At 33.6% G+C, this 57,671-nt stretch carries 54 protein-coding genes (1 of these 54 only partly in view); 31 read left to right on the forward strand and 23 right to left on the reverse strand.

Annotated elements, in window-relative coordinates; all coding sequences use genetic code 11:
* Positions 1-25: 25 nt before the first annotated feature.
* From E0F91_RS02130 to E0F91_RS02140, 3 genes are all read left to right on the forward strand, one after another.
* Complete coding sequence (locus E0F91_RS02130) at positions 26-499, forward strand: DUF6495 family protein (protein WP_073353012.1); 474 nt, start codon at positions 26-28, stop codon at positions 497-499.
* A 75-nt stretch (positions 500-574) separates the two neighbouring features.
* Positions 575-2,593 carry an NAD-dependent DNA ligase LigA gene (gene ligA, locus E0F91_RS02135; RefSeq protein ID WP_132064722.1) on the forward strand — a complete coding sequence of 673 codons (2,019 nt, stop codon included), beginning with the start codon at positions 575-577 and terminating at the stop codon, positions 2,591-2,593.
* Positions 2,577-3,293 (forward strand): hypothetical protein, encoded by a 717-nt coding sequence (locus tag E0F91_RS02140; protein ID WP_132064723.1) that lies wholly within the window; start codon positions 2,577-2,579, stop codon positions 3,291-3,293. The genes ligA and E0F91_RS02140 overlap by 17 nt, the downstream gene beginning before the upstream one ends.
* 49 nt (positions 3,294-3,342) lie before the next feature.
* Here the strand turns inward: E0F91_RS02140 and E0F91_RS02145 are convergent, their stop codons facing one another.
* Both E0F91_RS02145 and E0F91_RS02150 read right to left on the reverse strand, forming a co-directional pair.
* Positions 3,343-4,254 carry a bifunctional metallophosphatase/5'-nucleotidase gene (locus tag E0F91_RS02145; protein WP_132064724.1) on the reverse strand — a complete coding sequence of 304 codons (912 nt, stop codon included), beginning with the start codon at positions 4,252-4,254 and terminating at the stop codon, positions 3,343-3,345.
* Between the two features lie 140 nt (positions 4,255-4,394).
* On the reverse strand, positions 4,395-5,174 hold the full coding sequence (locus E0F91_RS02150; RefSeq protein WP_132064725.1) for a 5'-nucleotidase C-terminal domain-containing protein: 780 nt from the start codon (positions 5,172-5,174) through the stop codon (positions 4,395-4,397).
* A 47-nt stretch (positions 5,175-5,221) separates the two neighbouring features.
* On the opposite strand from E0F91_RS02150, the gene E0F91_RS02155 reads away from it, so the two are divergent.
* The 13 genes from E0F91_RS02155 to E0F91_RS02215 all read left to right on the forward strand — a co-directional run bounded on the left by E0F91_RS02155 (position 5,222) and on the right by E0F91_RS02215 (position 17,920).
* Positions 5,222-5,740: a DUF6913 domain-containing protein gene (locus E0F91_RS02155; protein ID WP_132064726.1), complete on the forward strand. Its 519-nt coding sequence runs from the start codon at positions 5,222-5,224 to the stop codon at positions 5,738-5,740.
* Between the two features lie 8 nt (positions 5,741-5,748).
* Positions 5,749-6,636 carry a 4-hydroxy-tetrahydrodipicolinate synthase gene (dapA, locus tag E0F91_RS02160; RefSeq protein ID WP_132064727.1) on the forward strand — a complete coding sequence of 296 codons (888 nt, stop codon included), beginning with the start codon at positions 5,749-5,751 and terminating at the stop codon, positions 6,634-6,636.
* A 128-nt stretch (positions 6,637-6,764) separates the two neighbouring features.
* Positions 6,765-7,559: an outer membrane protein assembly factor BamD gene (locus tag E0F91_RS02165; protein ID WP_132064728.1), complete on the forward strand. Its 795-nt coding sequence runs from the start codon at positions 6,765-6,767 to the stop codon at positions 7,557-7,559.
* Between the two features lie 8 nt (positions 7,560-7,567).
* Positions 7,568-7,885 (forward strand): DNA-directed RNA polymerase subunit omega, encoded by a 318-nt coding sequence (locus E0F91_RS02170; protein WP_035671643.1) that lies wholly within the window; start codon positions 7,568-7,570, stop codon positions 7,883-7,885.
* Positions 7,886-7,892: 7 nt separating this feature from the next.
* On the forward strand, positions 7,893-9,110 hold the full coding sequence (coaBC, locus tag E0F91_RS02175) for a bifunctional phosphopantothenoylcysteine decarboxylase/phosphopantothenate--cysteine ligase CoaBC (RefSeq protein ID WP_132064729.1): 1,218 nt from the start codon (positions 7,893-7,895) through the stop codon (positions 9,108-9,110).
* 66 nt (positions 9,111-9,176) lie between these two features.
* Positions 9,177-10,061 carry a type IX secretion system protein PorD gene (gene porD, locus E0F91_RS02180; RefSeq protein ID WP_132064730.1) on the forward strand — a complete coding sequence of 295 codons (885 nt, stop codon included), beginning with the start codon at positions 9,177-9,179 and terminating at the stop codon, positions 10,059-10,061.
* Between the two features lie 51 nt (positions 10,062-10,112).
* The gene (gene recN, locus E0F91_RS02185) at positions 10,113-11,765 is read left to right on the forward strand and encodes a DNA repair protein RecN (RefSeq protein WP_132064731.1); all 1,653 of its coding nucleotides are present in this window, start codon (positions 10,113-10,115) and stop codon (positions 11,763-11,765) included.
* Between the two features lie 78 nt (positions 11,766-11,843).
* The gene (locus E0F91_RS02190; protein WP_132064732.1) at positions 11,844-12,551 is read left to right on the forward strand and encodes a hypothetical protein; all 708 of its coding nucleotides are present in this window, start codon (positions 11,844-11,846) and stop codon (positions 12,549-12,551) included.
* Positions 12,552-12,617: 66 nt separating this feature from the next.
* Positions 12,618-13,808 carry an enoyl-ACP reductase FabV gene (fabV, locus tag E0F91_RS02195; protein WP_132064733.1) on the forward strand — a complete coding sequence of 397 codons (1,191 nt, stop codon included), beginning with the start codon at positions 12,618-12,620 and terminating at the stop codon, positions 13,806-13,808.
* A gap of 152 nt (positions 13,809-13,960) precedes the next feature.
* On the forward strand, positions 13,961-14,962 hold the full coding sequence (locus tag E0F91_RS02200; RefSeq protein WP_132064734.1) for a glycosyltransferase family 2 protein: 1,002 nt from the start codon (positions 13,961-13,963) through the stop codon (positions 14,960-14,962).
* A gap of 1 nt (position 14,963) precedes the next feature.
* Positions 14,964-15,560 carry a dephospho-CoA kinase gene (coaE, locus tag E0F91_RS02205; protein ID WP_132064735.1) on the forward strand — a complete coding sequence of 199 codons (597 nt, stop codon included), beginning with the start codon at positions 14,964-14,966 and terminating at the stop codon, positions 15,558-15,560.
* 59 nt (positions 15,561-15,619) lie between these two features.
* Positions 15,620-17,203: a sensor histidine kinase gene (locus E0F91_RS02210; protein ID WP_132064736.1), complete on the forward strand. Its 1,584-nt coding sequence runs from the start codon at positions 15,620-15,622 to the stop codon at positions 17,201-17,203.
* 3 nt (positions 17,204-17,206) lie between these two features.
* Positions 17,207-17,920 carry a response regulator transcription factor gene (locus tag E0F91_RS02215; RefSeq protein ID WP_132064737.1) on the forward strand — a complete coding sequence of 238 codons (714 nt, stop codon included), beginning with the start codon at positions 17,207-17,209 and terminating at the stop codon, positions 17,918-17,920.
* A gap of 191 nt (positions 17,921-18,111) precedes the next feature.
* Here E0F91_RS02215 and E0F91_RS02220 read toward each other — a convergent pair whose 3' ends face one another.
* From E0F91_RS02220 to E0F91_RS02255, 8 genes are all read right to left on the reverse strand, one after another.
* Positions 18,112-18,852: an acyl-[acyl-carrier-protein] thioesterase gene (locus E0F91_RS02220; RefSeq protein ID WP_132064738.1), complete on the reverse strand. Its 741-nt coding sequence runs from the start codon at positions 18,850-18,852 to the stop codon at positions 18,112-18,114.
* Between the two features lie 51 nt (positions 18,853-18,903).
* Entirely contained in the window at positions 18,904-19,821 is a 918-nt protein-coding gene (gene miaA, locus E0F91_RS02225) for a tRNA (adenosine(37)-N6)-dimethylallyltransferase MiaA (RefSeq protein WP_132064739.1), read from the reverse strand.
* A 159-nt stretch (positions 19,822-19,980) separates the two neighbouring features.
* A complete protein-coding gene (locus E0F91_RS02230; protein ID WP_132064740.1) occupies positions 19,981-20,811 on the reverse strand; it encodes an ion transporter in 831 nt (276 codons plus the stop codon).
* Positions 20,812-20,835: 24 nt separating this feature from the next.
* The gene (locus tag E0F91_RS02235; RefSeq protein ID WP_132064741.1) at positions 20,836-22,197 is read right to left on the reverse strand and encodes an exonuclease domain-containing protein; all 1,362 of its coding nucleotides are present in this window, start codon (positions 22,195-22,197) and stop codon (positions 20,836-20,838) included.
* A 108-nt stretch (positions 22,198-22,305) separates the two neighbouring features.
* Entirely contained in the window at positions 22,306-22,959 is a 654-nt protein-coding gene (locus tag E0F91_RS02240) for a YggS family pyridoxal phosphate-dependent enzyme (protein WP_132064742.1), read from the reverse strand.
* Between the two features lie 37 nt (positions 22,960-22,996).
* Positions 22,997-24,217 carry a DUF1015 domain-containing protein gene (locus E0F91_RS02245; protein WP_132064743.1) on the reverse strand — a complete coding sequence of 407 codons (1,221 nt, stop codon included), beginning with the start codon at positions 24,215-24,217 and terminating at the stop codon, positions 22,997-22,999.
* 184 nt (positions 24,218-24,401) lie between these two features.
* The gene (locus tag E0F91_RS02250; RefSeq protein WP_132064744.1) at positions 24,402-25,289 is read right to left on the reverse strand and encodes a 3-hydroxyacyl-CoA dehydrogenase family protein; all 888 of its coding nucleotides are present in this window, start codon (positions 25,287-25,289) and stop codon (positions 24,402-24,404) included.
* A gap of 87 nt (positions 25,290-25,376) precedes the next feature.
* Entirely contained in the window at positions 25,377-26,342 is a 966-nt protein-coding gene (locus tag E0F91_RS02255; protein ID WP_132064745.1) for a Gfo/Idh/MocA family protein, read from the reverse strand.
* A 155-nt stretch (positions 26,343-26,497) separates the two neighbouring features.
* On the opposite strand from E0F91_RS02255, the gene E0F91_RS02260 reads away from it, so the two are divergent.
* Positions 26,498-27,139: a protein-L-isoaspartate(D-aspartate) O-methyltransferase gene (locus E0F91_RS02260; RefSeq protein WP_132064932.1), complete on the forward strand. Its 642-nt coding sequence runs from the start codon at positions 26,498-26,500 to the stop codon at positions 27,137-27,139.
* A gap of 49 nt (positions 27,140-27,188) precedes the next feature.
* On the opposite strand, the gene E0F91_RS02265 is transcribed toward E0F91_RS02260, so the two are convergent.
* Together E0F91_RS02265 and smpB are read right to left on the reverse strand one after the other, a co-directional pair.
* The gene (locus E0F91_RS02265; RefSeq protein ID WP_132064746.1) at positions 27,189-28,238 is read right to left on the reverse strand and encodes a Fic family protein; all 1,050 of its coding nucleotides are present in this window, start codon (positions 28,236-28,238) and stop codon (positions 27,189-27,191) included.
* Positions 28,239-28,317: 79 nt separating this feature from the next.
* Positions 28,318-28,770, reverse strand: coding sequence for an SsrA-binding protein SmpB (gene smpB / locus E0F91_RS02270; protein ID WP_066076948.1), 453 nt, complete (start codon positions 28,768-28,770; stop codon positions 28,318-28,320).
* A gap of 145 nt (positions 28,771-28,915) precedes the next feature.
* Here smpB and E0F91_RS02275 point away from each other — a divergent pair, with 145 nt between their 5' ends.
* Complete coding sequence (locus E0F91_RS02275) at positions 28,916-29,599, forward strand: OmpW/AlkL family protein (protein WP_132064747.1); 684 nt, start codon at positions 28,916-28,918, stop codon at positions 29,597-29,599.
* A gap of 89 nt (positions 29,600-29,688) precedes the next feature.
* Here E0F91_RS02275 and E0F91_RS02280 read toward each other — a convergent pair whose 3' ends face one another.
* Positions 29,689-30,174 (reverse strand): phosphoglycerate mutase family protein, encoded by a 486-nt coding sequence (locus E0F91_RS02280; RefSeq protein ID WP_132064748.1) that lies wholly within the window; start codon positions 30,172-30,174, stop codon positions 29,689-29,691.
* Between the two features lie 48 nt (positions 30,175-30,222).
* Between E0F91_RS02280 and E0F91_RS02285 the strand changes: the two genes are divergently transcribed.
* Positions 30,223-30,459 carry a VF530 family protein gene (locus E0F91_RS02285; protein WP_132064749.1) on the forward strand — a complete coding sequence of 79 codons (237 nt, stop codon included), beginning with the start codon at positions 30,223-30,225 and terminating at the stop codon, positions 30,457-30,459.
* Here the strand turns inward: E0F91_RS02285 and E0F91_RS02290 are convergent.
* The 3 genes from E0F91_RS02290 to E0F91_RS02300 all read right to left on the reverse strand — a co-directional run bounded on the left by E0F91_RS02290 (position 30,456) and on the right by E0F91_RS02300 (position 32,558).
* The gene (locus E0F91_RS02290; RefSeq protein WP_132064750.1) at positions 30,456-31,007 is read right to left on the reverse strand and encodes a DUF3575 domain-containing protein; all 552 of its coding nucleotides are present in this window, start codon (positions 31,005-31,007) and stop codon (positions 30,456-30,458) included. The two genes, E0F91_RS02285 and E0F91_RS02290, sit on opposite strands and share 4 nt — an antisense overlap.
* Positions 31,008-31,144: 137 nt before the next feature.
* Entirely contained in the window at positions 31,145-31,693 is a 549-nt protein-coding gene (locus tag E0F91_RS02295) for a GNAT family N-acetyltransferase (RefSeq protein ID WP_132064751.1), read from the reverse strand.
* A 13-nt stretch (positions 31,694-31,706) separates the two neighbouring features.
* Positions 31,707-32,558 (reverse strand): aldose 1-epimerase family protein, encoded by an 852-nt coding sequence (locus E0F91_RS02300; protein ID WP_132064752.1) that lies wholly within the window; start codon positions 32,556-32,558, stop codon positions 31,707-31,709.
* 169 nt (positions 32,559-32,727) lie between these two features.
* Here E0F91_RS02300 and E0F91_RS02305 point away from each other — a divergent pair, with 169 nt between their 5' ends.
* Positions 32,728-34,995, forward strand: a complete 2,268-nt coding sequence (locus E0F91_RS02305; protein WP_132064753.1) for a M1 family metallopeptidase — start codon at positions 32,728-32,730, stop codon at positions 34,993-34,995.
* 84 nt (positions 34,996-35,079) lie between these two features.
* Here the strand turns inward: E0F91_RS02305 and E0F91_RS02310 are convergent, their stop codons facing one another.
* Both E0F91_RS02310 and E0F91_RS02315 read right to left on the reverse strand, forming a co-directional pair.
* Positions 35,080-36,120 (reverse strand): agmatine deiminase family protein, encoded by a 1,041-nt coding sequence (locus tag E0F91_RS02310; RefSeq protein ID WP_132064754.1) that lies wholly within the window; start codon positions 36,118-36,120, stop codon positions 35,080-35,082.
* A 2-nt stretch (positions 36,121-36,122) separates the two neighbouring features.
* Entirely contained in the window at positions 36,123-37,010 is an 888-nt protein-coding gene (locus tag E0F91_RS02315) for a carbon-nitrogen hydrolase (protein ID WP_132064755.1), read from the reverse strand.
* Positions 37,011-37,216: 206 nt separating this feature from the next.
* On the opposite strand from E0F91_RS02315, the gene E0F91_RS02320 reads away from it, so the two are divergent.
* Entirely contained in the window at positions 37,217-37,849 is a 633-nt protein-coding gene (locus tag E0F91_RS02320) for an SDR family oxidoreductase (protein WP_132064756.1), read from the forward strand.
* Positions 37,850-38,097: 248 nt separating this feature from the next.
* Here the strand turns inward: E0F91_RS02320 and E0F91_RS02325 are convergent, their stop codons facing one another.
* Positions 38,098-39,030 (reverse strand): NAD-dependent epimerase/dehydratase family protein, encoded by a 933-nt coding sequence (locus tag E0F91_RS02325; RefSeq protein ID WP_132064757.1) that lies wholly within the window; start codon positions 39,028-39,030, stop codon positions 38,098-38,100.
* A 185-nt stretch (positions 39,031-39,215) separates the two neighbouring features.
* On the opposite strand from E0F91_RS02325, the gene E0F91_RS02330 reads away from it, so the two are divergent.
* Positions 39,216-39,935, forward strand: a complete 720-nt coding sequence (locus E0F91_RS02330; RefSeq protein ID WP_132064758.1) for a hypothetical protein — start codon at positions 39,216-39,218, stop codon at positions 39,933-39,935.
* Between the two features lie 113 nt (positions 39,936-40,048).
* On the opposite strand, the gene E0F91_RS02335 is transcribed toward E0F91_RS02330, so the two are convergent.
* From E0F91_RS02335 to blaOXA, 3 genes are all read right to left on the reverse strand, one after another.
* Positions 40,049-40,393: a DoxX family protein gene (locus E0F91_RS02335; RefSeq protein WP_132064759.1), complete on the reverse strand. Its 345-nt coding sequence runs from the start codon at positions 40,391-40,393 to the stop codon at positions 40,049-40,051.
* Positions 40,393-40,740, reverse strand: coding sequence for a DoxX family protein (locus tag E0F91_RS02340; protein WP_132064760.1), 348 nt, complete (start codon positions 40,738-40,740; stop codon positions 40,393-40,395). Before E0F91_RS02340 ends, E0F91_RS02335 begins: the two co-directional genes overlap by 1 nt.
* Before the next feature lie 309 nt (positions 40,741-41,049).
* Positions 41,050-41,871: a class D beta-lactamase gene (gene blaOXA / locus E0F91_RS02345; RefSeq protein ID WP_132064761.1), complete on the reverse strand. Its 822-nt coding sequence runs from the start codon at positions 41,869-41,871 to the stop codon at positions 41,050-41,052.
* Positions 41,872-42,619: 748 nt separating this feature from the next.
* Here blaOXA and E0F91_RS02350 point away from each other — a divergent pair.
* The gene (locus E0F91_RS02350) at positions 42,620-46,999 is read left to right on the forward strand and encodes a PKD domain-containing protein (RefSeq protein ID WP_132064762.1); all 4,380 of its coding nucleotides are present in this window, start codon (positions 42,620-42,622) and stop codon (positions 46,997-46,999) included.
* 17 nt (positions 47,000-47,016) lie between these two features.
* Entirely contained in the window at positions 47,017-48,018 is a 1,002-nt protein-coding gene (locus E0F91_RS02355; RefSeq protein ID WP_132064763.1) for a PorP/SprF family type IX secretion system membrane protein, read from the forward strand.
* A 96-nt stretch (positions 48,019-48,114) separates the two neighbouring features.
* Here the strand turns inward: E0F91_RS02355 and E0F91_RS02360 are convergent, their stop codons facing one another.
* Entirely contained in the window at positions 48,115-48,993 is an 879-nt protein-coding gene (locus E0F91_RS02360; protein WP_132064764.1) for a DUF808 domain-containing protein, read from the reverse strand.
* Between the two features lie 1,027 nt (positions 48,994-50,020).
* Between E0F91_RS02360 and E0F91_RS02365 the strand changes: the two genes are divergently transcribed.
* From E0F91_RS02365 to E0F91_RS02395, 7 genes are all read left to right on the forward strand, one after another.
* On the forward strand, positions 50,021-50,875 hold the full coding sequence (locus E0F91_RS02365; RefSeq protein WP_132064765.1) for a CvfB family protein: 855 nt from the start codon (positions 50,021-50,023) through the stop codon (positions 50,873-50,875).
* Between the two features lie 729 nt (positions 50,876-51,604).
* Positions 51,605-52,435: a 1,4-dihydroxy-2-naphthoyl-CoA synthase gene (locus tag E0F91_RS02370; protein WP_091170323.1), complete on the forward strand. Its 831-nt coding sequence runs from the start codon at positions 51,605-51,607 to the stop codon at positions 52,433-52,435.
* Between the two features lie 72 nt (positions 52,436-52,507).
* Positions 52,508-53,029 carry a PH domain-containing protein gene (locus E0F91_RS02375; RefSeq protein WP_132064766.1) on the forward strand — a complete coding sequence of 174 codons (522 nt, stop codon included), beginning with the start codon at positions 52,508-52,510 and terminating at the stop codon, positions 53,027-53,029.
* Positions 53,029-54,543, forward strand: a complete 1,515-nt coding sequence (locus E0F91_RS02380; RefSeq protein WP_132064767.1) for a PH domain-containing protein — start codon at positions 53,029-53,031, stop codon at positions 54,541-54,543. The genes E0F91_RS02375 and E0F91_RS02380 overlap by 1 nt, the downstream gene beginning before the upstream one ends.
* An 85-nt stretch (positions 54,544-54,628) precedes the next feature.
* On the forward strand, positions 54,629-55,591 hold the full coding sequence (gene menA / locus E0F91_RS02385; protein WP_132064768.1) for a 1,4-dihydroxy-2-naphthoate octaprenyltransferase: 963 nt from the start codon (positions 54,629-54,631) through the stop codon (positions 55,589-55,591).
* 54 nt (positions 55,592-55,645) lie between these two features.
* A complete protein-coding gene (locus E0F91_RS02390) occupies positions 55,646-56,323 on the forward strand; it encodes a metal-dependent hydrolase (RefSeq protein WP_132064769.1) in 678 nt (225 codons plus the stop codon).
* A gap of 180 nt (positions 56,324-56,503) precedes the next feature.
* Positions 56,504-57,671: the 5' portion of a tetratricopeptide repeat protein gene (locus tag E0F91_RS02395; RefSeq protein WP_132064770.1), read on the forward strand. Its footprint extends 41 nt past the window's final position; 1,168 of the gene's 1,209 nt are visible here — the first part of the coding sequence; it begins with the start codon at positions 56,504-56,506; its stop codon lies off the right edge, out of view.

The raw sequence follows: 57,671 nt of genomic DNA on the forward strand, positions 1-57,671 counted from the left end.
AGGTGCAGAAATAAATTCATCACAAATGAAATACTCTCGATTAACAAAAGAACAATTTGAGGAATTGAATCAGGAATTCAGTACTTTTTTAGCAACTCAAACTATTGACAAAGCAGAGTGGGATAAAATTAAAGCAGAAAGACCAGAAGTTGCTGAACAAGAACTAGATGTTTTCTCTGATTTGGTTTGGGAAGGCGTTCTTACTAAGGCAGTTTTTTTAGAACATTTTTCTAAAAATCATATTTTCCTTTTTCAGTGCTTTGATACCTATGTTCATTCCATTGTTTTAAAATCAGTAGTTCCAGAAACTGATTTTTTGACACGCGAGGGTTTGCAATGGCTTAGCGATAATATGTTTACCGATACTATAGAAATGAAAATTGGTAAAAAAGAATTCACCGAAGACCGCAATACCTCTATTTTTGCTTTAATACAACAAGGTGCTTTTTTGAGCGATGGTCTCTTATACAAACAAATTAATTCGATTATTGAGTCGTAATTTTGTTGTTTTCTCTTTTAAATTGGTTATTTTAGTACGCTTTTACAAAAACTAAAATAGCCAATTTTATTTTATATGGATATTCAAAATACGATTCAAACTTTGAGAGCCGAATTAGATCAGCACAATTATAATTATTATGTGCTGGATACGCCAATAATTTCCGACTACGATTTTGATTCCAAATTAAAACAGCTTCAAGACCTTGAAAATGAGCATCCGGAATTTTTTGATGAAAATTCTCCTACGCAACGAGTAGGTGGTGCCATTACAAAAAATTTCGAAACCGTTCCGCATCTACACCGAATGTATTCGCTTGATAATTCCTATTCTAAAGAGGAACTTATCGATTGGGAAAAACGAATTCAAAAAGTTTTAGGCGAGGTTTCATTAGAATATACTTGTGAACTTAAATATGATGGGGCATCTATTAGCATTACCTATGAAAACGGAAAGTTAAAACGTGCTGTTACTCGTGGCGATGGTTTTCAGGGTGACGATGTGACTAATAATATTAAAACGATAAAATCCATTCCATTACAAATAAAAGGGAATTTTCCTGCTACATTTGATGTCCGTGGTGAGATTATTTTACCTTTTGCTGGTTTCGAAAAAATGAATCAGGATTTAATAGAAATTGGTGAATTACCGTATTCAAACCCTAGAAATACCGCATCGGGTAGTTTGAAATTGCAGGATAGTGCCGAAGTAGCCAAGCGTCCGCTAGATTGTTTATTGTATTTTTTAATAGGAAACGATCTTCCATTCCAGTCTCAAATTGAAGGATTAGAAACGGCCAGAAATTGGGGGTTTAAAGCACCTAAGGAAGCCAAATTAGCGCGCAGTTTAGAAGAAGTTTTTGAATTTATCGATTATTGGGACATTCATAGACATAACCTTCCTTATGAAACGGATGGCGTGGTAGTAAAAGTAAATTCGTTTCATTATCAAGATGAATTAGGGTTTACTGCAAAATCACCTCGATGGGCAATCGCCTATAAATTCAAATCTGAACAAGTTGCAACTAAATTAAATTCCATTTCCTACCAAGTGGGAAGAACTGGAGCAATTACACCAGTGGCTAATTTAGAACCGGTGCAATTGGCAGGAACTATTGTAAAACGTGCTTCTTTGCATAATGCGGATCAAATTGAGAAACTTGATATTCGTATTGGAGATACTGTTTTTGTTGAAAAAGGCGGAGAGATAATTCCAAAAATCATTGCTGTTGATTGGAGTAAACGTCCCTTAAATTCAGAACCTACAAAGTACATTGCACATTGCCCGGAATGTCAAACAGAATTAGTTCGTGGTGAAGGAGAAGCAAACCATTATTGCCCTAATTTTTATGGTTGTCCGCCGCAAATTATAGGCAGAATTCAACATTATATTTCAAGGAAAGCAATGGATATTGAAGGTTTGGGCGGGGAAACAGTCGCTTTACTTTTCAATAATGGATTGGTCCGTAATTATGCTGATTTGTATGAACTAACTGTGGAGCAGATTCTTCCTTTAGAGAGAATGGCTCAAAAATCTGCTGAAAATCTGGTAAAAGGAGTTGCTAAATCTAAAAGCATTCCTTTTGAAAGTGTTTTATTTGCACTAGGAATACGCTTTGTAGGGGAGACGGTCGCTAAAAAATTAGCCAAGCATTATAAAAATATCGATACATTACGAAATGCAACTTTAGTAGATTTGGTTTTAGTAGATGAAATTGGAGACCGAATTGCGCAAAGTGTAATTGATTTTTTTCAAAATCAAGAAAATAGAATTATCATAGACAGACTAAAAGAGTATGGAATACAGTTTGAAATTAATGAAAAAATTAATCTCAATGCAACAGATATTCTTGCTGGTAAAATATTTGTAGTTTCCGGTGTTTTTACCAAATTCTCAAGAGATGACTTGAAAAAAGCTATCGAAGATAACGGCGGAAAAGTAGGGAGTTCTATTTCTGCTAAAACGAATTACGTTATAGCGGGGGATAATATGGGGCCTGCTAAATTAGATAAAGCAAGTAAACTTAAGATTTCTGTAATTTCCGAAGATGATTTTATCAATTTAATCAATAAAACTGATGCAGCTAAAGACTAGTAAGTTTGGTTTTTTAAAGGAAAGCGGAATCAGTTTGTTGTTGCTTTCTTTCGTAATCCTTGAAGTTAGTGCTGAATTGTTTTCGTTCAAAGTCATTTTGTTTGCTTTCAGACCTTTTGTGATAATTTTGATTATGTATCTTTATTGGATTACCTCCATAGAGAGAAGTTTGCTTTTTTTTATAACATTATTTTTTTTACTACTCACGAGTATTTTTATACTTTCAGAATCCTTGATTTTCTTGATGTTAGGATTAGCTAGTATTGCTATTCACAGATTTCTATTAATACTGTATAGCATAAAGTTGAATAATATCAAGGATTTTGTACCAATACTGATAGCAGTTATTCCTTTTATATTTATTTTTTCATATTTACTCTCTATTTCAGATGAAATTTCGGAAATCAGTTATTATCCTTTAGTAGTCCAAAATATTTTAGTTTCAATTCTTGCAGGGGTGATCTTGTCTAATTATTTTATGAATGAAAATAACAATAAGCCTTGGTTGTCTATTTTTGGACTCTTATCTACAGGACTCTATTTTATTGTTTTTATAGAAAAATGTTTTTTATCTAATTTGCCTCCAACTTATTTTAGGCCACTAGGAATGATTTTGTTTGCTACCAGTTACTATGCTTTTTATAAATTTGTGATTGATACCGAACGATTAAATGCTAACTTGAATGAAAATATCGCGTAATGGCGTACTTTATTACTCTTGGAATAAACCCAAAAAAAATCGATTATAGTTAAACTATAATCGATTTTCCATCAAAAGCTTTAGCTTTATTGTTGTCTAAATAAAAGTCTATTCGTCCTAAATTAATGCCGTAGCAACCCACCTGATTTACTAAGACGTCTTTTCCTGCAACGTTTTTTACTACCGTGGGTTTATCTAGAAAAGTATGAGTATGTCCGCCAATAATTAAGTCAATATCCTGAGTCAATTCAGCTAATTTTAAATCACAAATTTTAGTAGGCTCGTCTCTGTATTTGTATCCTAAATGTGATAAACAAATTACAATATCGCATTGCTGTTCTTTCTTTAAAATCCGAACCATATCTTGTGCCGTTTCAAGAGGATCATTATAAACTGTTTCCTTATACATTCCTTTATCAACAAGTCCAGCAAGTTCAATTCCAAGTCCAAAAACTCCCACTTTTATTCCGTTTTTGTTGAATATTTTATACGGCTTTACAAAGCCATCCATGACAGTATTTTTAAAATCGTAATTGGCAGAAATGAACTCAAATTTAGCGTGTGGCATTTGCGCGTGCAAACCTTCCACACCGTTATCAAAATCGTGATTTCCTATTGTAGACGCATCATACTGCATCATACTCATCAATTTGAACTCTAATTCTCCTCCGTAATAATTAAAATAAGGCGTTCCTTGGAAAATATCGCCAGCATCTAATAGTAAAACGTTTGGATTTTCTTTTCGTATGGTTTCAATTAAAGCGGCTCTTCGTGCTACGCCACCCATATTAGCGTTTCTGGGATGATCTGCTGGAAATGGATCAATATAACTGTGCACGTCATTTGTATGTAAAACAGTCAGTTGTCTAGTTTTAGAAGATTCAAAACTACTCAATGATACTCCTAAACTCAGTAAAGCCGAACCAGCGGCTGTTTTTTCTATAAATTCTCTTCTTTTCATTTCTAATTTTTTGAAGCTATTTCCCGCTTTTCGTTGCAATCTTTTTATCCGCCAAAAGTCGGATAAAAAGGATTTTCACTTCAATCGGGGCTAGGGTTTTACGTCTTTCTGCACTATTTGGTTTGTCTCAATTCAATTATTTATTCTACCGTAATTCTGACATCATTTATCACGGGAATCGTATCTACTTCTTTGAAATAATCAATAAGAATATTACGTAGTTTATACTCTAAATCGTATTTCTGAACTCCTTTTTTGAAGAAATTCATATTATCTCCGCCATTAGATAAATAATCATTGGTTCCTACATAATAAATGATCTCTTTTTGAACAGGTTTCCCTTGAACCGAAATATTTTTGGCAACATTATTTTTATCAATTGTAAATGTTACTCCGGCTAAAGGATGTGGTTTTTTTTCAGCAATAAAAAAGTCGACCATTTCAAGAATTTGCTCTCCTTTTAATGCAATAACAACCAAACTGTTTTCAAAAGGCATGATCTCAAAAGCGGTTCTTGCTGTTACATTTCCTTTTGGTAGAATAGAGCGAATCCCTCCGCTATTGAGCAAACAAATATCAATATTCTTTTTTTCTCTGGCTTGAAAAACAATATTCCCTCTCATCAAAGTCACATCGGCCATCAAATTACCAATTTTAGTTTGCCATTTTCCACTGCTCTTATCTAATGTTTCTGGGCAGTACGCTAATACACTATCTAAATCCTTGTTGATGTATTCCCGATACGGTTTTATGAAATTTTCAATTTCAAGAACTTGACTTTCTTTTTCTGTAATAGGAATTCGTTTTCCTTCAATTTTAGTAACGTAGTAATTTTGTTTACTGCAAGAGACAACTAAAAAAAATGTTAAGGATATAACAAAAAGTTTAGAAACGTCATTATACTTTTTTAGATTTACCATTTTAAATGCGACTTAATTAATTAATTTTGTAACTAAGTAAAAGTAATATGTTTTTAAATTATATAAAGGATTTTTTTGCAAAAAAATCACTTAAAAATCACTTAAATAATTTAAAAAATATAAACGCTGTTGGTACAATACAAAACGTTGGCGTATTGATTGATGCAACTGATTTTGAACATACGGATCTGTTAATCGAAGCCCTAACGGCAAATGGAATCGCAAGCGAAAATATAAAAGTGATGGTATTTCACAATAAATTTAGGAAGAACGAAACGAACCTTTACAGTATAGTCAATGCTGGAGATCTTAAATGGAACGGCCAAATTTTAGATGTAGAGATTGTTGCTTTTTGTGCTGAAAAGTTTGATCTTCTAATTAGTTATTATGAAAAAGAGCGCGCTATTTTAATGCAAATTACGCACAATTCAAAAGCACAATTTAAAGTGGGGTTCTCGTCAGTAGACAAAAGATTAAATCATTTTATGATTAAAACGACAATAACTGCTTACACTATTTTTGTAAGTGAATTATTTAAATATTTAAAATTATTAAACAAAATATAATATAAGTTATGCAATCATTAATAGGAACAGGTGTTGCTCTTGTAACTCCATTTAAACAAGATTTTTCAATTGATACTGAAGCATTAAAAAGAATTGTTAATTTTTCTATAGACGGAGGAATTGAGTATCTGGTAGTATTGGGAACAACAGCCGAAAATGCTACTTTGTCCCAAGAGGAAAAAGAAATAGTTATTCAAACTGTAATTGAAGCTAATAATGGGGTACTGCCTTTAGTGTTGGGAGTAGGAGGTAACAATACTGCGAAAGTTGTTGAAGAATTGAAAACAAGAGATTTATCAGCATTTGCAGCTATACTTTCTGTTTCGCCATATTATAATAAGCCTACACAAGAAGGGATTTACCAACATTTTAAAGCGGTTGCGGAAGCGGCTCCAATTCCTGTAATTTTATATAATGTTCCAGGAAGAACAGCGAGCAATATGTTGCCATCAACGGTTGTTCGTTTGGCTAATGAATTCAAAAATGTTGTTGCTATAAAGGAAGCGGCAGGTGATCTTGTTCAAGCGATGCAACTATTAAAAGACAAGCCAAAAGACTTTTTAGTGATTTCAGGTGATGATATGATTGCTTTACCAATAGTTTTAGCGGGTGGAGCAGGTGTGATTTCAGTTATTGGTCAAGGTTTTCCTAAAGAATTTTCTGAAATGATTCGTTTAGGTTTAAACCGTAAAGTAGATGAAGCTTTCAAAACGCAATACCTTTTAGCGGATTGTATTGATATGATTTTTGAGCAAGGAAATCCTGCTGGAATCAAACAAGTGTTTCTATCACAGGGAATATCAGAAAATACCGTGCGTTTGCCATTAGTAACAGTAGAGGATGAATTGGCCGAAAGAATTGATCAGTTTGTGAAAAAAGTCAACAAACAAGCCTAAAAAAGGAGTTTTCTTTTAAACAAAAAATATATTTTGAAGTCGCTAAATTAATAACTAAATTTGCCACCGAAACTTCGGTATGATTTCATGTGGTGTTTCAACCATGAAATCATAAAAAAAGTAAAAAAATGAAAAAACTACTATCTCTATTGCTTCTTGTTGTTGTGTTCAGTTCTTGTAACGAATATCAAAAAGCATTAAAAACCGAAGATGTTGCTGTTAAATTTGAAATGGCGACTAAATTATATGAGGCTGGAAAATATTCCAAAGCAATTCGTATTTTTGAGCAAATAGCTCCAGCATATAGAGGAAAACCTCAAGCGGAGAAATTATTTTACATGTTTTCACAGTCGTACTTTAAAACAAAACAATATACATTATCAGGTTATCAATTTGAAAGTTTTGTTTCAAGTTATCCTAAAAGTGAAAAATTACAAGAAGCAGCGTATTTAGGAGCAAAAAGCTATTCGATGTTGTCTCCAGTATTCAGTTTAGATCAAACAGATACCAATAAAGCATTAGATAAATTACAATCTTTTATTGATACGTATCCAAACTCCGAGTATATAACAGAGGCTAACAATGTTGTAAAAGTACTCAGTGAAAAAATCGAGAAAAAAGTATATGAAAACGCCAAGGGGTACAATACAATATCAGATTTTAAATCGGCAATTGTTGCCTTAGACAATTTTGTTGCAGATTATCCTGGAACACCATTTAAAGAAGATGCTTTGTATTACAAGTTTGATTCAGCCTATCAATTGGCTATTAATAGTGTTCCTGCAAAAATGCAAGATCGATTAATTGTTGCAAAAGCTGCTCAATTAAATTTGATGAAATTTAAAGCCGAAACAAAGTATAAAAAAGTAGCTACCGAAATGTTAGCACGAATAGATAAAGATTTACAAAAATTTACTAAATAAATAAAGTCATGGATTTAAAAAAGACGAATGCTCCAGTAAATACAATAACATACAACAAAAATGTTATTGAAGAACCTACTGGTAATGTGTATGAAGCGATAACCATTATGGCTAAAAGAGCAAACCAAATCAATTCTGAAATTAAAAAAGAATTGACAGAGAAGTTAGAAGAATTTGCTACATATAATGATAGTCTTGAAGAAGTTTTTGAAAATAAAGAACAAATTGAGGTTTCAAAATTTTACGAAAAATTGCCAAAGCCACATGCTTTAGCAGTTCAAGAATGGTTAGATGGTAAAATTTACCACAGAGATTCAAATAAATAATTGTACGATGTCAGTTTTAAACGGGAAGAAAATTTTACTAGGAATTTCTGGTGGAATTGCGGCCTATAAAACAGCATCTTTAGTACGACTTTTCATAAAAGCAGGTGCGCATGTCCAAGTGATCATGACACCTGCTTCTAAGGATTTTATTACTCCACTGACGTTATCTACGTTATCTAAAAATCCTGTACATTCCAGTTTTTATAATCAAGATGATGAAAACGAAAAATGGAATAATCATGTAGAATTAGCACTTTGGGCTGATTTAATGATTATTGCACCTGCGACGGCTAATACAGTGTCAAAAATGGCAAATGGAACGTGTGATAATCTTTTGATTGCCGCGTATTTATCAGCAAAATGTCCTGTGTATTTTGCTCCTGCAATGGATTTAGACATGTACAAACACCCTTCTACAATAGCTAATTTTACTTTTCTTGAACAATTTGGAAACATAATTATTCCTGCCGAAAGTGGTGAATTGGCAAGTGGATTATCTGGAGAAGGCAGAATGGCTGAACCAGAACACATTGTTGCTTTTATAGCAGATGATTTAAATAGTAAACTACCGCTTAAGGGCAAAAAAATACTCATCACTGCCGGACCAACTTACGAAGCAATAGATCCTGTGCGTTTTATAGGAAATCATTCTTCTGGTAAAATGGGTTTCGATATTGCAAGTAGTGCTGCAAATTTAGGTGCTTCTGTGATTTTAATCTCTGGCCCTACAAATTGCACTGTTTCTAATCCATTAATACAGGTGATCCCAGTTGTTTCTGCTGAAGAAATGTATTTTGCTTGTCATCAGTTTTATGCAGATGTTGATGTAGTTGTAGCTGCGGCAGCAGTAGCAGATTATAAGCCTAAGCATGTCGCTCAACAGAAAATTAAAAAAGCCGCTGCTAATTTTGTAATCGAACTCGAAAAAACCAAGGATATATTAGCTTCACTGGGTTTATCAAAGAAAAATCAATACCTGATTGGTTTTGCTTTAGAAACAGAAAATGAAATTGAAAATGCAAAGTTAAAAATTCAGAAAAAAAACTTAGATTTGATTGTTTTGAATTCACTACAGGATGAGGGTGCAGGTTTTGGCAAGGCAACCAATAAGGTTACTTTTATTGATAAATTTTTTCATGTAGAGCCAATGGAATTAAAGTCAAAAGAGGAAGTGGCAGAAGATATTCTGCATAAAATAATAATGCATTTTGGAATTCAACGATAGTTTACCAAAATTATATCTTTAATAGTAGTTGTTAATTTGACAAAATCCTAAAATAAAAATCTACAAATGAATAAAATATTTACTTTTTTGCTGCTTTTTATTCTTGGAATTGCTCAAGCGCAACAGTTGAATTGTACCGTTACGGTTGATTCACAAAGATTAGGCGCTACTAATCAACAAATTTTTAAAAGCTTAGAGACTGCTATAACCGAGTTTGTAAATAAAACAGATTGGACGGGTGTTGCGGTGAAGCAAAATGAAAAAATTAATTGTTCGATGTACATAACTATCTCTTCAAATAGTTCGGATCAATTTACAGCTACCATTCAAGTGCAATCATCAAGACCTATTTTTAATTCCTCCTATTCTTCTCCAGTATTCAATTATAATGATAAAGATTTTAATTTTAGGTACACGGAGTTTGAAAACCTAATATTTAGTCCAACTACATTTGATTCTAATTTAGTTTCGGTTCTTGCTTTTTATAGTTATGTTATTTTAGCAATGGATGCAGATACTTTTGTTTTGGAATCTGGAAACCCTAATTTTGAAATTGCTCAAAACATTTCAAATGTGGCACAACAAGGAGGCTCAAAAGGTTGGAGTCAAGCGGATGGCAACCAAACGCGTTTTTTTTTAATAAATGATATGCTATCACCAACTTTTAAACAAATTAGACAAACGGTTTTTGATTATCACACCGGTTTAGATGTAATGACTAAAGAGGTTAAGATTGCTAAAGAAAAAATTAAAGTGGCAGTAATGAATTTATCAAGATTAAATGCTTTAAGACCAAACGCCTTTCTAACGCGTGTTTTTTTTGATGCCAAATCAGATGAAATTGTTTCTGTTTTTTCAGGAGGTCCAAGCATTACTGTATCTGACTTAGTCGATAATCTTAATAAAATTTCCCCTTTGAACTCGAGTAAATGGATGTCAATTAAACAGTAGTTTTTTCATTCTTTAGCTCAATTCTAGTCTCTCATTCCTAAAATAAATATAATGATAACGTCACTTTCGATAAAAAACTATGCTTTAATAGAAAAATTGACTATTGATTTTTCCAAGGGTTTTTCAACAATAACCGGAGAAACAGGTGCTGGTAAATCTATTATTTTAGGTGCATTAGGTCTTGTTCTAGGAAAAAGAGCAGATTTAACTTCCTTGAAAAACAAAGAGGAAAAATGCATTATTGAAGCTCATTTTGAAATTTCAAAGTATAATTTATTGCCTTTTTTTGAAGCTAATGATTTAGATTATGAAACCGAAACTATAATTAGACGTGAGATTCTCCCATCAGGGAAATCTAGGGCTTTTATTAATGACAGTCCGGTGAATCTTCAGGAACTTCAGGAATTGAGTTTGTTTTTAATAGACATTCATTCGCAACAGCAAACACAAGAACTTTCAGATGAAAATGTCCAGTTTAACATTATTGATGCCATTGCTGGTAATAAGGAAACTATTTTAGAGTATCAAGTACTTTTAAAAAATTATAAAGCAGATAAATCTAAATTGAACGCACTGCTAAAAAAACAAAGTGAATCTAATAAAGAGCAGGAATACAATGCGTTTTTGTTAGATGAATTAGTAGCAGCTAATCTAAAATCAGGGGAACAGGAAACGCTAGAAGCTGATTTTGAGAAATTAAATAATGTTGAAATTATAAAAGAATCTATTGATAAGGCTTTGGCTATTGCTAATGACGAACAAATAGGTGTGATGAATAATCTGAAAGAAATTAAAGTGGCTTTACAGAAAATTGCTCCTTTTTCTGCGGATTATCAATCTTTATTAGACAGAATTGCAAGCGTAACGATTGAATTTGATGATATTTCAGAAGAGATTAGTCGCAGTTCAGAAAAATTGGTAAATGATCCAGAGCAATTGGATTTAATTAGTCAAAAGCTGCAAGTTATTTTTAGTTTGCAAAAGAAACATCAGGTTAGTACGGTGGAAGAACTATTGCAGATTCAAAGTAAATTAGAAAATTTAGTTTTAGAATTAGGTAGCATAGAGGAAGAAATTGCAGTATTGACGGATTCAATAGAGCAAAAAACTTCAAGTTTAGATGCTTTGTCAGCTGACATTCATGATAAAAGAGTAGAGTCTATTCCAGTTTTGTCTCAAAAGTTAATAGTGATTTTAGAAACTTTAGGAATGCCAAATGTTCGTTTCAAAATAGAAATTAATTCGGTGGAAACGTATTTCCCAAATGGTAAAGATATTCTTCAGTTTTTGTTTTCGGCTAATAAAGGAACTGATTTCGGTCTATTGAAAAAAGTAGCTTCTGGAGGAGAAATGTCGAGAATTATGTTGGCTGTTAAAGCAATCTTGGCAAAATATTCAAAACTACCAACACTGATTTTTGATGAAATTGACACGGGTGTATCCGGTGAAATTGCTATCAGAATGGGAGAAATAATGAAAGATATGAGTAAAGAGATGCAAATTTTTGCCATCACACATTTACCTCAAATTGCCGCAAAGGGGAATGCCCATTTTAAAGTATTTAAATCCACTGTTGGTGACGATACGCAATCGGAGTTAAAGTTGTTAAATGATCAAGATCGAGTGGTAGAAATTGCTCAAATGTTGTCTGGAACTGTTGTTTCTGAATCAGCCTTAAATCATGCGAAAGCCTTGTTGAACTAATATTTTAAATTATATTTGTCGCTAAAAAAAGAAGGACTCAATTAATTTACTAATGTGATTTTAAAGTAAAATAGAACTATGAATAAATCAATTGGGATATTTAGCGTAATCTGTATATTTTTTTTTAATACTTCTTTTGGGCAAACTATGACAACAACTGATGGTGTAGGTTTAGATAATAGAAATACTTCTATGTATGTTGTCAGTGATTATTCAGATGGATTTTATGTTACTTTAGAAGATTTTATAAACAAAAAAAAGACCAAACTTAATCCAGTTGAACGCAGAGCGATTGTTGGATTTGAAAAAAAAGTAATACCTAAAGATGTTATTGTAGATCATGTGTTTCTTTATACGGTAGCTGATCAAATGAAACTGACGGGAGTTTTTGCTGTTTCGCTAGAAGGAAATCTTTATATACAACAAAAAAATTTCCGTAAGTATGCGGTAAAAGGAGATAAAAATGAAGAAGGAAATAATCCAAACTCGTACCATAGAGTGTTGCAAGCTGGAAGGTTTTTCTATTTAGAAGCGGAACTTGCTAATAGCTGGTCAAAGGGATTTGCTTATGGAAGCGGTGGAGCTGTTGGAGGTGTAATAGGATCTTCCATGAATCGATTAAAGGGGATTGTATTTGATGTCGTTAAAAAAGAGTTTAATGTTTTAAAAGATTGTAAAGATTTTAATGAATTTTTAACAATTCATCAAGCGGAAAACCTAGAATGCAAAAACAAAAAAATGGATATCGAAACGGTAAGAGAAAATATTAACAAAATTATTAAATAAGAAATTTGTTTTTTAAATCAAAAGAGGAACAAACTGAACAATATAAAACGGAAATAAAAGACAGTTATGATTATTGAACCAAGAATGAGAGGATTTATTTGTACGACATCACACCCAGAAGGATGCGCGCAAAATGTTAAAAATCAGATAGAATACATAAAATCTAAAGGAGCTGTTAATGGAGCAAAAAAAGTCTTAGTGATTGGTGCTTCTACTGGTTTTGGTTTGGCTTCCAGAATTACAAGCGCTTTTGGATGTGACGCAGCAACTATTGGTGTATTTTTTGAAAAAGCACCTTCTGAAGGAAAAACGGCTTCGCCTGGTTGGTATAATTCAGCCGCTTTCGAAACCGAAGCACATACTGCTGGATTGTATGCAAAAAGCATTAATGGAGATGCATTTTCTAATGAAATCAAAAAACAAACAATAGATCTTATAAAAGCGGATTTAGGTCAGGTAGATTTAATTATCTATAGTTTAGCGTCCCCAGTTCGCATGCATCCTACAACAGGAGTGTTGCACCGTTCTGTTTTGAAACCTATTGGAAGTACCTTTACAAATAAAACCGTTGATTTTCACTCTGGAAAAGTATCAGAGATTTCTATCGAACCATGCAGTGGTGACGATATTGAAAATACAGTTGCCGTAATGGGTGGCGAGGATTGGTCGATGTGGATTGATGCTTTAAAAGCTGAAAATTTATTGGCTCCTGGAGCAACAACGGTTGCGTATTCTTATATTGGTCCCTCATTGACCGAAGCAGTTTACAGAAAAGGGACTATCGGTCGTGCAAAAGACCATCTTGAAGCGACGGCTTTTGCTATCACTGATCGTTTAGCCAGTATAGATGGAAAAGCATATGTATCCGTTAACAAAGCATTAGTAACGCAGGCTAGTTCTGCTATTCCAGTTATTCCATTGTATATTTCATTGCTTTACAAAATAATGAAAGAAGAAGGAATTCATGAAGGATGTATTGAACAAATTCAACGTTTGTATCAAGAGAGATTGTACACAGGAAATGAAGTTCCTGTTGATGATAGCGGTAGAATTCGGATTGATGACTTAGAAATGCGTTCGGATGTTCAGGAAAAAGTAGCTAAATTGTGGATCCAGGCCGTAACTGAAAACTTAGCTGAAATAGGGGATTTAGAAGGATACAGAAAAGATTTTTATAATTTATTTGGATTTGATGTTGCAGGTGTAGATTATAAGGCGGAAACAAACGAAGTAGTAAATATCGAAAGTATTGCCTAATTAGAAGCATCTCTACTACTGGAAATAGAGGAATAAAATATAAACTATTTTAAAACCATCAACTGTAAGTTGGTGGTTTTTTTATGGAGAAAGATTATATTTGTTAAAATTTTCAAATTCCAAAATACAATACTAATACGACATTATAATTTATGCTGTTTTCCTTAATAATTCCAGTTTATAATCGGCCAGATGAAGTGGACGAACTCTTAGAAAGCTTAACTCATTCCACCTATAAAGAGATATTTGAAATTGTACTTGTGGAAGATGGTTCTACTTTAGTATGTAAGGAAGTGGCACAAAAGTATGGTGATAGACTTGATATTTCATATTATTATAAAGACAACTCTGGTCCTGGTGATTCTAGAAATTACGGTATGAAAAAGGCTAGAGGAGATTATTTTATCATTTTTGATTCGGATTGTATTATTCCAAAAGAATATTTATCAGTCGTTGACACCGCTTTAAAGCAAGACTATGTTGATTGTTTTGGTGGACCAGACCAAGCTTTAGACAGTTTCTCGGACATACAAAAAGCAATCAATTTTGCTATGACTTCCTTTCTTACAACCGGTGGAATAAGAGGTGGTTCGGAGAAAATAGGGAAGTTTCAACCTAGAAGTTTTAATATGGGATTGTCTCGTAAAGGGTTTGAAGCATCCAAAGGTTTTGGAAACATTCATCCTGGTGAAGATCCAGATTTATCGATTCGTTTGTGGAATTTAGGATTTGAAACTAAACTTTTCCCAAATGCTTACGTGTATCATAAACGAAGAATAGACTGGGATAAGTTTTCCATTCAGGTAAATAAATTTGGCAAAGCAAGACCCATTTTAAATAGCTGGTATCCAAAATACAGTAAATTGACTTTTTTCTTTCCTTCCATTTTTATTATTGGATTTTTTATCTCCTTTGTATTGATGTTAGTTTTTAATTTTGATTCGCTACTTCAATTGTATTTTGTGTACTTTTTGGTACTGTTTTTGGTGTCTTCTTACCAGAATAAGAGTATTAAAATTGGTTATTTATCTTTAATAGCTGTTTGGAAACAGTTTTATGGGTATGGTTTAGGTTTTATAAAATCCTATTTTAAAGTGATAATTTTAAAGCAAAAACCCCAAGAAGCTTTTCCTGAATTATTTTTCAAAATATAATATGACAAAAATTATTGGATTAACGGGTGGCATTGGAAGCGGGAAAACGACCATTGCTAATTATTTTCATTCGTGTGGGATTCCAATCTATATTGCTGATGATGAGGCGAGAAAATTAATGCAATCATCAGAAATTGTAGCTGCTATTAAAAATACATTTGGCGATATTGTTTTTGAGAATGGCAATATAAATAGAGAAAAACTGGCTAAAATTGTGTTTAATGAACCTGCTAGATTAGCACAACTAAATGCGATTGTTCATCCGGCAGTAAAAAGACATTTTAAACAATGGCTAGTGGAGAATAAAGCAGCTGCATACATAATATATGAAACAGCCATCTTGTTTGAAAGCGGAAGTTATAAAGACTGCGATTTAATCATAACCATCACAGCCCCTGTAGAAACTAGAATTCAGCGTGTTCTTGATCGAGACAAAACGACTCGCGAAGCGATTTTAAAAAGGATGGATGCACAATGGAGCGATGAAAAACGAACTGCAAAAAGTGATTTTGTTGTAGAAAATAGTACAATCGAAATTGCCAAACGTGAAGTAGATCAAATTCTTAAAATTTTAAAGATTAAACAAAAACACACATAGGTGTTAATGTTTGGTTAATCTATTATTTAATATATTGTTAAAATACTAAATTTGTTTCGATGAACAAACTTTTTTTTAGATTACTTGTTTTATTGATGAGCTTATCCCTTATTGGGATTATTCTTGTACAGGTGTATTGGTTTAATACCTCTTTCAAAAATAATGATGAGCAGTTTAAATTCCATGTTAAGCAAGTTATTGGTAATGTGGCTGATAAAATTCAAAAGCAGGAAGCGTATAACTTTTATGACAAAATAAATCATTACAAAGACAGTACCGGAAAAGTACCTAAGAAGGACGACATACTGGAGTTTTATTATGTTCAAAAAAATCCAAGAACAAATAAAACAATTATATATTCAAACAGTATAATTTCAGAAGATTATAATATATCACCAACGTTCTTTGATAAAAAATTTGATAGTGAGAAGTTTAAGAGTTTTAGCTCTAAACGGGTTACTGAAGTCTATAGCGATAATTCTATTGATAAATCAACCGTAAATAAAAGTTTAATACCAGATATTAGAATTGAGAAAATAGGAAACTTAGACGTTTTAGATAACGCTTCTTTTGAGATATATTATAAAGATTTTGCATCGGTACTGCCTATTCAAGAAAGAGTTTCAAAAGAAACATTAAGCAAACTAATCAAAAAAGAATTAGAAGAATATGGCGTTAATACTAAATTCGAATTTAGTGTATACAGTAATAATTTAGCCACTAAAGTAAAATCTACTGATTTTAAATACGATAAAGAGGCAACCTATTCCATTCCGATATTTTCAGATAACGAAGGCAATAGTAAATATCAATTGCTCGTTACTTTTCCTCATAAAAAGAAATTTTTATTGTCTGAATTGGTTAGTGTTACCGTACTATCGATCATTTTTACGCTTATTATTTTAATTGCTTACTCTAGTGCTTTGAATCAATTGATTCGCCAACGTCAAATTTCTGAAATCAAAAATGATTTTATCAATAACATGACGCATGAGTTTAAAACGCCAATTGCAACAATAAATTTAGCCCTGGATGCCATTAGAAATCCAAAGATAATTGATGATAAAGAGAAGGTTCTTAGATACCTTCAAATGATAAAAGATGAGAATAAAAGGATGCATGCGCAAGTAGAGAATGTATTGCGTATTTCTAAATTAGAAAAGAAAGAATTAAATATTATCAAAGAATCTCATAACATTCATGATATTATAAATGACGCAATAGAACACGTAAATTTAATATTAGAAGATAGGGAAGGAACGATCGTTAGTCATTTTAATGCGCTTCGAACTACAGTGTTAATAAATGATGTTCATTTTACCAATGTGATTGTAAATATTTTAGAGAACGCCATAAAATATTCTCCAAATGTACCAGAAATTGAGGTTTTTACAGAAAATATCAAGGACATGATCATTATCAAAATAAAAGATAAAGGTTTAGGAATGAGTAAAATTGCTCAAAAAAGAATTTTTGAGAAGTTTTATAGAGAACATACAGGTGACATCCATAACGTAAAAGGTCATGGTTTAGGTTTAGCGTATGTAAAAAGAATTGTGGATGACCATAACGGTCAAGTTTATGTAGAAAGTGAAAAGGGAAAAGGGAGTACCTTCATAATAAAATTACCATTAATAAATTAGAATATGGAAAATGTAAATAAAAAAATACTTTTAGTTGAAGATGACCTTAATTTTGGAGCGGTTTTAAAAGATTATTTAATGTTAAATGATTTTGACGTGACCCTAGCTAAGAACGGAATGGAAGGATTTGAAAAATTCAAAAAAGACACTTTCGACTTATGTATTCTAGACGTCATGATGCCTTATAAAGATGGTTATACTTTAGCTAAGGAAATCAGAGAAAAAAATAATGAAGTGCCTATTATTTTCTTGACAGCCAAATCGATGAAAGAAGATGTGCTGAAGGGATATAAAGCGGGTGCTGATGATTACTTGAATAAACCTTTTGATTCTGAAGTATTGTTGATGAAAATCAAAGCGATAATACAAAGAAAATCTTCAGATACTAAAGCAGAACAAATACAGTTTGAGTTCAATATAGGTAAATTTCATCTGAATTCTAAACTACGTTTTTTAACGTTTAATAATGAAGAGCCAATAAAATTATCTCCAAAAGAGAACGAATTATTGAAAATGCTGATTCTTCATGAAAATGATTTAATGCCAAGAGAATTAGCCTTGACAAAAATCTGGAGAGATGATAACTATTTTACTTCAAGAAGTATGGATGTGTACATCGCTAAACTTAGAAAATACCTGAAATTGGATGAAAATGTTGAAATTTTAAACATCCACGGAGAAGGATTTAGATTAGTTGTCAAAAATAAAGTAGCATAATAAAGGAAAGAGGCTTCAAGAAATTGGAGCCTTTTTTTTTGGAGCTAATTCCTGCTATCCATTACAATCTTTATTCTCGTTAAAGAAACGAGAATAAAGGATTTCCATTGCTATCAGGGCTAGGGTTTAGAATGAGTAGATGTGTTTATTTTACATGGGAAAATTTCTCTAAAAATGGCACTAAATACGTATTATTTCCAATTCAGTTGCAAAGCAAAACTTGTTTTATCACCCTTGGTAATGCTAAACACCGTTTTACTCTCGGAAATAGTTTCGTGTATTAGAACCTTATCCTTCAAAGATAATTCTTTTAAGAAATTCATCTCAAAACTTTCAATTTTTTGGTTAAGGATTAAGTTTTCGTCTGCTAAATCCAAGCACCACTCTAGATATTTGACATTATTGACATGATTTACAATATCTAAATCGGATAAGAATACTGTTTTTTCAAAAACTATTTCTTTGTCATGATCCAAATTAATTTTTGAAAATCCATGTACTGTGGCTTTGGTATTAGGATAGAGTTCAAAATGATCAAACGGTAAAGCTAAACCTTCAGGACGACGCTTTTCAGTATTGAAAACAGCCCAAAACGTCTCAGATCCTACAATTTTTTCTCCGTTAACATGCATTTCTAACGCCCGAACAGAACGGGAGTTTTCCAGTGAATTGATCCATGTTTTTACCGTAACGGTATCTCCCCATTTTGGTAATTTAGAGATTTCAACACGCATCCTGCTTAAAACCCAAGCTTGATCGAACTCCTGCATGTCTGTAAAACTAATTCCGCCAACTTCAGAATGGGCTGCAGCGGTTAGTTGCAGAATATTGCATAAATCAGTATACTTTAAAAAGCCATTTGGAGCACATTGCGTAAAATTGATTTCCCAGTCTTTGCTGAGAACAGAGGTAAAGTTTGGAGATATAGACATAGCTAATTTAAATCGTGTTATATGTGAATTTTGTGCGGCAATTGACGGGCACTATTTCTTAGAATTTATGTATTCAATTATTTTTTCAAAGGGAGTTTCAAAATCAAACCATTTGGTGATTTCATTTCTTTTAAACCAAGTGAGTTGGCGTTTGGAGAAGCGTCTAGTATTTTTCTTTATTTCTTCGATGGCAAATTCCAGTGAAATTTCTCGATTAAAATAACTGAATAATTCCCGATAACCCACAGTTTGTAATGCATTCAATTCTTTATTTGGGAATAAGGATTTGGCCTCAGCCAGAAGACCTTCGTTCATCATAATGTCCACACGTTGATTGATGCGGTTATAAATGATTTTTCTATCGGCTTCCAAACCTATTAAAATAGGAGTGAAGTTGCGACTGTTTTTTTTCTGGTTTAAAAAAGAAGAATATGGTTTTCCAGAACCCATGCAAACTTCTACAAAACGCATCATTCGTTGCGGATTTTGTAGGGTTTGTGGATTTTCGATGGATAGTGTTTTATAATAATCAGGATCTAAAACTTCGAGTTTTTGTTGTAAATATCCGATTCCCAGTTTTTCATAATTCGCATTTATATCGGAACGAATCGCAGGATCAATTTCGGGAAATTCATCGAAACCCTTTAGAATGGCGTCAACATACAATCCCGATCCACCTACTAAAATGACGTAATCGTTAGTTAAAAAAAGGTCCTCTAGTTTTATGACACCTTCTTTCTCGAAATCTCCTACGGTATAGTTTTCTAAAATAGATTTATTTTGGATAAAATGGTGGTTGGCTGCAGCCAATTCTAATTTGCTGGGAACTGCAGTTCCAATAGTCATTTCCTTGAAAAACTGTCGGCTGTCACAGGAAATGATGTCGCATTGGAAGTAATTAGCCAATACAATGCTTAGGGCAGTTTTCCCGATAGCAGTAGGTCCAACAATAGTGATTAGGTATTTCATATTTTTTAGCCCAGATGGAAACGGAAACCCCGTAGTTATGGAAGTTAGTTTTTCTTGGTGTAAAAGAGCGACTGGAAGAAGCTCCTTTTAAACTATAGAAAAACAACTGGAATAACGAGGAGTTGCAGAGTACAGCTGGATTGGCTTCAAATTAATAAATTATAGTTCTGTTCCACAATGAAAACAATATTTAGCATTAAATTCATGGCCTTCGGTACCGCAACTAGAGCATGGATTGACTCTTTGGGCCAATGCTTTTTTACGATTAGTATTTGCAAATTCAGCAGAAACGATACCAGTAGGAACGGCGATTATTCCGTATCCCATGATCATGACTAACGAGGCAATGGCTTGTCCTAGCGGTGTAATAGGTGAAATATCACCATAGCCAACCGTTGTTAGCGTTACTATAGTCCAATAAATACTGATAGGAATGCTAGTGAAGCCACCTTCTTTTCCTTCGACTACATACATGATTGATCCTATTATGATGCTACTAATTAGCATGAAGTAGATGAAAATAAGAATTTTACCTTTGCTGGCAATTAATGCTTCCCTTAAATGAATGGATTGGCTCGAGAATTGGGGATGTTTTAGAATCTTAAATAGTCGTAAAAGTCTAAAAGCACGAAATATAGTTAAGATACTGGTTCCAACGAAAAACAGTGATAAATACATGGGTAATGTTGCAATCAAATCGATAACTCCATAAAAACTAAAAATATATTTTAATGGTTTATTTATAGAAACAATGCGAAGCAAGTATTCCAGGGTGAAGAAAATGGTGATAATCCATTCTAAAACAATAAGTTCTTGATGGTATTTTGTGTCGAAACCTTTTACGGTTTCGAGCATAACAATTACTACACTTAGTAGTATCACACCTAAAAGTACGAGATCAAATAGACGTCCTGAAGCTGTATTTGTCCCGTAAATTATGATATTAGCTTTTTGTCTGAAGGTGTCAAATTTTGACTTTATTCTTTGCATACTTTAATAGGGATTGACATGCGTTTAGAATCGTATTGTCTTTAACGTTTTATTTTTTCTAATATGCCCCTGAATGATGTTTTTGGTATCACGGTTATTTTGCATTGGAATTATAATGTTTCTCAGGATTTCAACATTGTGGATTTGGTAGTTTAAATCATAAAAGGCATAGCCTTTATAAATGCCATTTTCTATTAAAACTGCGGATCTTTCGCTTATCGATCTTCCTTTGTCAATTAGTACTATATTTTGATTTTCAAAACTATTTTTTTTGATAAATTCTTGAACTCTTGCATTGTATTCTTCAGGAGAAATAGCATCTATGCACGCTCCGTCGCATTCTTTTATGCTGTATTGAAAACAATTTGTTTTAGTAGTATACAATCCCGTTAATTTTTGGCATAAATTGTAGTGAGAGGTGATTCTAAACAAAGCATTTTTTCCTTCTTGAATGGAAGTGAAAGAGGTAATTTCTTTTTTACGACCGTCAGCTTTTTGTAGTTTTAAGTTGATGTATCCTTTTTCATCTTTTTCAGCATACAAAGCCAGTTGGAAAATACTTTTTCGTTGAGCCCTGTTGTATATGGGTTTGTTTATTTTTATTTCTTCGCTTTCTTTCAATAAAGCGACAAGCTCACTGCCAGTTTCATCATAGGTTACGGTGAAAACTTCAGCTTGAATTTTTTTGCATTTAGTTGATGTTCCTGTAAAATGCTGGTTAATTCGTTTTTTTATATTTCGGCTTTTGCCAATGTAAATTAGATTTCCTTTTTCATTATGAATGTAATACACTCCGGTTTTAGCTGGTAATTTAGATACAATATCTAATAATTTTGGTGCAATTCCTTTTTGGATTTCCAGTTTAATAAAATCTTTTACGATTTCTTTTTCCAAATCTTTTTCCAGCAGAATTTTAAATAATTTAACTGTTGCTAAAGCATCACCATTAGCTCGGTGACGATCTGCCATTGGGATTCCAAGCGCACGCACAAGCTTTCCAAGACTGTGGGAAGGTTGCTCTGGTAATAGTTTTTTCGATAATTCGACCGTGCAAAGTGTTTGGGATTCAAAATCGTAACCTAAACGGCGAAATTCAGTTCTTAGGATTCTGTAATCAAAGGAGGCATTATGAGCCACGATTACACAATCTGCTGTCATTTCAATAATGCGTTTAGCGACTTCAAAAAACTTAGGAGCTGAGCGCAACATAGCATTATTTATACCAGTAAGTTTAACGACAAACGGTTGAATGGGAATTTCAGGATTTACCAAACTGATGAATTGATCTACCACTTCATGGCCATCAAATTTATAGATAGCGATTTCAGTAATTCCCTCTTCGTTGAATTGTCCTCCTGTAGTTTCTATGTCTAATATTGCGTACAAATTTTTTATTTAATGTTTAATGTTACAAATGATGAAACAGCTGAAATACTTCGCCAGTTCGCTATTGCTCAGATCAAAAATCGGTAATTAAAAATCGAAATTTGAAAATCAATTTCTTCCTCCAAAGATACTACTTCCTATTCGAACCATTGTGCTTCCACACTCAATTGCGAGTTGGTAATCTCCGGACATTCCCATAGATAGAATTGTTAATTGAGAATTGTGAACTGCAAATGAATCAAAAATCGATTTCAAATGGGTAAATTCTTTTTTTATTTGGTCTTTGTTGTCCGTAAAGGTTGCCATTCCCATTAAACCAACAATACGTATGTTCCTCATTTCTTGAAATTCGCTTGATGATAGCAGTGAATTAAGTTCTTGCTCGTCAAGACCAAATTTAGTTTCTTCTTCCGCTATGTGTATTTGCAATAAGCAATCGATGACTCTATCTACTTTAGCGGCTTGTTTATTGATTTCCTGTACTAACTTCAAGCTATCTACTCCATGAATCAAGTTCACAAATGGAGCCATAAATTTGACTTTATTGGTTTGCACGTGTCCTATCATGTGCCATTGAATATCTTTTGGCATTGCCTCGCATTTCTCTGCCATTTCTTGGATTTTATTTTCTCCAAAAATACGTTGGCCTGCATCATAGGCTTCCATAAGAGCTGCAATTGGTTTGGTTTTAGAAACGGCGACTAAGGTTACTTGCGCTGGTAAAGTGGATTGTATGGAAAGTATATTTTTAGCTATTGACATTTTTTAAATCTTTTAATTTTTAAACTTTTAATTTGACCTAGAGTTCATAGACAACTAAACCGCTTCTGAATTTAGGTTCAATATACGTACTTTTAGGCGGCATAATGAGATCAGCGTCAGCCAATGCTTTTATTTCTCCAATATTTGATGGAAATAGAATAAAACCAATTTCAAATTCCTCCTGATCGATTTTATTTTGTAGTTCTAGTACGGATTGTTTTCCTGAAAGGTATTCTATACGTTCATCATTGCGTAAATCTTCAATGGCTAAAATGGGTAATAACACTTTTTTGTACAAGATTTGTGTGTCTAAACTATCCAAGGCAGTCTCGAAAATTTCATCTTCATTTCGCAAATTTAGACTATAAAAAGAATGGTCTAAATACATTCCGAATTCATGTTTTCGGGAAGGCTGGAATGCTTGTTGGAATTTATTTTCTATAATAAAATCCTTTTGCAGTTCTTGTAAAAAGGCTTCTTTGGTAAATCCGTTCAAATCCTTTACCAAACGATTGAATTCGTATATTTTGATGTTATTTTCAGAAATTAAGTAGCTAAGGATGTGATTTTTAGCCGTATTTCCTGGGTTGTCATTTTCTTCGGATAATAATTTAAGCGCTTCAGTTCGATGATGACCGTCTGCGATGTAAAGGCTTTGCGTTTTTTCGAAAATATTCTGAAGCCAATTTATTTCTAAGGCATCTTCAATTTTCCACAGATAGTGAATCTCTTTTTTTGTAGTCGAAAATTCAAAATCGGCTAATTTTTGGGTAGAGTTAAATATCCAGTTTTCAATGGTTTTATTATCAGGATAAGTCATCAAAACGGGTTCCGTATTAAACTCTGAATATTTCATGTAATCTTTGAGTAATCGGACCCTAAATGCGATAATATCCTCGTGTTTTTTAATGATATTATTGCAATAATCAGCTACACTTGTACCAACGATAATTCCGGTAAAAGATTGCGTTTTAGTTACAATTTTATGAATGTATATTGCCGGTTTTTTGTCCTTTACTAAAATAATTTCATTTTTGAAATCCTCATATTTTTGATGAACTTGGCGGTATCTTTTTTCAAAAGAAACGGTTTCCTGATTCGTATAAGCAGGTTTGAGAATATGTAAAAAAGACAATGGATTGAAGTCCAATTGCGCCGCTAATTCAGCATTTACATATTCTTCGTAAGAGCGACAGGTAACAAGACAAACTTTATCGCGAGTGGGACGAACTGCTTTGAAAGGAACTATTTTAGCCAAACTATTTTAGTTTAATGTTTAAGGATTTGCTTTTTTGAAACCAACTAGTATGGAATTCAAAAATTCATTACTAGCCCCGATTAAAGTGGAAATCCTTTTTTGTTCTTTCTTTAAGAACAAAAAGATTGCAACGGAAAGCGGGACAAAAATGGTTATAGAAACAAGTGATTTGCTTCAGAAAAAATTAAATAAATTGTTTAGCAATCTTCTCCGCTTTTTTAGTTTCAGAATAATCATAGAAACCTTCACCGGATTTTACGCCAATTTTTCCTGCCCGAACCATGTTAACTAATAAGGGACAAGGCGCATATTTTGGATTTTTGAAACCATCATACATTACATTTAAAATGGCCAAACACACGTCAAGTCCAATAAAATCAGCTAATTGTAAAGGTCCCATAGGGTGTCCCATCCCTAATTTCATCACGGTGTCAATTTCATAAACACCGGCCACTTTGTTGTATAATGTTTCGATTGCTTCGTTGATCATAGGCATCAAAATTCTATTGGCTACAAATCCAGGGTAATCATTTACTTCAACGGGAGTTTTTCCTAATTTTTCCGAAAGATTCATGATGATTTGAGTCACTTCGTCCGAAGTAGTATAACCACGAATTATTTCTACAAGCTTCATGATGGGCACCGGATTCATAAAATGCATCCCGATAACACGCTCAGGATGTGCCACCACGGCTCCGATTTGTGTGATAGAAATTGAAGAGGTATTAGTTGCTAAAATGGTACTGTGCGAACATGCTTCGTTCAATTGCTTGAAAATATTTAGTTTTAATTCTACATTTTCAGTAGCTGCTTCAATAACTAAATCAACGCCAACAACACCATCTTTGATATCAGTGTAAGTGATTATATTGGTAATCGTTTTGGCTTTGTCTTCTTCAGTTATGGTTCCTTTGGAAACCATTCGGTCTAAATTGGTCGCAATAGTTGCCATTCCTTTATCCAAAGATTTCTCTGATACATCTATTAATTTTACGGTAAAACCACTTTGTGCAAAAGTATGGGCGATTCCATTCCCCATTGTTCCTGCTCCGATTACGGCTATTGTCTTCATATATTTTTTTAGTTTGAAGTTTAAAAGCTTAAAGTTTAAAGTTCACTGGAGCAACTTTATACCTTAAACTTTAAACAAATTTTTTATTTACTTTTTAAAACAATCAATAATTTGGTAGGCTACTCTTAAGGCTTCTGTGGCTTGCTCCAATGTCACAACTGGAGTTGAATTAGTATTTATTGCATCTGCAAAAGATTCCAATTCGTCCAGAATGGCGTTGTTTTGTTCTACATCAGGATTGGAGAAATAGATTTGTTTTTTTACACCTTCTGCATTTTGTAAAATCATGTCAAAATCACCTGGAACCTCAGGTGCATCTTTCATTTTGACCACTTCGCATTTTTTTTCTAAGAAATCTACAGAGATGTAGGCATCTTTCTGGAAAAAACGAGATTTACGCATGTTTTTCATCGAAATTCTGCTGGCTGTTAAATTAGCCACACAACCATTTTCGAATTCGATTCTTGCATTAGCAATATCAGGAGTGTCACTAATTACAGAAACGCCGCTGGCACTAATATTTTTTACTTTAGATTTTACTACGCTTAAAATGGCGTCAATATCATGAATCATCAAATCCAAAACTACGGGAACATCAGTTCCACGAGGATTGAATTCAGCAAGACGATGGGCTTCAATAAACATAGGGTTTTCAATCATGTTTTTGGTTGCGATGAATGCTGGATTAAAACGCTCTACATGACCAACTTGGCCTTTGACCTTATATTCATTTGCCAAAGCTATAATTTCTTCTGCCTCTTCAACGGTATTTGAAATTGGTTTTTCTATGAAAACATGTTTGCCAGATTTGATAGCAACTTTGGCACATTTATAATGGGAAAGGGTAGGGGTAACAATATCAATTATATCGACAGCATGAATAAGTGTGGCGATTGTATTAAAATGTTTGTAACCAAATTCTTTAGAAACTTTTTCAGCATTTTCTTGGTTTGGGTCATAAAAACCAACTAATTCATACTTTTCAGATTGTTGTAATAAACGCAAATGTATTTTTCCTAGATGGCCAGCACCTAATACTCCAATTTTTAGCATAATGATTTAATTTATACAAAAATAGCAATAAAATGGTTAAAATTCAATTTTTAAAATCCCAAATTCCAATGAGAAAAATAATAAATCGATTTAAAATGTGGGATTTGGTTTTTGGTATTTTTCCCTCTATTTTTGTCAAAATTAAATATCAAATTTTGAAAGATACAGCCAAACATCAAGGACTTCGGAATCAATTAGTAAACGTTTTAGAGCAAAAAGGGATTACTGATAAAAACGTTTTGGCTGCGATAAAAAAGATCCCACGTCACTTATTCCTGAATTCCAGTTTTGAGGATTATGCCTATCAAGATAAGGCCTTTCCTATTGGCGCAGGGCAAACTATTTCTCAACCTTATACTGTAGCTTTTCAATCTCAATTATTAGAAATACAAAAGGAACATAAAGTGTTAGAAATTGGAACGGGTTCTGGTTATCAGACTGCTGTACTGTGTATGATGGGAGCAAAAGTATTTAGTGTGGAAAGACAAAATGAATTGTTTAAATCCACCTCTTTATTATTTCCAAAACTGAATATCCGACCCAAACATCTTTCTTTTGGAGATGGTTATAAGGGTTTACCAAGCTATGCGCCGTTTGATAGTATAATTGTCACAGCGGGTGCTCCGTTTATTCCTCAACCCTTGATGTCACAATTAAAAATAGGAGGCAGGCTTGTTATTCCGCTAGGCGAGGAGGTACAAATTATGACTTTGCTAATCAGGAAAAACGAAACTCAATTTGAGAAACATGAATTTGGGGAGTTTCGATTTGTCCCATTATTAGAAGATAAAAACTAAAATTTCATCCCCAACCCTTTCCATGAAAAAAAGAGCTGAAGATGAGTTTTTATTGACCAATAATAAATAGATACCGTTCTAAGCTTTCTTTCTCTATTTGTGCAATGAACAACAAAAAATCCTCTTTGTTGTTTTTAGTTTGGGCTGTTTCAAGTGTTTGATAATATTGCATTCTACTTTCATAATCCCCTTTTATATTAGCAATAATGTAGCCGTTTTGTAATAAAATTAAGTTCATTACCAAGCGTGAAGTTCTACCGTTTCCATCAATAAATGGATGAATAGTAACCAAGCGTTCGTGCATTTCAGCAGCCAAAACAATTGGATGAAGACTTGATTTATTGGTTTCGTACCAAATAAAAAAATCTTCCATTTCCTTAGCTACTAAAAAAGGTTGTGGAGGCATGTGGCTGCTTCCTTGAATCATCACTTGAACTTTTCTATAACGACCCGCATCTTCAGGTTGAATTCCTCTTAAAATAAGATTATGAATAGACAATACTTCTCGTTCATTTATGGAACTGTTTCTTTGCATTAAATCTTTAATGTAGGCAATTGCTTCTTGATGATTTATTACTTCAAGATGTTCCCGCATACTTTTTCCGGAAATAGTTAGACCTTCATTGATAACCAAATCAGTTTCACGCAACGTCATGGTATTTCCTTCGATACGGTTACTTTCAAAAGTATATTCTAGCTCCAAAGCTTGTGCAATGCGGTAACTATCAAACTGACGAAACCCATCCAGTTTTATCTTGAGAATGTCTATTTCGTTTAAAATTTTTTGAAGTGTACTAGATATTTTTTTCTTTGAAGATTTACTTTGATATCTAATTTCTTGCTCTGCAACCAATAATGCTTTTAAAGCAAACTCATCCTGCCCAATTTCATAAAGAATTTTTTCTTTAAGCCAGGCGACCATGATGGTTTCTAAATCTATTTCTAGTAAAGACGCTAATTTTATAACTTGCTCTCTGGTGGGTTTGCGAGTACCACTTTCAAATTTACTCACTAAGGCTTGATCAATTCCTAAAAGTTGTGCCACTTCTCTAGTTTTGAGTCCCTTTTGTTCTCTTGCATTTTTGAGTAGTGTTTTCATTTTAAAAATGTTTTAAATTGTCTTGACAAATTTAGTCATTTTTTAAAGTTAAAGATATTTTTTTCAATTTTATTTTAATTTAAAACGATTTTTTTATTCTGTCAAGGTCGCGTTTGGTGTCTTGTTCTTTAAGAGATTCCCGTTTGTCATAAGTTTTCTTTCCTTTGCATAGGCCAATTTGTAGTTTAGCCATTCCTTTTTCATTGGTGAACAATTTCAAAGGGACTATTGTTAATCCTTTGGCTTGCACGCTCTTTAATAAACCTTTTAATTCTTTCTTATTCAAAAGTAATTTACGCTCGCTTCTAGCTTTGTGGTTGAATTGATTCCCAAAGGTATATTCTTCAATATACGTATTGATTGCAAAAAGTTCGTTATTGCTAAATTCGCAAAAGCTCTCTGTGATATTCGCTTTACCTAATCGAATGGATTTGATTTCGGTGCCAGCCAAAACGATTCCTGCAGTAAAGGTTTCGATTATTTCGTAGTCGAATTTCGCTCTTTTATTGAATATATTTATTGTTTTTAACATAGGTTGCAAAGGTATACTAAAATTGAAAATTTATGAAGTATTACGTGCTAAAATAAGTATAAATATTCTTCAAACTATGATTTATATCAGTAAAAAACGAAATTCTCCATCATACATTTGATTAACAATTTAAACCAAAGTTAAAATGAAAAAAATTATCTTAGCCTTTATGGCAGTGTCCTTTTTGACATTAAATGCTCAAACAAACGAAGAAAACAAAACGCCAGATTTCAAAAAGTGGCAGGCCCGCATCAGAGGAATTGCTGTGATCCCATACGAGAGTGCCAAAATTGGTGTTATTGGAGGTGATGTTGCAATTTCAAATACATTTGTTCCTGAATTAGACTTTACATATTTTTTTACTAAACATTTTGCAACGGAGTTAATTTTAGCAACGACTAAGCATGAGGTTCATACCGTTGGTTCTGATATTTCAGCCATTGGTGGACCCAATAATGCCAATATAGATTTAGGAAGCGTTTGGTTATTGCCACCAACTTTAACGGCGCAGTATCACTTTTATCCCTTGGCTGAAAAGGTATTTAAACCTTATGTGGGAGCTGGGGTCAATTACACTATTTTCTATAATGTAGAAGATGGAAATACAGTTAAAAAAGTAAGCTATAAAAATAATTTCGGCTATGCTTTCCAAGTAGGTTTTGATTTGATGCTAAACGATACCTTTTTTATTAATGCCGATGTTAAAAAATTATTTTTAAAAACAGATGTTACCGTTGATGCGTCTAATTTAGCAACTGGACTAGCGATGCCTGCTGCTGTAACAATTAATCCACTAATCATGGGAATGGGTATTGGAATGAAGTTCTAAGATTTTATTCCGAATTTTATTAAAGCAAAAAAAGTCACTATTATTTGATAGTGACTTTTTAGCAATTTTGTTTTATTCTTCAAGTTAACTTATTCTAATTTCAATAATTGGTGACTTATATCATCTCCTATTAGTGTCACAAGATAAAGATTCCCAAAAGTTGAATCGCCAATGTCTTCGTATGTTTTTTGATTGATAATTTGATTAACAAAATTTGGTATGGTGTTACTATGTCCAACGATCAAAACTTTTTTTCCTACCGTTTCTTTTTTGAAGGATTCAATTGCAATGTTTTTAGGATCATAAATTGTAATAATACGCTTTTTAGCTGTAGCAGTTGGACTAGCCGTTTGAACGGTTCTTTTAAAATCAGTAGCATACACTAGATCAAAATCTACTTCTGCAAATATTTTGTTCCAATGATTTGCTCTTTCCATACCTTTCAATGATAAATCTGGATTTTTTGAACTATCTACTTTTTCAGCATGTCGTATAAAATAGTAGGTTGTTGTTATTTTTTGTCCAAAACTGATGTTTAAAAATAAAAATGTAATAAGTAAGAAAATTTTTTTCATTAGAATAAAATTAAAAATTAGTAATTGCTGTTTTTATATATTTGCAAAATGGAAAACTTAAAATCAAAAGATCCGCTTCACGGAATTACACTTCAAAAAATAGTAGAACAATTAGTTGAACACTATGGATTTGATACCCTGGGAGAACTCATAAAAGTAAAGTGTTTTACGGATAATCCAAGTGTCAAATCTAGTTTAAATTTTCTGCGAAAAACGGCCTGGGCTAGAAAACAAGTAGAAGAGTTGTACGTTCACACCTTGCCTAAATTTCAAAATAAAGTCTAGTTTAATTTGTATGAAATCATGACTCCACCTCGATAAGGCAGCCACTCACCACTTTTATTGTATTTTAAGGAACCATCTACTCGTTCGTTTGTACTAATAAGGTACCCTTTATAAAATCCTTGATGGTTTCCACCTCCGATAAAAAAATCTAATAGTAAACGCTCCTTAATCTTTTTTTGATATCCTACAGTAATTCCAGCTAGGTAACCAACCCCTTTTTCATAGTTGTCTGTATTGAAATAATTCCATTTTTGAAAATTATACAGGGTTCCTCCAACATGTGCTCCAACATAAAAGCCATTATATTTTTCTCTGAAATGGTAGCGGTATTCAGGTATAAAAATATAAAATTGTGCAGGGTTACCATTTATTGATTTCCAAAAAGAGGCTGTTATGTCAAATTGAAAAGTTGATTTTTTTCCAATACTAGTCTCAATACCAACATTTGGTATTGTCAACAGAGTTGTTACAGCATTTACTTTTACATAAGTTTGACTTTGGGATAATACACAGAAAAAGAGAAAACAAACAAAAAATAATTTTTTCATGAAGAGAATTTTATAGCACCTAAAACTAATTAAACATAGGTTCTAAGAGAAACAAAGGTAAATATTAATTTGTATAAGATATTTTTTGTTGAAATTAATTTAATACGACTCCTTATTAATTGAGTCAAATTAGGATGCTACTTTTTTAGGATAGAATAAACCACACTATCCCAAAAACGGCCATCATAATATTCATTTTCTTTAAAATGAGCTTCTTCAACAAACCCATTTTTTTCTAAAACCTTTGCTGAGCTTTGATTATCAGGGTCAATAACAGCTTCGATAGAATGCAATTTCATCACTTGAAAGCCATAACGTAACGCTTCTTTTACCGCTTCAGAAATGATTCCTTTTCCATGATAATCGGGAAGTAGCATATAGCCAATTTCGGCACGAAAATGTTCCGGTTTTATTCTGTAATGACCAATTATTCCAATCAATTTTGGATTATCTTTTAACGTAATCGCCCAATTGATTCCTTCATTAGTGTCTATTTTTGTATCAATCATTGCAATATGTTCTAAGGCATCTTCATCGGTTTTTAATAAAGGTCTTGGAATATATTTCATCGTTTCCGGATTAGATCGTAATGCGAAAATTTCCTTTACATCAGCAGGAACGACTCTTCTTAGAAGCAAACGTTCGGTTTCTAAATTTGGAAATGGAGTAAAAGTAATAGTTAACATATTTATTATTTAATTAAAGTAATTCAATGCTATACTTTGATTGGAATTCGCCGTTTGATTCTAAAATTTGAATGCCTTCTTTTTCAAATAAGTCTCCGGTACTTTCGGTAGTGTCAGAATAGCCAAACCACGGTTCGATACAAATGAAAGGTGCATTCATCTTAGTCCAAATTCCTAAACTCGGAAAACCTTCAAAATGTACTTTCAATACCGGATTTTTATTTTCTGAAATTGTTAATGATTTGGAATGTAGTGTTTTGAAAATCAAAGCATCATTTTTAAATAAATCATAAGTTAGTGGAATTTTTTTATCATCAACTTTTAGTCTTTCTGTTTTATTTGAAACCAAGTCATTTTCTAAAATAGAATACTCCAAATCTTCTTCTTTTTCGAAAGCAATCGCATAATTTTCAAATTCATTTGGTAAGGCAAAAGCGGGATGCGCTCCAATAGCAAATGGCATTTTAGATTTTCCCTTGTTACGCACATGGTATGCAATAGCTAAGTTGTTTTCATCTAAAGTGTAACTGATTTGCAATTCAAATTCAAAAGGATAGACTTTTAAGGTATCAGCAGAAGATTGTAGAGTGAAAGTAGCACTGTTCTCGGTCGAATGGATTAATTGGAATCCCATATCTCTTGCGAATCCGTGTCGAGATAAGGAATAATTTGTTCCTTCGTATTGAAAAGAATTGTTTTTTAAAGTCCCTACGATCGGAAATAAAAGAGGAGCATGTTTGCCCCAAAATTCCGGGTTTCCTTCCCAAATATATTCTTTATTCTGATTCGTTTTTAACGAAATTAATTCAGCACCAAAGTGTTTAATTGTAGCAGAAAGAGTTGCGTTTTTAATTGTAGTTGTCAAAATTAGGTTTCAGTTTAATTTAAAAATCATTTGTGCTGTAAATATATTTTATAATTTTTAATTCTGATCGGCTTAATCCATGATTTTATATCTCAAAGTAGAATGAATTTAGTTTAATAGTTTAAAATCCTCTTTTTTTTCATTAATTTGTGATATAAATCATAAGAAAATGAAAAATATTCGCTTTGGAGTCTTATTGCATTTGACTCTACTAATGGGAGTTACGTCTATTTGGGCACAACAAACTCCAACCAATGCATCTAGTAATGCAGTTTCAAAATACGATTATCATGATGCTTTTGCACCATTTTTTTACTCAAAAAATGGAACAAGTACACGTTCTGCAAGTGGTCAGCCCGGTGCTGAATATTGGCAAAATAGTGCTGATTATAAATTAACGGCTAAGTTGGATGAAAAAAACAACGAGATTACCGGAACGGGAATCATTACGTATACAAATAATAGCCCGGATAAAATGGCTTTTGTTTGGATGAACTTAGACCAAAATTTATTCAAAGCAGAATCCCGCGGAAGTGCGATAGTTCCTTTGATTGGAAGTCGAAATGGGGCTCAAGGCCAAATTTTTGAAGGTGGACACAACATCAAATCGGTAAAAGTAATTACAACTGTAAAAGGAGTCGCTACAGAAACCACTGCAAAATACATAATTACAGATACTAGAATGCAGGTTTTTCTTCCGCAGGGATTGAATGCTAAAGGCGGTTCCGTTAAAATTAAAATTGACTTTTCATTTATAGCACCTTTTGAAGGTTCTGATCGTATGGGAGTTTTAGAAACTAAAAACGGAAAAATATTTACTATAGCACAATGGTACCCTCGCATGTGTGTCTATGATGATGTAAGAGGCTGGAATACAAATCCGTATTTAGGAGCTTCAGAGTTTTACTTGGAATACGGTGATTTTGATGTCAGTATTACTGCGCCATCCAATCATATTGTGGTTGCTTCTGGAGAATTATTAAATCCTACAGCTGTATATTCTAGTGTAGAACAAAGTAGATTGGCTCAAGCCAAACAAAGTGATAAAACAGTTTTTATACGTACCGCTGAAGAAGTTGCAATTTTATCTAAAACAGCTGTTACAACTACTAAAACGTGGAATTATAAAATTAAAAATTCACGTGATTTTTCTTGGTCTTCTTCTACTGCATTTATTTTAGATGCTGCAAAAATTAATTTACCAAGTGGAAAAAAATCATTAGCTATTTCCGTTTATCCGGTTGAAAGTGCTGGAAATGACGCGTGGGGACGTTCCACAGAATATACTAAAGCATCGATTGAAAACTATTCTAAAAGATGGTTAGAATATCCGTATCCAGCAGCTACAAATGTGGCTGGAAACGAGGGTGGAATGGAATATCCTGGTATTGTTTTTTGCAGCTGGGAGTCTAAAGGAGCTGATTTATGGGGTGTTACGGATCATGAGTTTGGCCACATTTGGTTTCCTATGATTGTGGGTTCTAACGAAAGATTGTTTGCCTGGATGGACGAAGGTTTTAATACTTTTATAAATTCATTGAGTTCTGTTGATTTTAATAACGGTGAATATAAGGAGGAAAAAGCGGATATGCATCAAAGAGCAGAAGTATACACTAGTCCAAATCTTGAGACTATTATGAGTTCTCCAGATAACATGAAGGAGCGTAATATTGGTCTTTTAGCGTATTCAAAACCAAGTTCAGGATTAGTGATCTTGCGTGAACAAGTTCTTGGACCGGAACGTTTTGATTTGGCTTTAAAAACGTATATTGAGCGTTGGGCTTACAAACATCCGCAACCGGACGATTTCTTTAGAACAATTGAGAACGTTGCGGGAGAAGATTTAAGTTGGTTTTGGAGAGGTTGGTTCCAGTACAACTGGCGCTTAGATCAAGGAATAAATTCAATCAAATATGTAAAAAACGATCCTAAACAAGGAGTTGTAATTTCGATTGAAAACTTCGAAAAAATGGCTATGCCGGTAAGTTTAGACATAAAAACAAAAAGCGGAAAAGTATCTCGCGTGACTTTGCCCGTTGAAGTGTGGCAAAAAAACAAAGCGTGGTCTTTCAAACACAATTCTACAGAGGAAATTGAAAGCATCACACTAGATCCGGATCATGTTTTACCGGATAGCAATTCAGCAAACAATACTTGGACAGCAGACAAAGGTTTAGTTGAAAAAGATGTGATTTTAGATGGTTATTTAGGAACGTTTTCAACTAAAATGGCACCGTTAAAAATTACTTTTTCAGAGAAAAATGGTGCGTTAAATGTTTTGATAACCAATTATCCAGGTTTTTCAGTGGAACCAATTGGGAAAAACACATTTGAATCGAAACAAGCAGGACTTAAATTTGAATTTAATGACAATCTAAATGGATTTGACATGACAGTTCCTGAAGGACAAAAAATACCATTTACCAGAGACAAATAGTATTTAGATAATATAAAAAGCAAAAGACTTGTAGCAATTAATGTTACAAGTCTTTTTTATGTTCTCTATTTTTTAAATTTAATATTATTTTGGAATTTGCTGACTTAGACAATGTAAGGTTCCAAAACCCCAAATGAAATCAGTACAACTAATTCCGATGATTTCTCGATCTGGAAAACATTCTGCAAGTATGTTTAACGCTTTTCGGTCATTACTGTCGTTAAAAGTAGGAACTAAAACACAATTGTTCAAAATCAGGAAATTAGCATAACTCGCAGGCAAACGTAATCCGCCAAACTCCAAACGTTTTGGCATTGGTAAAGCTACAATTATAGGCGATTTACCATTTTCTAATTTGGCGTTTTGCAAGCGTTTTAAATTGTCTTGTAATGGTTTGTAATTATTATCCGCTGGGTCTGTTTCTACAATAGTTACAATCGTATCTTCATTTACAAATCGGCATAAATCATCAATATGTCCGTGCGTATCGTCCCCTTCAATTCCGTCGCCTAACCAAATCACATTGGTAATTCCAAGGTATTCCTTGAAAACGGCTTCGTAATCGGATTTAGAGAAATTTGGATTCCGAACCTGAATATCAGGATGCATCAAACATTCTTCTGAAGTCAATAAAGTACCACGTCCATTGCTATCAATCGCACCACCTTCAACAATTACCGGTTTTCCTTTGTACATGACTTGAGTAACAGGAATATTTAAAAATTCGCCCACTTTTGCAGGAACAAACTTGTCTAATTGAATGTTTTTATATTTTGCCCAACCATTAAAATTAAAGTTCAAAGCTTCTCTTTCGGTTCCGCTTTTAACGATAATCGGACCCGAATCACGCATCCAACTTCTATTGGTTTTGTGAATAATGTACGAAATGTTTGTCAGCGCAACATGAGCTGTTTCCAGCATGATATGGACTTTTTCTTTTTGGTTTTCATCGGCAACTACTAAAAATACTTGCTCGAAAGTCGCTACCTTTTTAATGAATTCTACAAAAGCCCATTGAACCGCTTCATATTTTCCCGGCCAGTCTTTTCCGTTGTGTGGAAAACAAAGTAAAATTCCTTGTTGCTTTTCCCATTCTGCAGGGAATCTTCTATTAGTTGTTGTCATAATTAGTCGATCGCTCTTTTAGTAATATCACCAAAAGCGTCTATTCTTCTATCTCTAAAGAAAGGCCAGTTTTGACGCACATTTTCTTGTAAGTCTAAATCAACTTCGGCAATTAGGATTTCTTCTTTATCGTGTGAGGCTTGCGCCAAAATTTCGCCTTGTGGTCCTGCAATAAACGAAGATCCCCAAAACTGAATTCCCGCCGTATCAGGCAAGTATTGCTCTAAACCAATTCTATTTGCTGCAGCAACATACACACCATTTGCAACTGCGTGACCTTTCATCACACTCATCCAAGCACCATGTTGGTTTTCACCGTATTGCTCTTTTTCTTGTGGATGCCATCCAATTGCTGTTGGGTAAAACAACACTTCAGCACCTTGTAAAGCAGTCAAACGTGCTGCTTCCGGATACCATTGATCCCAGCAAATCAAGGTTCCTACTTTTCCTTTCTTGGTTGGAATCGTTTTGAACCCTAAATCACCCGGCGTAAAATAGAATTTTTCATAAAAATGAGGATCGTCCGGAATGTGCATTTTGCGATACAAACCTGCTTCTGAACCGTCTGTGTCAATGATGTAGGCGCTATTGTGATAAATACCAGCCATTCTTTTTTCGAAGAAAGGAACAATAATCACCACGCCTAACTCTTTTGCCAAAGCGCTAAAAGCAATAAACGAAGTACTGTACAATGGTTCTGCCAAAGCAAAATTATCTACATCTTCACTTTGACAAAAATAATGACTGCTGTACAATTCAGGTAAGGAGATTACTTCAGCACCTTGACTCGCAGCATCACGAACCCAACTAACACACTTTTTTAAGTTATTTTCGGCAACATCGTTAAGGTTCAATTGAATAACTGCAATCTTATATTTTTTATTTGGCATACTCTGATTTTTAGACTGCAAAAATAGTGAATTTTATAAAGAGTAGAAAATGGTAAAATTGAAAATGAATTGAAAAATAAGTAGTTGTTATTTTACGATGCTAATTTCAAGTTTTACCTTTCTAAAAAGGATGTTAATAAGTACTAATCTAAAGTTAAACAGTAAATTAGTTTAGGGTAAACTGCATGGTTTGCTTACTTTTAGGTATGGAAAATATATTAGTAGCAGGTGCAAATGGCACCACAGGAAAAAAAATAGTGGCTATTTTAAATGAATCCAACAATTTTCACCCCATAGCCATGGTCAGAAAAGAAGAGCAACAAGCTTATTTTAAAGCTCAAAACATTGAAACTGTTTTGGGTGACTTAGAAGGTGATCTTTCTTCTGTTTTTAATCGACCGATTGATAAAGTAGTTTTCGCTGCTGGCTCTGGTGGGAAAAATGTTCTTGGAGTAGATCAAGAAGGAGCAAAAAAACTAATTGATGCCTCCAAAAAAGCAAACATTAAGAAGTTTGTAATGTTGAGTTCGATGGGAGCTGACAAACCGGAGGAAGCGACTCAATTGCAAGAATATTTAAAAGCAAAGCACAACGCCGATGAATATTTAAAAACAAGTGGTTTAGATTTTAGTATTGTCAGACCTGGTTCTCTAACTAATGAAGCTGCTTTAACTACCATTGAGCTGGAAGGAAAGTTAAATAAACAGGGCGAAATTAGTCGGGAAGATGTGGCGCAAACTTTGGTACAAACATTAGATGATACAGTAGCTAGCAAGGCTACTTTTGAAATTATTAAAGGAGAAACTATGATAGGCAAAGCACTTGAGAAAGTGAGTTAGATTATCGAATCTTGATTAAATATTTATACCATTATAATGACAAGTGGTCATTCAATTAGGAAAAGTATTTAATGTCTAAAGGCTGCTTTGTCAGCTTATTTTTTATTCCTACCTTTTTCTTCTTTTTTAGTAGAGGTCTTGGATTTAGAGAAATGCTGAATCAATAATAATTAGTGTATCAAATGGTTATGACAAATTTACTTAAAAGAGAAGGAGACTAAATTTAAGAAATCAAATGAGAAAAAGTGCTACTTTATCTTATAGTCGTTGATGATTATTTTAATTCCTTCCGCGTAAGTGGTTACTTTAAAATCGGGAAATGTAGTTTTAAATTTTGAAGACTCAAAGATGTTATCAATCGCATAACGAGGCAGTAATTCCTGTGTTTCTTTAAGGTTTTTGTCAAAGAAGGAACCAATTTTTAAGACGAGCCAAGGCAACACTTTGTATTTTACTTGTCGTCCTAATTGATGTTCTATTTCGGCGATAAATTGCTTATAGGTTAACCTATTGTCGTCGCAGGGCAAGTGCCAGGTTTCCCCGTAAGCAGCAGCCGTATTACCAATTAGGGCCATGGCTTTACTAGCATCTGGAGTAAAGATTAGAGTTCGTAAGACATTATCTTTTAAGAATACTTTGGGCTCTTTGCCTTTTTTTAGATTTTCGAAAATTAAACTGTTGGTCAGTCCTCTGGTTATACCGGGACCATAGAACTCCGGAGCTCTGCAAATTACGGCTTCAATTTCCTTGTTTGCAATAGCTTTTAAAAGCAGTTCAGCTGCTAGTTTCTTTCCCTTTCCTTTTTCTCCATTTGAGGTTAAAGGAGTATTTTCCGTTTGGATTTTACTGTCTTGCGGATAGGCATAGGTGTTGTCAAAATAGACAAGTTTGCAATGATTCTTTCTACAGGCGTTGATTACATTTTGCATTACAATAACCCAATCTCGAAGCCAAATTTGGGAATCGTACGGCAGCCCTACGGTCAGGTATGCTATTTCAGTATTTTCTAGTGCTTTTACAACACTTTCTGAATCCATTAGGTCTGCCCTAAAAAGTTCATCGTTTGGATCTACTTTTTGGGGATTGCGACCCACTAGTTTAATGTGAGGCGTATAATTTTTCCGCAGCTCACGGGCCAATCCTTCTCCTATTATCCCGTTTGCTCCTAATATGGTTTGCATTATATATTTATTTCTTGTGTCTTGTTTGCATGCTAAGATAAGAATAATAGTTAGGGAATATTTCAAAAAAAGCAGCAGCAATAACTACATATAATGAAGTGATAAGTTTAAATAATGGGAATTCAATTCAAAAGAGGAATAAAAGTGACTATTTTTGTTACTTAGAATCATTTAAATACAGGATTATGAAAACTATTTATAAAGCAGCTGTACTTATTATTACAGTCCTTTTTAGCAGTACTGCCGTATTTGCTCAGACAAAGGATGAAAAAGCAAATTTAATTGTGCAAGAAATGCTTACGGCTATGGGCGGTATCAAAAACTACAATGCGACCCATTTCATTCAATGGGATTTTGTGAACAGAAAAATATTTTGGGACAAATGGACGGGAGATGTTCGCATTGAGAACCCAGCAGCAAAGCAAGTGGTTTTAGTAAACATAAATACTTTAAAAGGCAAGGCCTATGAGAACGGCCTACTAGTGAATGACGATACCAAAACCCAAGAGCTACTAGTAAAAGCTAAAAACTGGTGGATCAATGATTCGTATTGGTTGGTGATGCCTTGGAAATTACAAGATCCAGGAGTACAACTAAAATATATAAAAACTGACCAATTACCAGATGGTAAAACGGTAGATATTTTGCAACTTACCTTTAATGCAGTTGGTGTAACCCCTGAAAATAAATACTGGCTGTATGTAGATAAAAAAGAGCATTTAATTACGCAATGGGCCTACTATAAAAACTTTAATGATACCGAACCAAAGTTTTTAAAACCTTGGAATAATTATCAAAAAGCGGGTACTATTTTACTTTCTTTTGACAGACCTAATGAAGATGTAGGACCAAAAAATGTGATTGTTAAATCAAATTTTGATGCCTCTATTTTTACGGAACTATAAAAAAGACCTTTTGTAATTAATTTTGCAAATACAAAAAAACCAGTCTATATCAGGCTGGTTTTTTTGTATTATTGATTATTGTTGTTCTTATCCAACTACTACGTACCTTAATTCTAGAATATTTTTAGTGTTTCAATAAAGATATATAAGTTTAGCCCAAAATAAAATAAAGCAGGAGATGACGCCCACAAACCGTCTTTAATTTTTAGTCTTACAATTACTCCCAAAAACATCAATAAAGCTAAACCTCCGGCAGAGAGCAGTAAAATAGAGTCGTATAGTAAGCCAATTAGTAAACCTAAAGCTCCCACAATCTCTAAAACTGCAGTAAGCGTTCCAAATTTACTCAATCCAAAGCGGACAAATTCACTTTTCATTTTTGGATTTGTAAAATAAGCGATTCCATAGACTAAGAAAGAGAGACTCGAAAAAAGAATTAAAACTTCTAGTAAACGCATTAGGCAATTAAATTAAGGGTTACGGCAGCAATATACAGACTTAGTAGCATCAGAAAAAATGATGGCATTCGCTTTTGCCAAGGATTATTCACTTTAAAGTGAAAATATTGTGCGCTCAACATCAAGAGAGCCATCAAAAGTGCTGGAATTAGCACGAGCGAAGGATACCAGATACCAGTTATAAGTAATGTTGCCAGTGCTATTTTCGTCGCTCCAACAAGTGTTCGTATCAAATCACTTAGTCCATATTGCTTAAATTCTTTTACAATATTATCAAAGCGGAATACCCATACAATAATAACAGAAATAGCAACAATGAGTTGTGCAATCACGGATAAATTTATCATTTTAGTTTTTTTTAATTTTCTTACTCTTTTGGCTTTTCAGTTACTGCCCCGTTATTTTATAGTGAGTTCTGGTCTTCACTTATATACTGCCTGTTTAATTCGGTTTCAAAATTAATTTATAATTTTATGTTGGTTGTAAACCATTGTAACGGCTATAAAATTAGGATAAATTAGTACTGGAATTCGATCATTTTGAGATGGTTTATTTAAGGGTATCGCTAATTTTAGTTAAACGAAAAACAGGATTCGGAAAGGTAATGTTTCTGAGTCACAACTTAAACCAAAACGACGGCTGCCTATTCATCTATGCTATTTAATTAGTTTTAATTTTTTTAATGCTTCTTTGGTCGAATTTAAGCGAATAATTGGAAATTCTTCCATGTCTGTTTCTTGCTTTTCCACATTTGTTGCGAAAAAATAAACAGAATTACTCGTTTCTAAATACCCAACTAACCAGCCATTATTCATTCCATTACTCATTCCCCAGCCCGTTTTTCCGCTTAAAATATAATTTTCTGTTTTCTCAAGCTGCATTATGTCTCTCATTATATTTTCGGTTCTTTTTGAAATCGGTAATTGTGAGAAATATAATCTTTCTAAAAAGTCAATTTGTTGCATCTGAGAAAATATCGATTTTCCTTCTAGCCAAAAATTATCAATTGTTAAAGTATCGAAAATCATTCCATCATAACTTAATTTTTTCAAGTACGATTTCATTCTTTTTACACCTATCTTTCTTGCGATTTCTTGATAGCAGGGAACGCAAGAAACTTGAAATGCTTTTTTGAAAGTCAAATCTTCTTCCCATTTTTTAAATCTACGCTTATCTCCGTTCCATTTAAAAATTGTAGAATCGTTTTTAATTATTCCAGACTCTAAAGCAATAATTGAATTTGGAATTTTGAACGTTGATGCTGGAATTACTCCTGTTTTTGACCATTCAAAGTCGTTAGAATAATATGTTTTATTTTTTACATCATAAATTAAAATGGAACCTTTTACTTTTAAACTATCTAAAATATTTCCAAATTCGGACTTTACGATTTCTTTTGGTTTTAAATTTTTAGTTTGGCAATTTCCATAAAAATTCACAAATAATATAAGATTAAAAAGGACGAATAGCTTTCTCATTTTAATTTATTTTCCTTTAGCTTGTCTGCTATTCTAAGATAACAGACAACTTATTTACAGCTCTAAAGTATCAGACTTATCTGCCTTATTATGTTTGTAATAGTCGACTCAATTTCAGACTAAATTCTTTAACGAATATATAAATAATTCTTTACAAATCATTAAATGAATTTTAATTTAATGAAGAGTTTTGGTATACTTTGTAGTTTGAATTTGTTGTTTTAAATCTGTTCTTTTTTTAATATTCTATTTAGCTAGGAGGTGGTGTTCTCACTTAAATGTGAGGCGTAATTGAAATGGGCAACAGAGCGTTAATCTGGTTTGGTTTTAAAATACGGATGCAATTGTTCCTTGTTAGATGTGCATGCTCTAAGTCGGAGGATGGGTAATTGTTCTAATGAAAATTTGATGGTATTGATAGACCTGATAGTAACGGCATCCTTTATGTCCTTTCTTTAAGGACATAAAGATAGAGTGAATAGCAGGAGCGGTATTGTTCTGCAAAATTAGCCTTCTGCTTCAAAAACACAGAGCAATATTATCTATAATTAATTGGCTGTAAATATTTAATTTATAGTGAGTTTTAATGGGTTTATTGTAACGAAATATGGATAATTGCATGTGTATTGCTATGTTTTTTACTTATAAGATATGTATTATGAAAAAAAACTAAATAATATGAATTGAAATCTTTATAAGTTCAAAAAAAAATAGATACTTTTGCGCCATAATTAACGAATTTTATTACATGAGGAATCTTTATCTTCTAGCACATATCTTTTTTTTATTAGTGGCTGTTTCGGTTTTTGCAAATAGTAAAACAGGTGATAAAAGCCATGACAAAAAAATACACTCTACAACTTATAAAATTGAATTAGTAGCGCCTGTTGTTACTTTTGTTTATAATAATGATGGTAGTTGTTCTGGTACTCCAATAACATTTACTTCAAGTATAAGTGGCGATGCTCCTTATACTTACCAATGGGATTTTGGAGATGGTGGTGTATCTACTGTTGCTAATCCCACTCATATTTTTACAGCTGTTGGTTGTGGAACTCAAAATTTCAATGTAAAACTAACTGTTACTGATCGCAACGGCGTGAGTACGTCCCTTACAAAAGTTGTTTTGGTAAAGCAAAAGCCAGATTTGAAATTTGTAAATTTAAATCCATCCTCAGGCACTCCTTTCGAAAAATGTGGGGATAATAATTCGGATCCTAGATATACAATTAATGTAGGGAATTCTTCCGGTTCAATTTCATGTATTGCCTCCTATAATATAGAATGGGGAGATGGGACTGTTGAAACAAATGTTACCTTTCCCAAAATGCATACCTATATGCGTTTAGGGTCATTTAATATGGTTATAACAGCTGTAGGTGCTAACGGCTGTACCAATGCAATTACGTATGTAGTTAAAAATTCAAATAATCCAATAGGAGCACTCATCGCTCCTGGTAATACTACTAATTTTTGTATTCCAGTTGCTCCAATGGATTTTGCTATAGGTTCGTGGGCACTCAATCCTTCAGATACGAATTATACCGTTAATTATGGAGATGGCACCATTCGAAATTATACTCAAGCCCAACTAGAAGCCTCTGTTTATTATAATAGGATCAATCCGTCTGCCTCCCAAAACTTCCCTATTCCGCATACTTTTACACGCTTCAATTGTCCCTCTGGCAACACTGTTGGACTAACCATAACCACTTCCTGCGGTAGTACTTTCCTAACTGCTGGTCCAATCATTATTTTAGATGTGCCTATTGTAGATTTTAGCGTTACTAATATTGCTTGTGCTAATACGTCAGTTTTTTTTACTAATAATACGATTGCAGGATATACTAATGACTGTAGCACTTTTAATGTGTACACTTGGAATTTTGGTGATGGAACTCCAATTTCAAGACAGGTCAATCCTAGTCATGTATACACAACACCTGGGACGTATACGATTTCATTGTTTGCAGAAACACCTTGTGGTATAGGAAGAACGGTTACCAGAACAATTTGTGTAGAACCTATTTTACGACCGACTTTTACTTTTGCAAGAGCGTGTGCAGGAACAGATTTACAGATCACTAATACCACGGATACGCGTCAAAGTTGTGGTACGGAAAGTTATTATTGGGAAATCACTAATTATTTTGAAGGCTTTTGTGGTAAAAGACCGGAGCAATGGTTTTTTACAAATGGTACCAACTCCTTTTCAAAAAATCCAGTGATTAATTTTGTTACTCCAGGAACGTATTATCTTAGATTAAGAAGCCGAAATTCCTGTGGAATCGACCAATATAGAACCGAAATAATTGAGGTTAAGAAAAAGCCAGTTACTACTTTAAATCCCATATCAGATTTTTGTAATTCGGCAACAATTAATCCCGTAGGTACAGTGGTAGAAAGTTGTGCTCCAACTTCTGAACTGACTTATCTATGGAGTTTTCCAGGTGGAACGCCATCGTCCTCGACCTTGCTCAATCCAGGATCCATTAATTATGCTATAAGTGGAAATTATCAAGCTATTTTTAGTGTTTCTAATAGCTGTGGAACGACAACTCAAACGAGAAATTTCTCGGTAAATACGGTATTGTCTCCTATCATATCACCAAAATCAGCCGAAATTTGTAGCGGTGGATCATTTCTAATTCGGCCTACTACTAATGGCACTGATAATGTTCCATCCAATACTACTTACACTTGGTCAAACCCTGTTGTGAATCCTTCAGGTTCAGTAAGTGGTGTATCTTCACAAGCATCACCTACAACGAGCATTGGTCAGACATTAATCAACACTACGAATAATCCAGCAACAGTAACGTATACCGTTTCACCTATCGCAGGGAGCTGTTCTGGGCCTAATTTTACAGTTACAGTAACGGTCAATCCATTGATAAATGTGGCTGAAACCATTAAAAACGCAACTTGTTTTGGGTCTGATGATGGCGCCATCAGTATTGCTGTAGCCGGCGGCATCCCTTTTGTAACAGGGCCATCTTATCTTTTTTCATGGACTGGGCCTAATGGCTTTACTAGTACGAATCAAGCTATTTCTGGTCTGAAACCAGGTATTTATAATCTAAGAGTTATTGATAATGGTACTTGTCCTTTTACAAGAAGTTACACGGTTAGAGAACCCGATAAATTTAGTTTTTCTGGATTTAAAAATGATATATCTTGTTTTGGATTAAATGATGGAAAGGTTTTATTAACAACTACGGGTGGAACTCTGCCTTATGCCTTTGTATGGACTAGAAATGGAAACCCTCTTGCCACAACTGAAGATCTTAGTAATTTGTCTCCAGGAACGTACAAAGTAACCATTACGGAAGCGAACAATTGTGACACCTTGTCCGAAATTTTTACAATTATTGAGCCACCTTTGTTAGAGGTAAAACTTGTTAGTCAAGTGAATATTTTGTGTTATGGTGATTTTACTGGTGAAATTAATATAGTTACAACAGGCGGTAGAGCAACAGAAATTGCACCTGGTGCTTTTAATTATAGATACAATTGGTCGGGGCCAAATGGATACAGTAGTACCAATCAGAATTTACGCAATGTAGCAGCCGGAACTTATAATTTAACAGTTACAGATAATTCTGGCTGTACAGATAACTTGCAAGTAATTTTACTTCAAAATAATGAAATACGGTTAGAGTTTTCAAAAACAGAGATAGCTTGTTACAACGATGCAAATGCTTCGATTACGATTACCAATATTACAGGAGGAATTCCTTTTGCAACAGGCAATCCGTACCAAATAAAATGGAGTAATTTAGGTACAGGACGTGTCCAAAATAATTTATCAGCGGGTACATATACCATCACAATTACAGACGCATTAAACTGTGAAAAAGCTTTTAATATAACCATTGACAATGCGCCGGTTTTTACAATAAATCCAACTGTAAAGCAGATTTCATGTTTTGGAGCAAAAGACGCTTACATTCGATTGAATCTTATTGGAGGGAAAGCGCCTGTTACTTTAGTTTGGGAAGATGATCCAACCGCTGGTATCGATCGAAATAACATAGGACCCGGAAAATATACTGTTACTATTACAGATGGTAAATTTTGTAAAATTAAAGAAACTTTCCTCATTGTTGAACCGTTACTACTAGAATTACGAGCTGATGTTTCAAATCCTTTAAGTTGTCTGGACGCGAATACTGGAGCAATCAATTTGGTTGTAACTGGCGGCGCGCCTCCATTTACATATTCTTGGTCTAATGGTGCTACAACCGAGGATTTACAGAATCTTCCACCCGAAAATTACACCGTAACGGTAACGGATGCCAATGGTTGTAAAAAATCGGAATCTTGGAAGATTATTCGATTCGAACAATTGACACCTACCATTGAAGTGCGTACTGATTTTGATTGTGCTACGAAATATGTGAAAGAAACATTTATAGGAAATGTCAAAGGAGGTGTTCCTCCATACCAATTAAGCTGGTCTGACGGTGTAGTTACCGGAGTGAACAATGAAATAATGAACACAAATAATAATGGCTTGATTATTTTTACTGTCACGGATAGCTTTGGTTGCACTGCAAATAGTACGTATAATGTAGCTACACCAGTTCTAGGGATAGCTAATTTCGAAACTAGTTCGTACGGAAATGATGTTTATGGTTTGTATTCAATTTTTGATCCGATACTATTCACCAACCTAGCCACGGGAGATTTTACAAAAATTTCATGGGATTTTGGTGATGGTAATTTTTCCGACGAGGAAAATCCAAAACATATTTATACTAAAGTCGGAACTTACACTATTAAGCAAACGGTTACGTATCCTTTTGGCTGTCAATATGTACATACGGCTACAGTGAATGTTGAAAAGGGGTACAGCCTAATAATGCCAAATGCATTTACGCCTAATAATGACGGTACAAACGATTCATTTGCTCCTGTATTCTTGGGGTTTATAGAAATGACTTTAGCGGTTTATGACTCTTGGGGAAGTGTCATCTACAGCGAAACTGGGCAAACTATAAAAGGATGGAACGGGAAGGTTAATGATTTAGATGCTGAAAATGGGAATTACTTTTTTAAACTTAGCGCCAAAACATTTTACAACCACACCATAATCGAAGATGGTGCTTTCACATTAATTAAATAAAAGTAACGAATCCACTAATGAAGATTAAACTATTTATCATACTTATTTTGTGTTTCTTTTACTCCACATTAAGAGCGCAAGATCCCGTTTTTACGCAATATTTTCTAATTCCTGAAACCTTAAATCCAGGTTTTTCAGGCTTCATGGAAACCACCTACACCGGTATAATCCATCGAGAACAGTGGCCGGATTTAGATTTAAAAATTACTACAGACTATGCTTTTATCAATACTTGGAACGAAAGTATGAATAGTGGTTTTGGTATCAGTGTTTTAAATCAAAGAGAAAATGTTACTAATTATAATTTTTCGCAAGTCAATGCGAATTATGCATACCGGGTAAGAATTAGTGATGATTGGGAATTTAGACCTGCTATAGAAGTTGGGTTTGGGCTTAAATCATTTGCATTTCAAAATTTACTTTTGGAAGATCAGATTAATATTAGATCAGGGATTATAAATACCAGCTCTATAGATCCACTTTTGTTAAACGATAAAGTTAGCTTTTTTGATGCTACAGCAGGGATGGTTTTTAATACTGAAAACATGTGGATTGGCTTGTCTATGAAGCACTTGAATAAACCAAATATTTCCTTCACTCAAGATGGAAATATACCGTTGAACACCTTTTTCTCTTTAAGCACTGGGTATGAATTTTTATTGGCTAATTATATCGATGTGCAATTCTTCCCGTATGCGACTAAAATGTTTGTAACTGCTAATTATATGCAGCAAGCTCGTTATAATCGCTTGGATATAGGAACATCGATCTTATTCGAGAAAATGTTTTTTGGCGCCACTGCTGTAACAAACCCTGCTAAAAATGGAATCAATAGCCATTTACTAACATCGGTTAATCTTTTTACCGGCTTGCAATACGATCACCTGCGATTAGGAATCTCTTATGATTTAAATACTTCTAAAATTGGAAAAACGGGTGGTATTTATGAATTATCACTAACGTATCAGTTTAATCTAGATAAAAAATGTTTTGGCTGTCCTAATTATACGGGCAGGTAAAGTACGAGCAAATACTAGTATTGCAAAAAAAACACCAGCTGTTTGACTGGTGTTGGTTACTATTTATAGTATTGCAATCTGCAATGCGTGTTTGTTTTATGCGACTTGTTGTTTAATAAAGATCTTCTTGAATAAGTTTACGATTCCCAAAACAAGAAGTCCAATTACGAGCCCAACCATAAATTCAACTATAATAGAAGGTATTTGAGGCAGAATATTATGCAAAAAATCAATGTTGTGAACAAATATGCCTCCTGATACTAAGATTAAGGCGATAGTTCCTATTACAGATAAACTTTTGATAACTTTAGGTAATGCTTTTACTAGAATAGTACCTAATTTATAAGTAAAGCTACCTTCGCGTTTGTTAAGTTGAATCAATTTTAATCCTGCTTCGTCCATTCTTATAATAATGGCTACAATACCGTAAACACCCACAGTTGCAATTATGGCGATAATGGAAACCACCATTATTTGAGAGGAGATAGGTTTGCCAATCACCGTTCCTAGTGCAATAATTATTATTTCTACGGAAAGAATAAAATCAGTTACTATTGCTGACTTAATTTTTTCTTTTTCTAATGCTAAAATTTGTTCTTCGGTCAACTGCTCTGATGAAATTTCAGGTTTCAAATGGGCATGTGGAAAGAAGTATTCGTATATTTTTTCGGCACCTTCATACGCCAAATAAAGTCCGCCAAGGACTAAGATTATAATTATGGCTACTGGCAAAAATGCACTTAAAAGAAAGGCTATAGGCAAAATGATGACTTTATTAAGGAAGGAGCCTTTTGTAATTGCCCAAAGTACTGGCAATTCTCTCGAGGAGATGAACCCAGAAGCTTTTTCCGCATTTACAGCTAAATCATCACCTAGAATTCCAGCTGTTTTTTTTGCAGCAACTTTACTCATAACTGCAACATCGTCCATCATTGCTGCGATATCATCTAATAATGCGAAAAAACCTGATGCCATTTTTATTGTTTTAGAAGCGGTACTGATTTTGGTTTAAGTTTGCCAAAATAGTCTTTGCCGTTTGATTATTTACTAGTGCGAAGCTAAAACTTTTTTACTGCAAAAAAAAGAGGCAAACTAGCTTCTTGAATTATTTTTTAGAATAGTGCAATAATTTAATAAATAGGTACTTAGTAGCAAGTTCTATTCTTTCAATCTGTTGAGCGAAGTATTTGATCCTTACTTCGTCTTTTTGCTTGAGTCAGGATGTTAATTATTTTGATTAAATAGAATCTAATTTTCGTTATGACCCTTAGTTCTTCTTCTTTAATTTTTTTTTTTTTTTTTTTGAATTTTTAAAACTGCTATATCTTTTGCTATTTTGGCATACATATTAAGTGTACTATCCCGTTAGGTGCAATTATTTAAAACGTCAGTTCGCTATTTTGTGAAATAAATCGAAACAAAATTTAGCGATACGTTTCGCTACTCGAAGTGACGTATATCGAGAACCATTTTTGAGGAAATTTTTCTCTGTCCTGAGTTTTTATCTAAGGGCTCAAGGCATTTTTCTTCCTCAATATTCAGGATAAAAATATTCGAACTGACGAAAAATCACTATCAAAAACTAATTTGATCCAACGGGTTATACTCTGTTTTTTGAATTATTCAATTTTTAGATTAAAGTGTGCTTAAATCCTAAATTCAACTAAACATAAACATCTTTTACTTTCCTTTTTATAGCTATCAAAATTTCTTATTTCTTCTTTAAAATTTTACCTGTTTGTACTAATTTACATAACAACGTTAAGATTACAAAACGAGATTATGAAAACCAGCCGAATTATATAGCCCTGATGGGAGTAAGTATCCCACGCTTTTTAGCGTGGATACTGCGGACAGCAGGACAAAAATTGATTAAATAGTCAAAAGTGGTGCTCCTAAAAAAGAAAAACACTCGTGGGTTCATCATTACTTTTTTTGTGGACCGTTTCTTAATATACTATTTTCAAACTTCGTACCTTTGCACTTTAGAAATTGAAAGAAAATGATTGAAATAGGAAAATACAATACGCTTACCATTTTACGCGATACCAAAGTAGGTTTGTTTCTGGGAAATCCAGAACAAGATCCCGAAGGAATTCATGACATTCTGTTGCCTAACAAATACGTTCCAAACGAATTTGAAATAGGTGAGGAGTTGATTGTTTTTGTGTACTTAGACCACGAAGAAAGACCCGTTGCCACAACATTAGAGCCTTATATATTATTAAATGAATTTGCACTTTTGCGTGTGAATTATACCAATCAGATTGGCGCTTTTATGGATTGGGGAATGGAAAAGGATATTTTGGTTCCGTTTAAAGAGCAGGCGCGTCCTATGGAAAAAGGAAAACGCTACTTAGTTTATCTTTATATGGACGAAAAAACCAATCGTTTGGTAGCATCCAGTAAATTGAATCAGTTTTTAAAAAATGATCATCTAACAGTTGAAAAAGGAGAAGAAGTAGATTTAATTGTTTCCCACATTACTGAATTAGGAATTAACGTTATCATCAACGAAAAGTACAAAGGTTTGATGTATAAAGATGAAGTGTATGATGATGCAATTCGTACAGGAGACCGCATGCGTGGATACATTAAGACGATACGTCCCGATAACAAAATAGATGTAGCGTTACAAATCCAAGGCTACGAAAGTATCGAACCGAATGCCGATAAAATTCTGGATGAGTTAAGAGCTAGCAGAGGTTTCTTGCGTTTGACTGATAATTCACATCCTGAAGACATTAAAACGGTTTTGAAGATGAGTAAAAAAACCTTCAAAAAAGCAATTGGTGCTTTGTATCGAGAGAAATTAATAGAAATCAAGGAAGACGGAATATATTTGGTTAAGGAATAAAAAAAAGAAAGACTAATCGGAAACGGTTAGTCTTTCTCTTTTTAATGCTGTTTTAGAATATTAAATTATAACATCATTAAAATAAATTGGAAGTTTAAAGTCGCTTTATCCGCCTGTAAACCTATAGTATTCATGATACTATTTTTAAAATATTAACTTAAGCGCAAAGTACTTTAAAGAGGTGTTTGTCTTTTAAATGTACAAAAACTTGCGTAAGAGTTAAGAAATAAGTTCACGATAAACCTTTGGTTTTATATATATTGGAAGATAATTTTCTAAATAATTTTTATTAATGTCTCACTTTTGCAAGAACAAGAAAAATAAATCTTTGTTTTAACCGTAGGTGTTACTTTTTATTTTTTACTATTGGGGCAAATGTTTTGTTCATTGACTCGTTTGATACGGCTTTTATAATTGGATAATAAGTTATTACCGTAGAAAAAGGAGCGACAACATTTTTAATTGTAATCAATACATTCTTTTTTTAGGTTAATAAATCAGTGAAGAATCAATAATTAATCAAGGTGAATATTGTGTATTCGTCTGATTAGCTTGGTTTAAAATTAAAAATAATTTGAATTAGGTGCTGTTAAAAAGGTTTTTTTTTACTGTTTTTTAACATTCTTAAACCTTTCATCAGAGAAGGATTACCATAACCTTATGCAAATAGAATAGATAAAATGTAAAAAATGATTTATTTTTACACTGAAATAATTTAAATCATTTACAATGGATTGGATCACTGCTAAAGAATACGAAGATATCACTTATAAAAAATGCAATGGTGTTGCCAGAATTGCTTTTAACAGGCCAGATGTGCGCAATGCTTTCCGTCCAAAAACTACTGCAGAACTATACAATGCCTTTTATGATGCACAGGAAGATACTTCAATTGGAGTGGTTTTACTTTCTGCTGAAGGACCATCGTCTAAAGACGGCGTGTATTCTTTTTGCAGCGGTGGCGATCAAAATGCGCGCGGGCATCAAGGGTATGTAGGCGATGACGGACAGCATCGTTTAAATATTTTAGAAGTACAACGATTAATTCGGTTTATGCCAAAAGTGGTTATCGCTGTAGTACCAGGTTGGGCTGTAGGTGGCGGACACAGTTTGCATGTAGTGTGCGATTTGACTTTGGCGAGTAAAGAACATGCGATTTTCAAACAAACAGATGCTGATGTAACTAGTTTTGACGGTGGATATGGATCGGCTTATTTAGCTAAAATGGTCGGGCAGAAAAAAGCACGCGAAATTTTCTTCTTGGGACGCAATTATTCGGCACAAGACGCAATGGATATGGGAATGGTCAATGCTGTGATTCCGCATGCTGAATTAGAAGATACCGCTTATGAATGGGCACAGGAAATTTTGCAAAAATCGCCAATGGCTATCAAAATGCTGAAATTTGCCATGAATCTAACGGATGACGGAATGGTAGGACAACAAGTTTTTGCTGGTGAAGCCACTCGTCTAGCTTATATGACTGAAGAAGCGAAAGAAGGCAGGAATGCATTTTTAGAAAAAAGAAAACCAAATTTTGAGAAAAAATGGTTGCCATAAAAAGTTTCAAGTTTTAGGTTTCAAGTTTAGAACCTGAAACGTTAAACTTTAAACCTGAAACAAAATAAAAAAATGGAAAATTTTACGAACGACACCATCGATACCAGCCAACTTCCAAAGTTTGAAGAAGTTACTTTTACAGCTTTACATCCAAAATATTTCAAAGTGGTGCTGATTAATTTGTTACTCTTTATTAGTATACTTATTATAGTTCCATCAGTCGTTTCTGTTTTGAAACCGGAATTATTTTCGGGAAGAATTTGGTTGGTTTTAGGTATTGTGATTCCTATTGTGTCAACTTTGATTATTGTTTTTTCCCTTGTTGGATTTAAGAAAAAAGGATTCGCTTTTAGAAATCATGATGTTTTATTCCGACATGGAATTATTGCTACAAATACAATTGTAATTCCTTATAATAGAGTGCAACATGTGGCTTTACATGAAGGGTTGGTTTCGCGTTATTTTGGTCTAGCCAAAATTGAAATTTTTACCGCTGGAGGCAGTTCGAGTGATATTGAAATTCCGGGAATCGAAAAAGAGCAAGCGGAAAAAATCAAACAATTGCTGATGGGTAAAATACAAAAGCAATTGTAATGGGAGGTGATTTTAGTCAACCACAAAGGCAATCCATAGTTGGGATCTGGGTTATGTTTTTTTACACGCTTCAGCAATACGGTAGAGCTTTATGGCCCATTATCTTAATTTGGGCTTTTAAATTTGATGAAATTAACAAAGTGTATTTAGTAGTTGGAATGCTTCTTCTATTCGCAAGTATTGGAGTTGTTTCTTATTTGAAATATCTAAATTTCACCTTTTTATTAGATTCAGAAAACCAAGAATTTGTCATTACAGAAGGTGTTTTTAATAAAACCAAAACTGCAATTCAGCTGCATAAAATCCAGCAAGTAAATATTAATCAGTCTTTTATTCAAAAGCTGATTGGTGTATATGAATTGGATGTGGATACCGCCGGTACCAATAAAAAAGAAGGAACTATAAAAGCGATTTCACACCAATTAGCTTTGGACTTAAAATCTCGCCTGTTAGAAAACGAAAGTCAAAAGAGTCTTAGCGAAAAGGAAGCTATTGCACTGGAGGAAACGGAACAGAAACTCTTTGAAGTAGCGCATCCTTTTATTAAAATAAGTTTTTTGAGTTTGTTAAAAGTTGGAATTACTTCTAATTATCAAAAAACCATTGCTTTACTTGTCATTTTCTTTAGTACAATTTATGAGAACTTTCAGAATTTTGGAGAGGAGAACACTATTTATAAAGAAAAAGTAGGCACTTTTATAGATCAAAATTTAGTTTTACAAACCATTTTGCTAGGGATAATCGTCTTGTTCTTAGCTGTTTTGGTTTTAAATGTGATTCGGACTGTGTTTAAGTATTACGATTATAATATAGCGAGACAGAAAGGTTCTTTGTTGCTGTCTTTTGGACTGTTGAACACAAAAAGCACCATTATTAAACCTGAAAAAGTTCAAATTACGACTGTTACTAGAAATTATTTCCAAAAGAAATTGGGCATTCTTGAACTAAAAATTAAACAAGCTACTAGTGGAGAAAAAGAAGAGCAAAAAGCAGCGATAGAAATTCCAGGGTGCAGTGAGTCGGAGCGTGACGCCGTTTTAAAGCTGTTGTTTCATAAAATACCTGAAAAAGGGTTGATGCTAAAGCCTAATTTCCGTTCACTTGTTTTTTCGATTTTTATTAGTATTGGATTACCTTTGTTAGTATTCTTTGCGATTGGACATTGGATTGAACCAGTAATTTTTGATTATGGATATTGGGTGCCAATTTATATTATTTTTATGGGTCTTATTCAGTATTTTAAATTTAAAAACAACCGATTGTTCATAAACGATAATTTTGTAATCACGCAAAGTGGCGCATGGGATGTGAGTAATACTATTATTGAGCCCAGTAAAATACAAGCGATTTCCACTTCACAGCTTTTTTGGCATAAAAAACTGGATATTGGTTCTATAATAATACATACTGCTGGAGGAAATGTCGCATTTCAGTTAGGGAATTACTCAATATTAAAACAAAAAGTCAACCTTTGGTTGTACGAAATAGAAACTTCCGATAGCAATTGGATGTAAAATAAAATGGTTTAAAGTTTAAGGTTTAAAGTTGTTTGCGCAACAAATCTTAAGTTGTAGACTTTAAATTTTTAAATAAAAAAATATGAAACATTGGATTGAAGCAGCACGTTTACGCACATTACCTTTATCGGTTTCTGGAATAATAGTTGGAAGTATGTATGCTTTGGCACACCCAACAGATAGTATTTTAACACCAACAGAAGTTTTTAACTGGCGATTGTTTGGCTTTGCTATATTGACCACATTAGGATTGCAAATACTGTCTAATTTTGCCAATGATTACGGTGACGGCATGAAAGGAACAGATAATGAAGATCGAGTAGGGCCAAAACGTGCCATACAAAGTGGTGTGATTACTCCGCAAGCCATGAAACGCGCCATTATAATCACATCAGCCTTGACGTTGCTCTCGGCGATGTTGTTGATTTATTATGCGTTTAGAGATACGAATCTGTGGTTTTCCTTATTCTATTTAGTATTGGGAATTCTTTCCATTGTATCTGCGATTCGGTATACGGTTGGAAATACGGCGTACGGCTACCGTGGATTTGGTGATGTATTTGTGTTTGTGTTTTTTGGGTTGGTGAGTACTTTAGGAGTGAATTTTTTATACTCCAAACAATTGGATGCGTTGTTGGTTTTACCAGCGGTCGCTATTGGATTATTGAGCGTTGGTGTTTTGAATTTGAACAATATGCGAGATGAAGCATCGGATAGAAAATCAAATAAAAACACGATTGTTGTAAAAATTGGTGGAGCCAAAGCTAAAATATACCATTACATTTTGATTGTAACGGCGATGGTTTTGGTGTTGATTTTTGCTATTATTGACGATTTTCACTTTGATCAATACTTGTTTTTATTGGCTTACATTCCTTTAATTAAGCATTTAAATACGGTCTATAAAAATCAAAACGCTAAGGAATTAGATCCTGAATTAAAAAAACTGGCGCTGAGTACCTTTGCACTTTCGGTTTTATTGTCGTTAGGTATGATTTACTTTTTTTCGGATATCATTGTAAATACATTTTTAGGCGGGAGATAAATTAATAATCAAATACGGAATCTTTCAATCATTCAATTTTTAAATTAAAAAAATATGAAAATAACATTTTATGGTCACGCGTCATTAGGTATAGAAGTTGGAGGAAAACACATTATTGTAGATCCTTATATTTCGGCAAATCCAAATGCAGCGCACATTGACATTGACACTTTAAAAGCGGATTATATTTTGCTTACGCACGCGCACGGAGATCATATTCTGGATGTTGAGGCAATTGCCAAAAGAACGAATGCAGTAATTGTTTCTAATGCAGAAATTGCAGGTTATTATGGTGCAAAAGGCTTTCAATCGCATCCCATGAATCACGGAGGAAGTTGGAATTTTGATTTTGGGAAACTGAAATATGTAAATGCGATTCATTCCAGTTCTTTTCCTGACGGCAGTTACGGAGGAAATCCGGGCGGTTTTGTCATTGAAGGCGAACATAAAAATATCTACATTGCTGGTGATACAGCGCTGACAATGGATATGAAACTCATTCCTATGCGCACTAAACTTGATTTAGCAATTTTGCCGATAGGTGATAATTTCACTATGGATGTAGAGGATGCCATCATCGCTTCTGATTTCTTGAACTGCGATAAAATTCTGGGTTACCATTTCGATACTTTCGGTTACATCGAAATTGACCATGAGGAATCCATTCGTAAATTTTTCAACAAAGGAAAAGATTTGATGCTACTGGAAATAGGAAGTTCCATAGACTTGTAATTAGTCATTGTGAGTTTTTCGAAGCAATTTCCAGCTATTCGTTGCAATCTTTTTATCAGCCTAAAAAGGCTGATAAAAAGGATTTTCACTGCTATCTGGGCTAGGGCTGCCCGGTACCAAACTTTTTAGTGAATTTTGCGAAAAACGTTATGCGCTTAGTGTTTAAATTTTATATCAATCATGCATAAAAAGAATTTCATCCTTTTATTTCTGTTTCTAATTACTGCAAATACTGTTTTCTCTCAAAAAGACGGCTATTGGGATAAAACCCGCGCTACAACCGAAGAAATTACGGTTTCCGCTAGAGACAGAATCATCATAAAAACCCAAGATTTTCCTGAAGGTACCACCGAAGTTGTTTATAGAATAACACTTTTGGATAAAAATCAGCAAATGGCAGGCAGTTTAGTATCGGTTTTAAAAGCAATTCCGGACCCAACAGGAATCAGTCAGGGTTCAGCAGGAGCAGTTTTTATCTTGTCAAAAATCTCAGGAGATGACAAATGCAAGTATGCAGTTTTCTCTAGCGCAGAATTAGCTGCAAAATACAAAGAAAACGGAAAAACAGATAATGCTTGTTTGGTTCAAGATACGCCAGTAAGCAAAGATGCTAAACGACTTTCTACTGAGAAATCAGCTTGCATGCAATCTGGTTCTGGAAATCTATGGTTTGGTTTCGAAAGTAAAAACTGGATTATGAACCAGAAAATAATTCTGGAAGTCGTGCCATGGGTCGATAATAAACTCAGTCGTGGCTGGACACTTGAAAACAGAAAAGCAATCATCGATCAATGTAAAACTTCTAATTTGGCTCAAAAAATGACCAATTCAGATGATTTTTGCGTTTGTATCCTCGATAAAATTCAATCCAAATACACCTTTAAGGAATTTCAGAAATTATTGACTGTAGAGCGTGCTAAAGCGTTTAAAGATTTTGGAAACAGTTGTTTTGGTGAAAGCAGTCTTTCTAAAAGTGTTTATGACGATTTGCGCAAGCAAGCCGCTGTACTAGCAAAACAAGGAAAGCAAGGTGAGGCTATTGTGAAACTTGCTACAATAATCAATGATGGAAAAGCAACTGCTTTGGATTACAACGCAATAGGAAGTAGTTATCTTTTGACGAAGCAATACGGGAAAGCGATCAAATTCCTAAAAGAAGGCGAAAAAATTGATAATACAGAGTTATTGATACAATTGAATTTGGCGCATGCCTATTTATTAAATGATAATTATTCGTCAGCTAAAGCCATTTATAAAGAATATCAATCTCAAAATGTTACAGATAGTTTGAGTTGGACTCAAAAAATAAAACAAGATTTCGCTGCTTTCAAAAAGGCAGGAATAACTT

It is taken from the genome of Flavobacterium sandaracinum (assembly GCF_004349135.1).
Classification (GTDB): Bacteria; Bacteroidota; Bacteroidia; order Flavobacteriales; family Flavobacteriaceae; genus Flavobacterium; species Flavobacterium sandaracinum.

Excerpts from the sequence above, each read along its gene's own strand:
- E0F91_RS02130 (WP_073353012.1), top strand. The coding sequence starts at position 26 with ATGAAATACTCTCGATTAACAAAAGAACAATTTGAGGAATTGAATCAG.
- ligA (WP_132064722.1), top strand. The coding sequence starts at position 575 with ATGGATATTCAAAATACGATTCAAACTTTGAGAGCCGAATTAGATCAG.
- E0F91_RS02140 (WP_132064723.1), top strand. The coding sequence starts at position 2,577 with ATGCAGCTAAAGACTAGTAAGTTTGGTTTTTTAAAGGAAAGCGGAATC.
- E0F91_RS02145 (WP_132064724.1), bottom strand. The coding sequence starts at position 4,254 with ATGAAAAGAAGAGAATTTATAGAAAAAACAGCCGCTGGTTCGGCTTTA.
- E0F91_RS02150 (WP_132064725.1), bottom strand. The coding sequence starts at position 5,174 with ATGGTAAATCTAAAAAAGTATAATGACGTTTCTAAACTTTTTGTTATA.
- E0F91_RS02155 (WP_132064726.1), top strand. The coding sequence starts at position 5,222 with ATGTTTTTAAATTATATAAAGGATTTTTTTGCAAAAAAATCACTTAAA.
- dapA (WP_132064727.1), top strand. The coding sequence starts at position 5,749 with ATGCAATCATTAATAGGAACAGGTGTTGCTCTTGTAACTCCATTTAAA.
- E0F91_RS02165 (WP_132064728.1), top strand. The coding sequence starts at position 6,765 with ATGAAAAAACTACTATCTCTATTGCTTCTTGTTGTTGTGTTCAGTTCT.
- E0F91_RS02170 (WP_035671643.1), top strand. The coding sequence starts at position 7,568 with ATGGATTTAAAAAAGACGAATGCTCCAGTAAATACAATAACATACAAC.
- coaBC (WP_132064729.1), top strand. The coding sequence starts at position 7,893 with ATGTCAGTTTTAAACGGGAAGAAAATTTTACTAGGAATTTCTGGTGGA.
- porD (WP_132064730.1), top strand. The coding sequence starts at position 9,177 with ATGAATAAAATATTTACTTTTTTGCTGCTTTTTATTCTTGGAATTGCT.
- recN (WP_132064731.1), top strand. The coding sequence starts at position 10,113 with ATGATAACGTCACTTTCGATAAAAAACTATGCTTTAATAGAAAAATTG.
- E0F91_RS02190 (WP_132064732.1), top strand. The coding sequence starts at position 11,844 with ATGAATAAATCAATTGGGATATTTAGCGTAATCTGTATATTTTTTTTT.
- fabV (WP_132064733.1), top strand. The coding sequence starts at position 12,618 with ATGATTATTGAACCAAGAATGAGAGGATTTATTTGTACGACATCACAC.
- E0F91_RS02200 (WP_132064734.1), top strand. The coding sequence starts at position 13,961 with ATGCTGTTTTCCTTAATAATTCCAGTTTATAATCGGCCAGATGAAGTG.
- coaE (WP_132064735.1), top strand. The coding sequence starts at position 14,964 with ATGACAAAAATTATTGGATTAACGGGTGGCATTGGAAGCGGGAAAACG.
- E0F91_RS02210 (WP_132064736.1), top strand. The coding sequence starts at position 15,620 with ATGAACAAACTTTTTTTTAGATTACTTGTTTTATTGATGAGCTTATCC.
- E0F91_RS02215 (WP_132064737.1), top strand. The coding sequence starts at position 17,207 with ATGGAAAATGTAAATAAAAAAATACTTTTAGTTGAAGATGACCTTAAT.
- E0F91_RS02220 (WP_132064738.1), bottom strand. The coding sequence starts at position 18,852 with ATGTCTATATCTCCAAACTTTACCTCTGTTCTCAGCAAAGACTGGGAA.
- miaA (WP_132064739.1), bottom strand. The coding sequence starts at position 19,821 with ATGAAATACCTAATCACTATTGTTGGACCTACTGCTATCGGGAAAACT.
- E0F91_RS02230 (WP_132064740.1), bottom strand. The coding sequence starts at position 20,811 with ATGCAAAGAATAAAGTCAAAATTTGACACCTTCAGACAAAAAGCTAAT.
- E0F91_RS02240 (WP_132064742.1), bottom strand. The coding sequence starts at position 22,959 with ATGTCAATAGCTAAAAATATACTTTCCATACAATCCACTTTACCAGCG.
- E0F91_RS02250 (WP_132064744.1), bottom strand. The coding sequence starts at position 25,289 with ATGAAGACAATAGCCGTAATCGGAGCAGGAACAATGGGGAATGGAATC.
- E0F91_RS02255 (WP_132064745.1), bottom strand. The coding sequence starts at position 26,342 with ATGCTAAAAATTGGAGTATTAGGTGCTGGCCATCTAGGAAAAATACAT.
- E0F91_RS02265 (WP_132064746.1), bottom strand. The coding sequence starts at position 28,238 with ATGAAAACACTACTCAAAAATGCAAGAGAACAAAAGGGACTCAAAACT.
- smpB (WP_066076948.1), bottom strand. The coding sequence starts at position 28,770 with ATGTTAAAAACAATAAATATATTCAATAAAAGAGCGAAATTCGACTAC.
- E0F91_RS02275 (WP_132064747.1), top strand. The coding sequence starts at position 28,916 with ATGAAAAAAATTATCTTAGCCTTTATGGCAGTGTCCTTTTTGACATTA.
- E0F91_RS02280 (WP_132064748.1), bottom strand. The coding sequence starts at position 30,174 with ATGAAAAAAATTTTCTTACTTATTACATTTTTATTTTTAAACATCAGT.
- E0F91_RS02285 (WP_132064749.1), top strand. The coding sequence starts at position 30,223 with ATGGAAAACTTAAAATCAAAAGATCCGCTTCACGGAATTACACTTCAA.
- E0F91_RS02290 (WP_132064750.1), bottom strand. The coding sequence starts at position 31,007 with ATGAAAAAATTATTTTTTGTTTGTTTTCTCTTTTTCTGTGTATTATCC.
- E0F91_RS02295 (WP_132064751.1), bottom strand. The coding sequence starts at position 31,693 with ATGTTAACTATTACTTTTACTCCATTTCCAAATTTAGAAACCGAACGT.
- E0F91_RS02305 (WP_132064753.1), top strand. The coding sequence starts at position 32,728 with ATGAAAAATATTCGCTTTGGAGTCTTATTGCATTTGACTCTACTAATG.
- E0F91_RS02310 (WP_132064754.1), bottom strand. The coding sequence starts at position 36,120 with ATGACAACAACTAATAGAAGATTCCCTGCAGAATGGGAAAAGCAACAA.
- E0F91_RS02315 (WP_132064755.1), bottom strand. The coding sequence starts at position 37,010 with ATGCCAAATAAAAAATATAAGATTGCAGTTATTCAATTGAACCTTAAC.
- E0F91_RS02320 (WP_132064756.1), top strand. The coding sequence starts at position 37,217 with ATGGAAAATATATTAGTAGCAGGTGCAAATGGCACCACAGGAAAAAAA.
- E0F91_RS02325 (WP_132064757.1), bottom strand. The coding sequence starts at position 39,030 with ATGCAAACCATATTAGGAGCAAACGGGATAATAGGAGAAGGATTGGCC.
- E0F91_RS02330 (WP_132064758.1), top strand. The coding sequence starts at position 39,216 with ATGAAAACTATTTATAAAGCAGCTGTACTTATTATTACAGTCCTTTTT.
- E0F91_RS02335 (WP_132064759.1), bottom strand. The coding sequence starts at position 40,393 with ATGCGTTTACTAGAAGTTTTAATTCTTTTTTCGAGTCTCTCTTTCTTA.
- E0F91_RS02340 (WP_132064760.1), bottom strand. The coding sequence starts at position 40,740 with ATGATAAATTTATCCGTGATTGCACAACTCATTGTTGCTATTTCTGTT.
- blaOXA (WP_132064761.1), bottom strand. The coding sequence starts at position 41,871 with ATGAGAAAGCTATTCGTCCTTTTTAATCTTATATTATTTGTGAATTTT.
- E0F91_RS02350 (WP_132064762.1), top strand. The coding sequence starts at position 42,620 with ATGAGGAATCTTTATCTTCTAGCACATATCTTTTTTTTATTAGTGGCT.
- E0F91_RS02355 (WP_132064763.1), top strand. The coding sequence starts at position 47,017 with ATGAAGATTAAACTATTTATCATACTTATTTTGTGTTTCTTTTACTCC.
- E0F91_RS02360 (WP_132064764.1), bottom strand. The coding sequence starts at position 48,993 with ATGGCATCAGGTTTTTTCGCATTATTAGATGATATCGCAGCAATGATG.
- E0F91_RS02365 (WP_132064765.1), top strand. The coding sequence starts at position 50,021 with ATGATTGAAATAGGAAAATACAATACGCTTACCATTTTACGCGATACC.
- E0F91_RS02370 (WP_091170323.1), top strand. The coding sequence starts at position 51,605 with ATGGATTGGATCACTGCTAAAGAATACGAAGATATCACTTATAAAAAA.
- E0F91_RS02375 (WP_132064766.1), top strand. The coding sequence starts at position 52,508 with ATGGAAAATTTTACGAACGACACCATCGATACCAGCCAACTTCCAAAG.
- E0F91_RS02380 (WP_132064767.1), top strand. The coding sequence starts at position 53,029 with ATGGGAGGTGATTTTAGTCAACCACAAAGGCAATCCATAGTTGGGATC.
- menA (WP_132064768.1), top strand. The coding sequence starts at position 54,629 with ATGAAACATTGGATTGAAGCAGCACGTTTACGCACATTACCTTTATCG.
- E0F91_RS02390 (WP_132064769.1), top strand. The coding sequence starts at position 55,646 with ATGAAAATAACATTTTATGGTCACGCGTCATTAGGTATAGAAGTTGGA.